Consider the following 57671-nt stretch of genomic DNA (forward strand, 5'->3'; position numbering starts at 1 on the left):
TTGGCGGTAGGTCATCCAGGTGTTTTCCTCGTAGCCGGCGAGCTCGCTTGCGAGCCACAGCATCAGGACGTTGATCCCGCGATAGGCTTCGCCGGTGGCGCGGCGCGGAACGAGGGAGCCGCGGCCGTTTCCGCGCCAGGGCCGGATCCACGGCTTTGTGCCGGCTTCAAGCTGCTCGATGATGGCATCGGTGATGCGCTGGTAGGTGTCCTTGATGCTCTGCATTGCCGTCTCCTTCCGTTGGTTGACGGCAAAAAAACGGAGATGGCCGAAGCGAGCCCATGCACCCGAAGGGCTGCAACAGAGTGGAGGACCGCGCCAGCGGTTGTGTGGGGGAGGGGCTATCGTAGCTTGTCCGTCAAATCACCCGACGGAAGGAGAGGGCGCAGAGCATCGGCGCCTTCTGCTCACGGATAACTCTTGCAGCTTAAAGAGCCGGTGGGCCGGTTACCGCTCGCGATCGTCGTGATCACGCTCCCGACTGCGCCTTGCCGCCAATTGCGCCTCGATCGCCTTCAACTCCGGGTTATGGTCCTGCTGTGGCTGCCGCGCTGGCGCCGCCTGCGATTGCGCCTCCTGGGCCGACTGCTCTCGCCTCACTCGGGAAAAGTCCGACCGGGCAGTGAAGGTGATCTCCTCCTCGTCTGGCAACTTCTCCGGCAGGTCCGCGCGATCGGCGACGACAATCCCTTGATCGGTCACAAGGCTGGCAATGCCATCGTCGTGGCCGAGAACCGTTCCTGTGATTTCCTCGCCCGGCCGGGCAGTGCGAACATGATGGCGCAGGGGCTCCTCGCGGACCTCCCGCAAGTCTTCGAATGCGGATCGAATGGCCTCCCGACGGGCCGGGTTCATCGCGTCTCAATGACGTGTTTCATCACGGGATTGGACGGGTCGTTCGTGGCCTCGATCGACACCTCGATCATGCGCGGTTTGGTGATTACCGAAAAGTCGACTAACTGCAAAACGAACGCCTCCTGGGCCTTCCGCTTCCCTCCTGAAAAGGATGCACGTACTTCAGCTCTGGGAGTATTTTTGTCGATTGCCACGCTATTTTGCTTTTTTGTCACTATGTTGCCTTGAGGGCAGCATCGTTGACCTATCTCGCGAAGCAAGATCATTCCTGTCCCGGAGCTTGCGTCACGCGCATCCCGGGAGAATCCTCCAATATCAACTCGCACGCACTGATTGTGGCAAGATTGTGCTGGGCGGCGCGCCCCCAGACGGTCGTTAAGGCACCCGATTTGTCGTTCTGAAAGCTGCCGGTCGGCTACGAAAGCGACAATGCCGCAAGTGAGCCGTTCGGGCGGCCAGCGTCTTTCTCGCAATAATCGAGTGCTTCCCATCCCATTCACAATACTTTCAGGGCTTCAGGGGAGTTGAGCCAGGATATCGTCGACGATACTCGGGACGGTACCCGCCGTGTCGATATTGATGCCGGCGGGAAGGTATTCCCGGGTATCATGGTAGCGGAGTACCAACGCGCGCTCTGCCGGCTCGAAGCCCGGCTCATTTGGCCGCCCATCTAATCGTCGGTTCAACGTCTCGACGTCTATATCGAGCACGAAAACCTTGTCGAATAGGTCGAGGAATTTGTGAAAATTGCGCGAGCCGCCACAGAAGAAGGTGACAGGATAGGTGGTGGGCAGCAATAGCCCGGACCTTGTCGACAGGCCAGATCCAGTGCGCGTACCCCCAAACGATGCGGTCCGCGCCTTTGGGTGGTCCTGCGAGCGCCTGGCCTGTCTCGGGGTCGCCGACATAGGCCAAGACCCGGTCACCATGGACGACATGATAGCCCCGCCGCTCCAATTCGGTAGCGACAGACGTTTTTCCAGTGCCGGAACCGCCTTCGATCAGATAGTTCTTGATGCCCATGGGGGCTTTTATCATGGCCTTCAATCCGGTGAGAAGAGTCTCTCCGGGCGGGCGCTCCCCTACTCAGTTCATCGTCGAGGCCGAGTAGTAGAGCCGCCCGACGGGATTGATATTGTCTTCAAGTGTGTCGCCGGCCGTCGGCTCGACCACCATCCACATGCCGTCGGTCTTGAGCGCCTTGCGGATGCCGGGCCGCTTTGCGCCTCCATCCCAGTCATCCCGCCGACCCTATGTCGTTCCCGTAAGCTGCCGTTCGCGGAAGCCAAGCACCGGCCTGTTGAAGGACCGGGTGTGGAAACATTGCTGCCGGGCAGCTTTGGGATCGCAGCGACCGAAAGCTGCCCGATGGCGCCTAAAACGTAGGCGCAATTGGCGAAGATGTAGAAGGCGCCGTCAGTGGTCTTGGCCGAAGGCTCCGGCGCCTAGTTGATCAGCTCGACGGCGGCCCGCTGATCGCCAGCCTGCTCCATGCGCTCATTGCGATGATCGATCGACTTTGAAGAGTGCGATGCGCCGTTCGATCGCGGACTCCGAGGCGCTGCATATGAATATCTGCCAGAGACCTTATTCCGCACCGCCTCCATAAATCGCCATAGCGGTGCAGGTTCATTTTGGACCTTCGACCCGCTATTCCTTTCGACGGACGGGTGGGCTAAACGGGAAATCTATTACGGTTCTTGGGGGAGAGTGCGATTTGCTTGGGGGCGAACTGTCCAGGACCGCGCTTGCGCTGTGGCCGCATCAGCATGCGGCGCTCGACACGGTCGAAGCTTATTTCGCGTCGGCGAGCGCCCGCGCGTGCCTCGTCAATATGCCGACAGGCACCGGCAAAACCGGGGTGATGGCGACGATCGCGCGCCAACGCGCTCAGGTCCGGCCGGTGCTAGTCGTCTGCCCCTCGGCGGCTTTGGTCGAGCAGCTCATCGCCCAGTTCGAGGACCGCTTCTGGGATAAGATCGGCGCCAGCCTGGTCTGGAAGCCCGACAGGGTCTGGAATGTTCTGCCGAGTGATATCGAGAGCCTCGCGCAGCGCCTCGACGGTCATGGTGGCGAGCGGATCATCGTGGTGGGTACCGTTCAGGCCATCCAGCAGATCGACGCTGAAGGCAAAATCGATCAGCTCCATGGCCGCATCGGCACGATACTGTTCGACGAGGGTCATCGCGAGCCTGCACCTAGCTGGGCGCGCGTCGTCCGCGGTTTTGCTGTACCTACCGTCCTGTTCAGTGCCACGCCGTTTCGGGGCGATCTCAAGATCTTCGACGTCGATGACGACCATATCCATTTTCTCGGCTTTGCCGACGCGGTCGATCAGGGCCTCATCCGTGGGGTCGAAATCGACGAACAGCCATTGCCCCTGTCGCCGGACGACTATGCCCTGGCGCTGATCGCGAGGGTCGACGCGCTTGTGGCCGAGGGGCGTTTCACGGCTGCCAACAAGGTGATCGTGCGCTGCGACAGCGAGGAGTCAGTCATCGAAATGCACCAGGCACTGACCGCGGGGCTTGCCGGTCGGGCCGACGGGGTCCTCGCGATCCATCATAATTTCCGCGAGCGGCCCGATGGCGGCATTTTCGACGCGGTGCCGAGGGACCTGGCGGCGCGGGCCGAACGCTTTCTCGTCCACCAGTTCATGCTGATCGAAGGGATCGACGATCCCCGTTGCACGATGCTCGCGCTCTACGAACCGTTCACGAATACGCGCATGCTAGTCCAGCAGATTGGCAGGCTGATCCGCCATCCGGGGCCGATCGGCGACGCCGCGCCGGCCGCCTATGTCCTCGCGCCTATGGGTCGTGATATCGCCAACGAATGGAACAGCTTCCTCGCCTTTGACGCAGCCTCGAAGGCGAATGGCAACAAGCCGTTCGTCCGCAACGACGCGACGGTCCTGGAAAACCTGATCGCAGCCCTGCCGACCCTCGACTATGTTATGGGGCGCTTCCGCGAACGACCGGATCTCGACGATCCCGGTCTCCATGACGACCTGCGCTTCCCGAGCGCGGCGGTCGCCTTCACGATCGAGCCAGATCTCGATCTGGACGAGCTCCAAAAGGCGATCAAGGCCGAACTCATTCGCGAGGATCGCCACGAAGCGCTCACCGGTCGAACCGCCGACGGCAATTGCCGCTATCATATTACGCTTCGGCTGACTCCATCACCGTTCCTGTCGGGCAGCCTTTTTCAGGCGCCGAGCCTCGAGGCAACGATCTATACGAAAAAGAACAAGCGTCTCTTCTTCTTCGACAGCGCGGGGCTCTGGATCAACGAACTCGATGGCATCGGTCCGCGCGTCAACGCCAAGACCTTGCGCGCCCTTCTACCCGATGGATACGACAACAGCATTTCTTTCATGAGCGTAAAAAATACCGATCTTGGGCCGCTGGCGCTGCGATCGCGCAGTCTGTCGGCACGCTCGCTCGATCGGTCGGGCGTGTTCATGGGCGAGCATCTCAACGTCGTGACACGCGCGACCGGCTATATTCACCCCAAGGCGGCCGAGGATGGGATCCGCCGGGCGGTTGGTTTCTCGCGATCGCGCGTGCGCGACGGCAAGGGCAATGACCTGACCGCGCAGCAATATGCCGATTGGTGCGGCACGGTCGATGCCCAGCTCGACGCCGCCGCCCGGACAGCATCGATCTTCACCCGCTTCGCCGTTCCCGACACGGTTCCTGCGGACACGACGCCGCTCAACATTCTCGTCGACATGGTCGAGATGGCCGATCAGTTCGTCGCCAAGGGGCAGACCGCGGCGGTCAGGATCGAGGATCTGTGTGTCGCGGTCGAGGAGGACACCGACCCCAAGGTGCCGGCGCTGTTCCGCTTCCTCCTGCATGTCGATGGAGAGGAGCATCCGGTCTGGATCGACTGGAACGCCAAGAAGGCAAAATATTGGCTGGTGTCGCCTGGCCTTAGCCGGATCAAGACCAAGGACAATCCGAAGATCTCGCTAACCCGTCGCTTGAACCAGCTGCAGCCTTTCCGGATCATCACCCGCGATCTCGCCCACACCTATGTCGGCGGCGATTTTTACCGGCTCGACCTGGATCTCACCGACCCAAAGGGTGCCGCGAGTCTGGTGCTCGATCTGATCACCGCAATCCCCGGTCTCGGCGCGGTGACGTCGGAAAAGGGTGTGCTGGTCGACGGCCATGTCGATTATTGGGCTGACGGCTCGCTGTTTGAGTTTCTCGATAAGGCACTCAGGCCCGACCGTGGCCCGGCGCTGTTCGGGCGGAGTTTTCCTGATCTGGTGTGCGACGATCTTCAGGACGAGGTCGGCGACTTCCTCGGTCTAGATGAGACATCGGCTAGTCCGGCGGCGGTGGCCGTCGCAGGCAAATGGAAAAGCGGCAATCCCGGCGTGTCGGCGTCAGCCTTCTACGACGTCTGCGCGCAGGGACTCAAAAATCTCGCTTATATGAAAAGCGACGGGGTCGTTCTGCCGGGCACCCAGACGCGGTTCGATGGTCGTTGGCGGCTGTCAAAGCGCAATTCGCCCATTACCCAGACGGTCGATCGCAAACGGCATGGCCGCGGATCGAAGGCCTTCCGCGGCACCTTCCAGCGTCTGCGCGCCGCCCCGACGACCGACCGGGCGATCTGGCTGGTCTGTTCGGGCGGCATGCTGTCTCTCGCCAAGCTCAAGGCCGAGTTCGCTAAACCCCAGCCCGAGCCGCACGTTCTCCAATTCTATCACCTGGTACTCTCGACATATTCGGCGTGCCAGTCGGTCGGGGTTCAACTCCGGATCTTCTGCGCTGAATAGCGCCCGACCCATGCCCGGGAGCGTGGAAGGCCGGCGGAGGTCGCACTGGGATGATTACGAGTATAATTTGAGGGGCTGCGGGAATGAGTGGAGCTGGCGAGGCTGCAAAGAAGGATGGTCGCACGTTAACGACAGAGGATCTTGTCTATCTCGGTGGACATCAGGCTCCGATATTTCTCAATGCGATCCGGCTGCTCGATGACGCCCGAGTGCTCAGAAAGCAGAGAAGATATGCCTCCGCGACTGCTCTCGCGGTCTTAAGCATAGAGGAAGTCGGAAAGTTCGTCCTCACCCATCCGTATTTCCGATCGGAGATAACCGCTCGTAGACCGGGCGGGAGGAACGCGAAGTTCAGTCACAGGGAAAAGCAGTGGGCCGCGGCGCAGATGGTGCAGGGCTTCATGGGCATACATGAAATAGATGCCCTTATACATCTCGCCGGTTATAAACTGACACTCGTTGCCAAAGATACAGATCGGAAGCCCTCCCCATCGATGGCAGAAGTGATCTCCACCATTGAAGAGGCGGACTTGAATGACTTCTTGGTCGCCAACTCTGACTTTGGAGCGCACCTGAGATTTCCGGTCCATCTCCTTCAAGGCAGGTATGACGACGTGAAGAAGAAGTGCTTTTATGTGGATGCTGATGGGCAGGGCGCAATAATTTCGGATCCGGACGAAATCGACAGAGAGACGTGCGACAGCGCCATGCGTACGGCCAGCAAAGCTATTTCCGCAACGAAACTACGTTTGCGAAGATACAGGTTCACCCTTTGCAAACCTAGTGTTTCCGGCTCTTCGTGAACAGGCTCGCATCATTGTCGGCATAGATGATCGCTAGTTCCCAGCGGCTGGCCCCGCCTCGTAGTCGCTTCATTTTGCGGCCAACTGAACGAACGGCCGGTTTCGGTTAGTGAAAAAAGCGACCTGAACGGCAAAAATGGGGTCGATAGCGGGCGTCGGCGCACCAGGGCGGCCTGTCCGCTTTCGTTTTTCCGAGCTTCAGAAGTAGCCGACTGTTCTCGGCCCCAAATCGGTCATTCGTCCAAGCCGAGCCAATGACCGCAATGTCCGCAATTCACCCGCTCCGACTGCCAGGTTTGAGTGGCTGCTCACCTCATCCCTCTGAAGTAAGTCAACTCAAGAGGTGCATTGGCCAGATAGTCCTGCAACCGCCCCCGTAAGAAGCTTTCGACTCGGCATGGGATAGAAATCGATCAACAGTCGTGAATTCCCAACATTCACCTTCGGATCCAGGAACCCACACTGCCGTGAGCTCGCCGGCCCTCAATAGCCGGGCGAGCGCAAGCGCATCTCGACGGTTCGTCTTCACCCTGTAGCCCGGTTTCCTTGGAATCAATGATGGAGCGACAACCACACATTCATGGCCAAGCGATCGGATCAGCCGGTGCAGGCCGTAACCGGTTGGGCCGGCCTCATAACAGAAATGCACGCGGTCAAACTTTGCGGCTATCTGCTGAATGATGCGGCGCGTGCTGGCATCCGATGCCTCGACCTAACCCCAGAAGCGGCTCTCTCCCTCCCGGCCGGATTCAGCGATAGCAATTCCATTCTTCAGTTTGGCGACATCGATTCCAACAAAAGCTTCTTTATACTCTACCACGGCTCGTCCTCCTGTGATGAGGATCGGCTCGGCCTGTCCGAGCAACCCTCGGACGACCAGTGTAGGGCGCGCCACCGCAGCCACGAAGACGGACATACGGTCTTACGTTGATTTGATGGTGACACGGGCAGGAACGAAACCATCCAGCTGCAGGATGTTCGGCACACTTGCGCCGCAAGTTTCACGATCTGCATATCAGCGCGTCTCGCAGGCTGCCACGGACACGGTCACGAAATGATCGAGTTGTGGAAGGTGGAGGATGGCCGCACTCCTGTACCGTTACACTCCTGTACCGTTAGACTCTGTCTTAAAGCCACCCGGAAGCGACAAGCGTGTCGTGGTTGCGACACTAGGGTGTCATTTACCCGACACGGCCTCCCGCTGCACCCAAACAACCCCGTTGAAGTATAGGGGTTCTATTCAAATGTATCTGACTGGCACAGCTCTTGCTTAGAAGAGAGGGCGAAGCGGTTAGTTTCAACCGCTTCGGCTACGTTTATCGAGGCTTCGAAGGGGCAAACCATGCACGGTGCATTTCTGAACAGCTTGATGATGACGATCGTCTGGCGAGGGTGCCCACCATGACGGCTTTCGCCCAGCCCCAGATGACCACCGTCGTCAAGGCGATCGATTCCAACCCCAACATGCCTCCCGAGGATGCCGCCGACCCTCGCGCTTGTCTGGAAAAGATCGATCTGGCGCTGACCATCGCCGCGGAGGACGTCGTCTACATGCCGTCTTACGTCATTCGCTGCCCGCAGCGCCTGCCGGTCACCTTCCGCCCTTCCATCGCTTAGAGAGTGAAGTACCACCATGTCCGAACACCCCTTGCCGACACTGCCGATGTGGCGCGTCGATCACATTGAACCCTCGCCCGAGATGTTGGCGCTATGCGCCAACGGTCCGATCCACCGCGTGCGCTTCCCGTCCGGGCACGAAGGTTGGTGGGTGACAGGCTACGACGAGGCCAAAGCGGTGCTGTCCGACGCGGCGTTCCGGCCCGCGGGAATGCCGCCGGCAGCATTCACCCCGGATTCGGTGATTCTTGGTTCGCCGGGGTGGCTGGTCTCGCACGAGGGGGGCGAGCATGCCCGGTTACGCACGATCGTGGCGCCGGTCTTCAGCAACGGCAGGGTGAAGCTGCTCGCGCAGCAGGTCGAGGCGATCGCCGCGCAGTTGTTCGAGACGCTGGCGGCCCAGCCCCAGCCCGCCGACCTGCGGCGCCACCTCTCCTTTCCGCTTCCGGCCATGGTCATCAGCGCGCTGATGGGCGTGCTCTACGAGGATCACGCCTTTTTTGCCGGGCTGTCCGACGAGGTGATGACGCACCAGCATGAAAGCGGTCCGCGCAGCGCCTCGCGCCTGGCCTGGGAAGAACTGCGCGCCTACATTCGCGGCAAGATGCGGGACAAGCGCCAGGATCCGGGCGACAACCTGCTGACGGATCTGCTCGCGGCGGTCGACCAGGGCAAGGCGACCGAGGAAGAGGCGATCGGCCTGGCGGCGGGCATGCTGGTGGCGGGGCACGAGAGCACCGTCGCGCAGATCGAATTCGGCCTGCTGGCCATGTTCCGCCATCCGCAACAGCGCGAACGCCTGGTCGCCGATACATCCCTGGTGGACAAGGCGGTGGAGGAAATCCTGCGCATGTACCCGCCGGGCGCGGGCTGGGACGGCGTCATGCGCTATCCGAGGACCGACGTGACCATCGCGGGCGTGCATATTCCCGCGGAGAGCAAGGTGCTGGTCGGCCTGCCGGCGACGTCGTTCGATCCGCGCCATTTCGACGACCCGGAAATCTTCGACATCGGACGCGATGAAAAGCCGCACCTGGCGTTCTCCTACGGGCCGCACTACTGCATCGGCGTGGAGCTGGCCAGGCTGGAACTCAAGGTGGTGTTCGGTTCGATCTTCCAGCGCTTTCCCGCGCTGCGCCTGGCCGTGGCGCCCGAAGAACTGAAGTTGCGCAAGGAGATCATCACTGGCGGGTTCGAGGAGTTCCCGGTGCTCTGGTGATGCGCGGACGCCGCCGGGAATCGCGATCTTCTGCGCAATTTACCGGCGCGCTTGGCGCGCGCCGGTCAGATCAGCCAGCCAACAGGTAACCAAGATGGACGTGCTAGAAACCACGGCAGCATGCCGGGACGCCTTCGCCGAACTGGCCTCGCCAGCGTGCATCCACGACCCGTATCCGTTCATGCGGTGGTTGCGCGAGCACGATCCGGTGCATCGCGCGGCATCGGGCCTCTTTCTGTTGAGCCGCCACGCCGACATCTACTGGGCGCTCAAGGCCACGGGCGATGCGTTTCGGGGACCGGCGCCAGGCGAACTGGCCCGCTATTTCCCGCGTGCGGCGACCAGCCTGTCGCTCAATCTGCTGGCGTCCACGCTAGCGATGAAGGACCCACCGACGCATACGCGTCTGCGCCGGCTGATCTCGCGCGACTTCACCATGCGCCGGATCGACAACCTGCGGCCGAGCATCGCCCGCATCGTCGCAGCGCGCCTGGACGGCATGGCGCCCGCGCTGGAGCGCGGGGAGGCGGTGGACCTGCATCGGGAATTCGCGCTGGCCTTGCCCATGTTGGTCTTCGCCGAACTGTTCGGCATGCCCCAGGACGACATGTTCGGGCTCGCCGCCGGCATCGGCGCTATTCTGGAAGGCCTGAGCCCGCACGCCAGCGATCCCCAGCTCGCCATGGCGGACGCGGCCAGCGCCAGGGTGCAGGCCTACTTCGGCGACCTCATACAACGCAAGCGCACCGATCCCCGCCACGACATCGTGTCGATGCTGGTCGGCGCACACGACGACGATGCCGACACGCTGTCGGATGCGGAGTTGATCAGTATGCTCTGGGGCATGCTGCTGGGGGGCTTCGCCACCACTGCTGCGACCATCGACCATGCGGTCCTGGCGATGCTGGCGTATCCCGAACAGCGGCACTGGCTGCAGGGAGATGCCGTGGGGGTGGAGGCATTCGTCGAAGAAGTCCTGCGCTGCGACGCGCCCGCCATGTTCAGCTCCATTCCACGTATCGCCCAGCGCGACATCGAACTGGGCGGCGTGGTGATCCCGAAGAACGCGGACGTGCGCGTGCTGATCGCGGCCGGCAATCGCGACCCGAACGCCTTCGCCGATCCCGACCACTTCGATCCCGCGCGGTTCTACGGCACCAGTCCTGGCATGTCGACCGACGGGAAGATCATGCTGAGCTTCGGCCACGGCATCCACTTCTGCCTCGGTGCGCAATTGGCCCGGGTGCAGTTGGTCGAGAGCCTGCCGCGGATCCAGGCGCGCTTCCCCACGCTGGCATTGGCCGAGCAGCCGACCCGGGAGCCCTCCGCGTTCCTTAGGACGTTCCGCGCGCTGCCGGTGCAGCTGCATGCGCAAGGGGGCTGAGATGCGCGTCATGGTCGACCAGGATCTGTGCGGAACCACCGGGCAGTGCGTGCTGACGCTGCCAGGCACCTTTCGCCAGCGCGGACCGGACGGCGTGGCCGAAGTGTGCGTGGCGACGGTCCCGCAGGCGCTGCACGCCGCCGTGCGGCTCGCGGCCAGCCAGTGCCCGGTCGCCGCCATTCGGGTCATCGAAAGCGGCGCTGGCGATGACGAGCGCGGCAGCGCCGACCCTGCGCCTTCTCCGGCGGAGGCCGAGCGGCATGCCGCGAAAGACCAACGCAATCCAGGAGGACACGATGGGACGGTTTGAAGGCAAGGTGGCCGTGGTGACCGGCGCCGGCGCCGGCATCGGCAAGGCGTGCGCCCTCGCCATCGCGCGCGAGGGCGGCAGAGTGGTGGTGGCCGACATTGATGGCTCGGCTGCCATCGCCTGCACTGCGCAGATCGCGGCCGAAGCGGGCCACGCGCTGGCCCTGGCCATGGACATCGCCGATGCGCAGGCGGTGGCAGCGCTGTTCGAGACGGCGGAGCGGCACTTCGGTGGGGTCGACCTGCTGGTGAACAACGCGAGCGCCATGCATCTGACCCCGCGCGACCGCGCGATCCTCGAGCTGGACCTGGCGGTCTGGGATCAGACCATGGCGACCAATCTGCGTGGCACGCTGCTCTGCTGCCGGCAGGCGATCCCACGGATGATCGCCCGCGGCGGTGGCGCGATCGTCAACATGTCGTCGTGCCAGGGGCTCAGCGGTGACACCGCGCTGACGTCCTACGCCGCGTCGAAGGCGGCTATGAACATGCTGTCGGCCTCGCTCGCCACGCAGTACGGTCATGCGCAGATCCGCTGCAACGCGGTTGCGCCTGGTCTCATCATGACCGAGCGTCTCCTCGCCAAGCTGGACGAGTGCATGCAACGGCATCTGCGCCGGCACCAGCTCCTGCCGCGCGCCGGCCGCCCCGAGGACGTGGCCGCGCTGGTGGCGTTCCTGCTCTCCGACGATGCTGCGTTCATCACCGGCCAGGTCGTGTGCATCGACGGCGGCATGCTGGCGCATGTGCCGACGTACGCCGACGGTGGCAACAGCCGCGCCGCGCGGCCTGCCGGTGACACCGCCGAAGCGGCCGTGGCGCCGCGCTGCTGATGGAGCTGATGGACATGCTGCTCAACCCGCTGAACCGTCGGCACCGGCTGCGGCACGACATCCCAGTCGTGCCCGGCGCTTTCCCCCTGGTCGGGCATTTTCCCGCCATCGTCTGCGACCTGCCGCGCCTGCTGCGGCGCGCGGAACGAACGCTGGGCAGCCACTTCTGGCTGGATTTCGGCCCTGCCGGACACCTGATGACCTGCGTGGATCCGGATGCGTTCGCACTGCTCCGGCACAAGGACGTGTCCTCGACGCTGATCGAAGAGATCGCGCCCGAATTGCTTGGCGGAACGTTGGTCGCCCAGGACGGCGGCGCGCACCGGCAGGCGCGCGATGCGATCAAGGCGGCGTTCCTGCCCAAGGGGCTGACCCAGGCCGGCATCGGCGACCTGTTCGCACCGGTCATCCGGGCGCGGGTGCAGGCGTGGCGCGACCGCGGCGACGTAACCATCCTGCGCGAAACCGGCGACCTGATGCTCAAGCTCATCTTCAGCCTCATGGGAATCCCCGCGCAGGACCTGCCGGGATGGCATCGCAAGTACCGGCAACTGCTGCAGTTGATCGTCGCGCCCCCGATCGACCTGCCCGGACTGCCCTTGCGGCGCGGCCGCGCCGCCCGCGACTGGATCGACGCGCAGTTGCGCCAGTTCGTCCGCGACGCGCGCGCGCATGGCGCGCGCACCGGGTTGATCAACGACATGGTGAGCACCTTCGATCGCAGCGACGATGCGCTCTCCGATGACGTCCTGGTCGCCAATATCCGCTTGCTGCTGCTTGGCGGTCACGAGACCACCGCCTCGACGATGGCCTGGATGGTGATCGAGCTGGCGCGGCAGCCTGTGCTGTGGGACGCCCTGGTCGAAGAGGCGCAACGCGTGGGCGCGGTGCCGACCCGGCACGCGGACCTGGCGCAGTGTCCGGTCGCCGAGGCGCTGTTCCGCGAGACGCTGCGCCTGCATCCGCCGGTCACGCTCCTGCCGCGTCGCGCGCTGCAGGACTTGCAACTCGGCCAACGGCGCATTCCCGCGGGCACGCATCTGTGCATCCCGCTGCTGCATTTCTCGACCTCGGCGCTGCTGCACGAGGCACCTGATCAGTTTCGCCTGGAGCGGTGGCTGCAACGCACGGAGCCGACCCGGCCGGTGGACATGCTGCAGTTCGGTACCGGCCCACACGTCTGCATCGGCTACCACCTGGCATGGCTGGAACTGGTGCAGTTCTGCATCGCCTTGGCGCTGACCATGCACGAGGCAGGGGTGCGGCCGCGGTTGCTGAGCAGCGTCGAAAAAGGCCGGCGCTATTACCCGACCGCACATCCGTCCATGACAATTCGCATCGGATTCTCATGAGCTGGCATCGCATGCCCCCTGTGGCGAGGCAGCGGCGCCGGTGGCGCGCGGCATCGCTGGACTCGGCGCGCGCGCTCGGTGCGACGCCGGCAACACCGCGGCGGCTCGCCGCTCGCCGTGGCCGTCTCCTTTCAGGTACAAGGACATGAACAATATGCAGACCGGTTCCACGCTACACGATGACCGAACTGGCGTTTCCGCGCTCGGCGGATTGGGCGCGCAGGCGCACGGCGCATCCGGCAGGCTGCTGCCAGAGATCTGGATGCAGGACGGCGCAAAGCGGGTCGAACAGGCGCTGGCGCGTCTTCTCTGCGCCGAAGACGACGGTGAGACCGAGCTGATGGCGGCGATGCGCTACGCCACCTTGCATGGCGGGAAGCGCACCCGCGCCTTGCTCTGTCTGGCTGCCGGCGCACTGGCCGACACGCCGGCGCACATGCTCGACGACGTCGGCGCCGCCATCGAGATGATGCACGCCTGTACCCTGGTCCACGACGACCTGCCCGCGATGGACGACGACGTGCTTCGCCGCGGCCTTCCGACCGTGCACGTCAAGTTCGGCGAAGCCACTGCGATCCTGGTCGGCGATGCGCTGCAGGCGCACGCCTTCCTGACCCTGGCAAGCCTGGATGCGCCGGGCGACAACCGTATCGCGCTCGTGCGCGAACTGGCGCAGGCGGTGTCCGCCGAGGGTGCCGCAGGCGGGCAGGCCATGGATCTGTCGCTGGTCGGAAAGCACGTCGAGCTGGACAGGATCGTGGCGATGCACCGGATGAAGAGCGGAGCGCTAGTGCGCGCGTCCGTTCGCATGGGCGCGCTATGCGCCATCGCGGAGGATGCCGCGCACGCTGCGCTGTACTGTGCGCTCGATCGCTACAGCGCCTGTTTCGGCCTGGCGTTGCAGGTGGTCGACGACATTCTCGACGCGACAGCGGATACCGCGACGCTTGGCAAGACCCCCGGCAAGGACGCGGCGGCGCAGAAGCCGACCTGCGCGTCGATCATGGGGCTGCAGGCAGCGCGCCAGTTCGCGCTGGATCTGTTGCGCGACGCCGGGGAGGCCATCGCCCCGCTGGGGCCGCGTGCGGAACGGTTGGCGCAGATGCTGCAGCGGGCCAACGCGTATCTGTTCAAGCACGCGCCATGCGCATGAGCGCCTCCGCATGGAGTCGCCCCTGTGCCCCTGCGATCGGCCGGCGGCAGCGGTGCATGCTGCACTGTGTCCGAGTCCGCGGCGCCGATCGCAGCGGTTGGCCAGCACGGCCGCGGCGCACGCGGCGCGCTGCGCGCAAGCCTATGCGGCGGGCCGGCGGCGACGTGCGCTGCGTCTGCCCGATCCTGGTTCTCGTCAACCCTTGCAGAAGGAACATCCTGCGTGAACGCGCTGTCCGAACAGATCCTTTCCGAATTGCGCCACCTGCTGAGCGAGATGAGCGACGGCGGCAGCGTCGGTCCCTCCGTCTACGACACGGCGCGAGCTCTGCAGTTCCACGGCAACGTCACCGGTCGGCAGGACGCATACGCGTGGCTCATCGCGCAGCAACAGGCCGATGGCGGATGGGGAAGCGCGGACTTCCCGCTGTTCCGCCATGCGCCCACGTGGGCGGCGTTGCTGGCATTGCAGCGTGCTGATCCTCTTCCCGGCGCTGCCGACGCAGTCCAGGCTGCAACCCGGTTCCTCGAGCGCCAGCCCGATCCCTACGCGCATACGGTGCCGGAAGACGCTCCGATCGGCGCGGAGTTGATCCTGCCGCAGTTGTCCGGCGAGGCCGCATCCTTGCGGGGCGGCGTGGCGTTTCCGCGCCACCCGGCGCTGTTGCCGTTGCGGCAAGCGCGCCTGGTCAAGCTGGGGGCGGTGGCGACGTTGCCGAGCGGCCATCCGTTGCTGCACTCCTGGGAAGCCTGGGGGACGTCGCCGACCACCGCGTGCCCGGATGACGACGGCAGCATCGGCATCAGTCCGGCGGCCACCGCCGCGTGGCGTGCGCACGCCGTGACACAGGGGAGCACGCCGCAGGTCGGGCGCGCCGACGCGTATCTGCAGGCGGCATCGCGGGCGACGTGCAGCGGCATCGAAGGTGTGGTTCCCAACGTCTGGCCGATCAATGTGTTCGAGCCATGCTGGTCGCTGTACACACTGCATCTGGCCGGGCTGTTCGCGCATCCCGCGCTCGCCGAGGCGGTGCGCGTGATCGTCGCGCAGCTCGACGCCCGCCTGGGCGTGCGCGGTCTGGGCCCGGCCTTGCACTTCGCGGCCGATGCGGACGACACCGCCGTTGCTTTGTGCGTCCTGCGCCTTGCAGGCCGCGACCCGGCGGTCGATGCGTTGCGCCATTTCGAAATCGGCGAGCTGTTCGTCACCTTCCCCGGCGAGCGCAATGCCTCGGTGTCGACCAACATCCATGCCCTGCATGCGTTGCGACTGTTGGGAAAGCCCGCCGCCGGCACCAGCGCCTACGTCGAGGCCAATCGCAACCCGCACGGTTTATGGGACAACGAAAAATGGCACGTTTCGTGGCTGTATCCCACCGCGCATGCGGTCGCTGCGCTGGCGCAAGGCAACCCCCAGTGGCGCGACGAGCGCGCGCTGGCGGCGCTGCTGCAGGCGCAGCGCGACGACGGCGGCTGGGGCGCCGGTCGCGCCTCCACATTCGAGGAAACCGCCTATGCGCTGTTCGCGTTGCACGTGATGGACGGGAGCGAAGAGCCGACAGGGCGCCGGCGCATCGCGCAGGCGGTGGCGCGTGCGCTGGAGTGGATGCCCACCCGCCATGCGGCGCATGCATTGCCGCAGACGCCGCTGTGGATCGGCAAGGAACTGTATTGCCCCACCCGGGTCGTGCGCGTGGCCGAACTCGCCGGGTTGTGGCTGGCGCTTCGTTGGGGGCGGCGCGTCCTGGCCGAGGGAACAGGAGCGGCGCCATGATCCAGACCGAACGCGCGCTGCAGCAGGTGCTGGAGTGGGGGCTTTCCCTGACCGGGTTCGCCGACGAGCATGCCGTGGAAGCGGTCAGGGGCGGCCAGTACATCCTGCAGCGCATCCACCCGAGCCTGCGCGACACCAGCGCCCGCACCGGCCGCGATCCGCAGGACGAAACGCTGATCGTGGCGTTCTATCGCGAACTGGCGCTGCTGTTCTGGCTCGACGATTGCAACGACCTTGGCCTGATCGCGCCGGAGCAGCTCGCCGCGGTGGAGCAGGCGCTGGGGCAGGGCGTGCCGTGCGCCCTCCCCGGATTCGAGGGCTGCGCTGTGCTGCGCGCTTCGCTGGCCGCGCTCGCCTACGATCGTCGCGACTATGCTCAGCTTCTCGACGATACCTGGCGCTACTGCGCGGCGCTGCGCGCCGGACACGCGCAGGCGGCAGGGGCGGAACGCTGGTCCTACGCCGAGTACCTGCACAACGGTATTGATTCGATCGCCTACGCGAACGTGTTCTGTTGCCTGTCGTTGCTGTGGGGGCTGGAGATGGCGACCTTGCGCGCGCGTCCGGCGTTTCGCCAGGTCCTGCGGCTCATCTCCGCGATAGGGCGCCTGCAGAACGATCTGCATGGACGCGACAAGGACAGGTCGGCCGGCGAGGCCGACAACGCGGCGATCCTGCTGCTGCAGCGCTATCCGGCTATGCCTGTGGTGGAGTTCCTCAACGACGAGCTGGCCGGCCATACGCGCATGCTGCACCGGGTGATGGCGGAAGAACGCTTTCCCGCGCCGTGGGGACCGTTGATCGAAGCCATGGCGGCCATCCGCGCGCAGTACTACCAGACCTCGACCAGCCGCTACCGCAGCGACGCTGCGGGGGGAGGCCAGCGTGCGCCGGCCTGAACGCGCGGGAGGCGGCGACGTGCGCGCGCTGCCGTCGGTCCGATCCGACGCAACGCCGTCGCCCGATGACGGATGGAGCGAGCATGAGCGACACCGCCCTGAGCCGGCGCAAGGACGACCATCTGGACATCGTGCTTGATCGGCGAACGGCGCCGGCCACGGTCGCCGCCGGCTGGGAGTACATCCGATTCGAACACTGCGCATTGCCCGAGTTGGACCTGACGCAGATCGACCTGCGCGCCTCGCTGCTGGGCAAGACCATGCGCGCGCCGCTGCTGATCAGCTCCATGACCGGCGGCATGCCACGCGCCGAGGCTATCAACCGGCATCTGAGCGAGGCAGCGCAAGCCTTGGGGATCGCCATGTGCGTCGGTTCGCAGCGCGTGAGCCTGCAATCCCACAACTCCCAGGGGCTGACGCGCGCGCTGCGCCGCCTGGCCCCAGACATTCCCTTGCTGGCCAATATCGGCGCCGCGCAACTGCGCGAGGCCGACGGCCTGGGCCTGGCGCGCCGGGCGGTGGATGCGCTGGAGGCCGATGGACTCATCGTCCATCTCAATCCGGTGCAGGAAGCGGTACAGCCGGAGGGCGACCGCGACTGGCGCGGCGTCCTGGCGCAGATCGCTCGCGCCGCGCGTAGCGTGGGCGTGCCGATCGTGGCCAAGGAAGTGGGGTCGGGCCTGTCCGCCTCGGTGGCCTGTGCGCTCGTCGAGGCGGGCGTGGCGGTGATCGATGTCGCCGGCGCCGGCGGCACCAGTTGGGCCGCGGTGGAGGGCGAGCGCGCCCGCGATGCCGCTGACCGTGCAGTGGCGATGGCGTTCGCCGATTGGGGGATTCCGACCCCGGCCAGCGTGCAGGCGGTACGTCGGGCGCTGCCAACGGTGAAGCTGATCGCGTCGGGCGGGATCCGCGACGGCGTCGACGTGGCCAAGGCCATCCGCCTGGGCGCGGACATCGCCGGGCAGGCGGCCGGCGTGCTGCGCGCGGCGACGGTGTCCACCGAGGCGGTTGTCGCGCATTTCGAGATCGTCATCCGCCAGTTGGCCGTCGCCTGCTTCTGCACCGGCTCGGCCGATCTGGCGGCGTTGCGTCAGGCGCGCTTGTTGCCCTCGGCGCATCTGCCCGCCGGTTGATGCCGGCGTCGCCCGCACGTGACGGCGGGAGCCTAGCAGGCTGCTGAAATACCTACGCCAAAGATAGACTAATGACCCACCTTGGCGAGGCGGTTCGATGCGCGGGAGCGATGTGTTCATGGAGCAGCTGTTCACGATGAAGCGGTTGGAGGATTTCGTTCCAGCCGATCATCCACTGCGCCCGATCCGGCTGATGGTCAATGAAGCGCTGGTGCGGCTAGACGGCTCGTTTTCCGCATGTACGCCTGCAGTGCCAAAGGCGGTCGCCCCAGCATTGCGCCGGAGAAATTGCTGCGTGCCATGTTGTTGCAGGTGTTCTTCAGCGTCCGTTCGGAGCGGCAATTTGATGAAGCAGTGCAGTAGAACCTGCTGTACCGCTGGTTCATCGGTCTGTCGATGGACGATGCGGTGTGGGTGCCGACGGTGTTCAATAAGAACCTCGAGCGATTGATCGAACACGATGCGGTGATCGCGCTGTTCAACGAAGTGGTGGAGATCGCCAATGACGGGGGCTGGTTGTCGCGCGAACATTTCAGTGTGGATGGCACGTTGATCCAGGCCTGGGCCGGGCACAAGAGTTTCAAGCGCAAGGACGCGATGACGAGGACGGCAGCGACGTCCGCGGACGATCGCGCAGCAACCACACGCACGTGTCCACGAGCGATCCGGATGCGCGGCTGTATCGCAAAGGCAGCACGGCCAGCGAGCTGCGCTACATCGGACACACGCTGCGCGACAACCGGCATGGACTGATCGCCAATGCGCGGGTGACGCAGGCCGACGGCTACGCCGAACGCGAGGCGGCCAAGGCGATGATTGCCGATGCCCGGCCGGCGGCCGAGCCGGAGGCGGTGCTGACGCTGGGGACGGACAAGGCTCTGACGCGGCCGAGTTCATTCAAGCGCGAGGTGCATACGCTGACAGCAGAACGGCAAAGAATTTGCGGATCATCGGCCCTGCAGGCCGATCTCTACTTTTCCGATCCATACTCTGCTTGGCAACGCGGCAGCGAAAACGCAAATGGACTGACACGCCATACTTGCCACGGCACATCGACTTCAGCACCATCACCGAAGAGCGCCTGCGATGGATCGAGCAACGCCTCTACGACCGACCACGCAAGAGACTCGGATTCAGAACGCCCCTCGAAGTTTTCGTTGCGAATCGCCGAGGATGGCCGTCCCGAATTGCGACTGTCAAACAAGAGGACGAGTAGCTTGAGTAGGGGCTTCTTAAATTCATGAAATAGATAGAACTATGAGTCTAAATCGATTGGAATAGAATCTAATCCTGGATCATCGTTTTCCTGCCACAAGCGAAGGAAACCACGATGACAAAGACCTCGATCCTCGTCTTCCATCCTGATTTGCCCCGTTCCAAGGTCAACAAGGCCCTTGTCGCGGCGGCAGCCGGACTGCCGGGGGTGGAGATTGCCGACATGCAGGCTCTCTATCCGAACGGTATCGATTCGTCACGGGATGGCCGGCCCGAAGCTGCGCGCCTTCTCTCAGCCGACCGTATAGTGCTGCAGTTTCCTTTCCAGTGGTATTCCACGCCAGCGCTCCTAAAGGCATGGCAGGATGCCGTTCTCACCCGCATGTTCTACATGACATACGAGCACGAGGGTCGGGCACTCCGGGGCAAGCCGCTGCTGATCGCCGTTACCACCGGCAGTGTTTCAGAGTCCTACGGTCCTGGTGGCCGAAACATGTTCACAATGGACGCGTTGCTTGCCCCGCTGCGGGCCACTGCCCATCGCTGCGGGCTCCTATGGACCAAGCCATTTGTTGTCTACCAGGCGGACAAACTGGAACCTCCACAGCTTCATGCCGCAGCAGCCGATTACGCCGACACGTTGCGAGCGGTGAACAGCGACTCCGGCCACCTCAAAACGGTCTGAGGCGTGGAAAACACTAGTAACATTCACGGAGACTTCGCGCCTGTGCCGAAGGAGCGACGCGAGGATCGATGCGCCCAGATAACAGCCTCGGTCTAACGTGTTTCGAGCGGTCGCCGCCAAGAAGATTGGGTGCGGCAGTACCGGGCACGAAAATGGCAATCTCGGGGCCGTGGCGTAACGACGTTGGGTAGTGCCTGAGCCTAGCGCCAGGTGCACAACGCCGCCCGATTAAGGCGCCGCTTCCATCGCCTCAGGTACTGCAGCAACGAACGCTGGAGCGATCGCGCCCTAAGGGGCACGACCCGATCATGCCCGATCGCCGTTCCTCCATGCCGCGATAAGGCAGGCTAGTCCCGCGCACGCTCCAATAGACGTTAGCGTAAGTGTCCACTGATGACGCGTATTGTCCACACCGCGCCATGTCTGGTTAAGACATTAGGCGTCGACGGAGCAATGCAGCCGACAAGAAAAATGGTACTACTACGTAGATGCAAAGAGCGCCGACATGCAGACCGACGTCGACTACCGGGCGGCCGAGCATTGTCGGGCGGATGATTTCGATCGAATGTGCCAGCGGCAAGAATCGTGTTACCTGTTGAAAAGCGCCAGGCAGTTGGTCGACTGGAAAGACAGCGCCGGACAGGAACAGCATCGGTGTGATGACGAGCGTCTGATAGAATATGAAATAGTCGTAGCTGGGCGCAAGTGCCGTGACGAGCATGGCTAGGCTCGCAAACGCTAGGCCGGTCAGGGCAATGACCGGCAGCGCATAGAGGACGGACAACCATTCCGCGTAGCCCAGCATGGCGGCGACAATACCGATTCCGGTACCCGCCAGAGAGGCCTTGCTCGCTGCCCACGCTAATTCACCGAGAACGATATCGCCGATCGTGATCTGTGTGTAAAGGATTGCTTCCCAGGTGCGCTGAGCGCGCATGCGGGCGAAAGTCGCGTAAATCGTTTCGAAGGTCGACGCGGTCATCGCGCTTGTCGCGACCATTCCGGCCGTCAAAAATGCAATGTACGATACGCCATCAACGCGCCCCACCATCATTCCCAAGCCAGTGCCGAGGCCGAACAGGTAAATCATGGGGTCGGCGAGGTTGCCGAGGATCGACGCAAGCGCGACTTTTTTCCATGCCAGATAATTGCGGCGCCATACGGCAACCCAGTTCCACCCGTTGGCGGGCAGAGCCGCCGCATAAAGCTTCCACATCGTTCAGTCCTTCAGCTCACGCCCGGTCAACCGTAAGAAGACGTCCTCAAGATTAGGCGGACGCTGTAGAATGCGCAGACCCGCGCGCCCGTCCAACTGCACTCGCACCTGCTCTGGGTCGGGGGCATAACAGAAGAGGGTCTCGCCGCTCACCTCGATGTGCCGCGCGTATGAACTCACCAGCGCACTCAACTCATGGGGATTCCCACCGTAGACCTCAAGCACCTGACAACCGATCTGCTCGTCTATCAGCACGTGAGGTCGGCCTTCAGCGATCTTGCGCCCTTCTTCGAGCACGCACAGCCGATCGCACAACCGCTCGGCTTCTTCCATGATATGGGTGGTCAGGAGAATCGTCTTGCCGCGTGCCAACAGCGAGCGCAGCCGTTCCCAGATCAGGTGGCGCGCGTGCGGGTCGAGTCCAGTGGTCGGCTCGTCCAATATCAGGAGCTGGGGGTCGTTGATGAGCGCACGCGCCAGTGTCAGGCGCCGCTTCATGCCGCCGGATAGGTCCACGACACGGGCATCCGCTTTACTCTCAAGGCGCGCAAATTCAAGGAGCGATGGGATTATCGCTTCGATCTCGTGCGTGCTCATCCGGAAGTAGCGCCCGAAGACCAACAAGTTCTCGCGCACCGTGAATTCCAAGTCGAGGTTGTCGAACTGCGGAACTACGCCGATACCCATCCGTGCTAGACGAGCCCGCGCTGGCACTGGCACCCCGAGCACAGTGATCTCACCCGCATCAGGCGTTGTCATGCCGAGGATCATGCGCGTGATCGTGCTTTTCCCCGCGCCGTTCGGCCCTAACAGACCGAAGCACTCACCCGCCGCAACGGTGAACGATAGCCCATCGACAACGGATCGGTCACCGTATGACTTTTTTACGCCGGCAAGATCGATTGCCACGGTTGCCATGGAATCCGGTGTGGAAATCTTGACGCTTAAACCCGTGTGGCGCTCCCGCTCGAACGGACTCGGGTGAAGGCGGCACGGATCCTCTGGGCCCAACTCACGATCTAACAATTGACTTTTCGCTTCTTTTTTCAAAACTCGCCCGTTTACGGTCATCCGGCTGTCACTCGCCACGGGATGTGCAGTCAGATGCCGCCAAGCCTGGGCTTTGCACCGCGATCTGCTTCTGAACGCTGTCTGGTACATTCGGAGCGAACCCGCGCGACAGCCAATCGCTGTTAGACAATGTACACAAGGCATAGGCTTTCAAGGGAAGTAAGAGAAAGATGTTAATGGGTGTGTGCAGTGCGAAGCCCAAAAATCTAAGTTGGCGAGCACGAAACGCTACAACACTGCAGCGTATCATGGTCATGGATGCAATCATCAAGACTGTCCACCATGGCACTGTGGCTGTGAGCATGAATTGCGCAAGTCCCGCCACTACCGACACGGCGAGTAAGAGCGGCCCAACATTTTGCCCGATCACGTCCAACGTGAGATAGCGGTCGAGGCCAGGCAGTAGATGGAGTGCTAGAAACGTGTCCCGGAACGTGCTGCGTGCCCAACGCAGTTGTTGCCGCAGATACGATCCCAGCGTGTCCGGAACGACTGTTGCCACGATGGCGTCCGGAACATACTCCGTTCGAAAGCCTGCTTTCAGCATGAGAATCGTCAGATGGCGATCCTCACCGAAGTCACTTGGTCTGCCCCGAAACAGTTGCGTCTCGTACTGATCTAGCAGGGAAAGGAGCGCGGACCGCCGGTACATAGCACTTGGGCCGCAGCAACACATCACGGCACCGAAGCGTGCCTGTGCCGCGCGTTCTTCGTTGCAGGCAAGCCAATACTCCATGTCGATCAATCGCGTCAGCCAAGTGTCAGCCCGGTTGCTGGCGATCAACTGGCCCATGACCGCACCGACCCTCGGATTTTGCATCTTCAACGCGAGCTTGGTGACGACGTCGGACGCGACAGTGCTGTCTGAGTCCACATTTAGCACCAAATCTCCAGATGATTGGCGTATCGCGGCGATCTGCGCTTTGCGTTTTCCCACATTCTCCGGGAGCAGAATAAAGCTGAACCTCGGATCGCGCGCATAAGCATCATGTACACGCACGATGGCGTCGCGGTTCCTAGAACCGTCATCAACGACATAGACTCGCAGTTCTCCAGCATAATCCTGGTCTGCAATGGACGCGAGGCACGCCGAGAGGATGCGCGGGTCCTCGTTGAAGCAGGGGACGATAACATCCACGGCTGGCCGGGGGCCGGTCTCGACCGGTGCCGCCGAGACTACTGACCCGTTTCTCGGGCGAGTATAAAGGACCTGCATGCTCTTGTAAGCGGTCGAGAGGAGGGCATAGATCGCTATGGCGGCGGTGCTGGTTGTGTCAAGCAGATACATGGCTCTGTCTGTTCAGTGATGCTGGGGAAGTGCACGAATTGCAAAGCCACGCCCATGCAGCATCGGGATGATGAGGGAAAGGGCCAAAAGAGTTTGGTCACGCAGGCCGAGAAACTCAGCCTCATCGGGAGGACAGCCGTCGTGCAGAAGCACGATTGCGCCAGGTCGAGCAGTGGAAAGTACTCTTTCAACAATCGCGTCGACGCCTGGGCGAGACCAATCTCGAGGGTCTGACGACCAGTGGATCGCCCGAAGTCCGGCGCTCGCCGATGTGGAAAGCACGTCCTCGCTCCAGGCCCCGTAAGGCGCTCGTATATGGCGGACCGCAGCCTGGGGACACGCCGAGATAATGGCCTTATTTGCCTCGATTATCTCACGTTCTACTTCTCGGGGTCCGCATGTTGACAGGTCCGGATGAGTCAGCGTGTGGTTAGCAACCTCGTGACCTTCCGCGACGATACGTCGGATGAGTTCCGGCTGCTCTTTCGCATACGCACCGATGACGAAGAACGTCGCCGGCACCTGGTATTCAGCCAGGACATCCAGTATCAGCGGCGTACAAAATGGATTGGGACCATCGTCAAACGTCAGGTAAACGCTGCGATCTTCGGTGCCGCCGGCGCTATCAACCGGCACTTCGCGCATATAGTCGAGTTGTGTCACAGTTCTGGTCCGTTTCGTTCTATCAACGTGCCGGACGGCCACTCGCTCATGGTGCGTCCGATCGGAATTACCAAGACGAGCAGGTCCTCGGTGCGGGTGGGGGGCATGTAGGGATGAAAATCTGGAAGGGTCGACCGGACACTAACCCCAGTCAACACGCTAAGCATACCGGTTCGAGCATATCTTTCGACGTGGCTCCGCATGGCGTGCCGAACCGTACCGAAGGCGAAGGGGACGCCGAGCTCCTGCAGCGTTGGAAACAATGCGCTGACCGAATGACCGATGCCCATTCGCTCCAGATCCGGTCGCACCCCGTACAAACCCAATTCAGCCACGGCAAGATCAGTCTCACCAACCTTTATGAAACGGCGCAACAAGCCCATGTGACTTGCTATTCCGCGGGAGTCGTAGCCAATTGCACGTCGTTCCGGCCTCGCGCCGGCCCAACTTCGGCCGCCCTCGAATGGTTTCGCGTTGAACGCTCCCGTCGGCCCATAGGTTTTTTTGAAGAACTCGGAGAGCTCCGAGTGGTCTGACCGTTCCAACTCATTTTCCCAGCATAGTTTCCACTGTACATTCGCGGACATGCAAGAACTCCAGCTCGTTGTATTTACCCAAACACGATCAAAGCAGTGGTAGGATAAGCGCACGTTAGGCCTAGCAGGCGGATTTGACGCCGGTTGACGAGAGCCCAGAGCAGAACGGGTCAAATCAGGGACCATCCTGACTTCTTAAATTTGCGGCGACGCCTTGATTGCGATTAAGTTCGCGGTCTTATATAAGCAGATCTCAACATTGGTAAAATTGATTGTGTGAATGCCAATCATCCACGCTACGGATACACTAGGGACATGCGTTTCAAAGGCCTTGATCTAAATCTCCTCGTGGCGCTCGACGCTCTGATGACCGAACGCAAGCTCACGGCCGCGGCACGCAGCATCAATCTCAGTCAGCCAGCTATGAGCGCGGCTATCGCCCGGCTGCGCACCTATTTCGGCGACGACCTATTTACAATGCAGGGCCGCGAATTTATCCCAACACCGCGTGCGGAGGCGCTCGCCCCCGCGGTGCGGGACGCCCTGCTGCAGATTCAGCTTTCCGTCATTGCCTCGGATCCGTTCAATCCAGCCGAATCGGTACGCCGTTTCAGGATCGTCCTTTCCGATTTCATGACACTCGTGTACTTTGAGAAGGTCGTTCAGCGCGTAGCACGAGAAGCCCCCGCCGTCACCTTCGAGTTGGTGGCTTTCAAGGACGATCCGGATGAGCTTCTCCGCCGCGGCGATGTCGATTTTATAATTCTGCCGGAAGTGTTCATGACGAGCGCGCACCCCAAAGCGAAACTATTCGACGACACACTCGTGTGCGTCGGCTGCCCCTCGAACAAGCAGCTGTCACGGCAGCTTTCCGCCGAAGCATATATGTCGATGGGGCATGTTTTAACCAGCTTCGGGCGTACGGTGAAGCCCTGCATCGACGATTGGTTGCTGCTGGAGTACGGCCTCACGAGACGCATCGAACTCGTCGTGCCGGGCTTTACCTTGATCCCGCAGCTGCTTTCACGCACCGACCGAATAGCGGTGTTGCCGTTGCGGCTGGTCAATCATTTCGCAAAAACGATACCTCTGCGGATCGTCGAACTTCCGGTGCCGGCTACTCCAATCACCGAGGCTGTCCAATGGCCCGCCCTCCACAACAGTGATCCTGCAAGCATCTGGATGCGGGAGTTGCTGGTAGAGGAAGGAACCCGCATGAAATCCGAGTCGGACAACTCTTAGACGCTACTAAACGCCTGCGCCATCGGCTTCCCAAGCCTGCACCAGCGTGTGACCTGCATTGTGCCAGTGGGTGAAACAGCAGACATTTGAAAGGGAATGCCGAAACCCTGCACGCTGCTCGGGCACTCATCAAGATCGCCGAAACGGAGATGCATAGTGAGTCGCTGACTTCCTGAATTGAGCCAACTAAGCTAGGGGTCTTGCCGTAGATCGAATCTGGACCCCGGCTCGTCGAAATGCAATCGACAGAGGAAGGCGCACCGAGGAGGTAAACTGTCCTGAGTATCAGCGCCGACAAAAAGCCCAACCCTGTGGATATTTATGTCGGCCGTCAAATTCACCAACGGCGCGTCTGAAAGCAGATGTCGCAGGCGGCGCTCGGCGAGGCCAGCGGGGTGACATTTCAGCAGGTACAAAAGTACGAAAGAGGCTCGAACCGGGTCGGTGCGAGCCTCTTTCAGCAGATAGCCGAGGCTTTGGACGTGCAGCCTTCATACTTCTTTGAGGGCACGCCTGACAAAACCGAACAACCAAGCCGACATCCCGCCCGAAGTGATGGAAGTCGCGGCGAGCGGGGAAGGGGTCGAACTCGTCCGGGCGTTTGCCCGCGTCGGCGATCTTCAAGTGCGCAGTCGGATCGCAATGCTCGTCAAGTCTCTCCCGTTCAGCGCTTATGGTGATACCAGCGGCTCCAGACTAGGCACGCAGCTATCCAAGGCCGAGCGTGCCTGAGTGGCGGCGGTCAACATTGAGCGCGGCAATCGTCGGGCGGTTGGTCAATTGCACTGTCGGTGAAGGCCAGAAGTCGATCAACGATCGCGCTGGGCATGGGGCATATCCCCGCCGTCAAAGCCTCACGGTTCGCGCAGCAGCAGGGAATCCATTGGCTTTTGTCGGTTAACTTCGCGCCGCACCAGTATGGGCGAGTTCAATAACCATGAGCCGCGCACGGCGTCGGGCACTAGAAATCAACCATACATGAAGTCGCAGTTTGACGCTTGCGTTGAATCTGTAGTTCACTTAACCCAAAATCATATGAGGCTCAGGGAGGAACTACAGATGGCTGATGAGAGTAAGGCGGGACCGTTCGCTACGATTAAGGCGAATGCGGAAACTAAAAGCCCCACTGCTAAAAAGCGGAGGTCGCCACGACTGCAGAAGGCGGCTGCCGAACAAGTTCGTGATTCCAAAGTGACGGCTGCTAAGCCCAGGAGGTATAGCGATCAAGAAAAAAACGATAAGCTCAAGCTAATCGAGACGCAAGTCGCCGAACGCAAGAGCACCCTCAAGGACGCCATCAAGAGCGCCGGCATATCGGAGCAGACCTATTATCAGTGGAAACGGGCAGCAAAGCCCGTTGATCAAAAGGACGACAAAACTCGTCCGGCCGGAGATGAGTTGGCAGATCTCGTTCAACTCGAAAAGGAAAACTCGAGGCTTCGTCAACTCCTGGCCGACAAGTTGCGTGCGGAGAATGCTGAGCTGCGTAAGCGGCTCGGGCTGGACTGAAACCACATGGGGAGTCCGCTGGGAACGCCATTTTGCTCATTGGCGCGGTCGCACGCGAAAAAACACGCAAGCTGCTGCATTGCCAATGCGCTAATTGACTGCCGACAGTTGAATTGACGAGTGACGAGCAGTATTTGTCCACCCAGAAGCGGTGGCGCCGATCGGCGTTGGCCGTTGATGGTTTCTTGCGGTTGAGACATATGAAAACACCACGGAGCTTCATTGTTGAATTCAAGCCCGGGCGACGGCAGCCAAAGGGACGCCCGAACTCAATTTGGGGGGAGACGGACTTCAAAGCCTTGGCCCGGGAAGTGAAAGAGAAGGCACCACATCTATTCAATTCAACGGAGACGTCCCCAACGCCTGATATAGGGGAGGGCTCGCAGGCCGATCCGAGCGCAGGTCCTGTTGCCAGAGACGCAGGTGACTTCGACGGTGCACGCAGACCGGTAGCCTCAGGCGACAGTGTAGAGGCTGAGGTGTCGAAGCAGCATCGGGACAATCCTCCCGCAGGCAATGCTGCAGTGGATCGGCAAGGGAGCTCTGAAGTCCCGCCACCTGGGACACCGTCAAGGAGCGGCATTTCTCGACGGCGCGAGCGCTATACAACATATATTTCGATGGGCGTGCATCAGGATGAGAGCGAGCAGACCAAACCTGTCGAACATGCGATCTCCCTCGAGGAAGTGGCGGCCCTTGACGCAGAAAATAAGCGACTCAAGAGTTTGCTCGCTGAGCAGATTCGTGCGGAGAACTTGGAGCTCAAGAAGATGCTTGAGCGGTTTAAAGTCACATAAGGTAGCGTTCAATCGCCGTGCATTCATGAAAGTACCATGCGATTGCCAAGCGCAGAATTCGAGACTGCGCATCACGCGAGCTGAACGTGCGCCAACGCGACCGTAATGCGCGTTAAGTGTTTCGGCGAATACGACGCGTGAGCTATGTGCGCGGATTTTTAAGTTTTCGGGCCGGCTCCAGCAGTTTTGAGGAGCCGAATCATCCTCACCCAGCAGCACCCATCGCCGATGGCCGTCGTGCGCTACGTTACCCTGCTCTGTGCGTTGAGCCCGGTGATGAGGTGATGAGCCGCTGGAGCAGTGGATGTTCCGTATTGCGCTATCACGTATAAGCGAAAAGCTGGACGTCCCCTCTCGACGGCATGCCAGTATGGTTGCGTTGAGGAGGAAAGCACCGATGGTAAGACTAGAGCGTTTCATGTTTTGACGGAAGCGTAGCCTGCGTTGGCCAGATAGTTTGAGCATTCGTGTGGTATTGTCTGGACGAGCGCTCCGATGTGTCGCCAGGCGTCTTCGACGGTTCGCTTCTGGGCCTGCCGCATCCAGTGCTTGATCTTGGAGAAAGCCTGCTCGATCGGATTGAGATCCGGCGAATAGGGCGGCAGGAACCAGAGCCGTGCACCGGCCGCCTTTATGATCTGCCGGATAGCTGCCGATTTGTGGCTGCCGAGATTGTCCATGATGACGATATCGCCGGGTTTGAGCGCGGGCACGAGCTGTTGCTCGACATAGGCGCGGAAACACTGGCCGTTGATCGGTCCGTCGAAGACACAGGGAGCAGTCAGCCGATCGCTGCGCAAGGCACCGAGGAAGGTCAGCGTCCGCCAGTGGCCGTGCGGAGCAAAGGCACGCAGGCGCTTGCCCTTTGGTCCCCAGCCTCGAAGCGGCGTCATGTTGGTCTTGATCCAGGTCTCGTCGATAAACACCAGCCGCTCAGGATCGAGATTGCGCTGAAAGGTCTTCCATCGCTCCCGCCTGCGAGCGATGTCGGCGCGGGCTTGCTCAAGGACGAACAGGGTTTTTTTTGAAGCGCAGTCCCTCGCGCCGGATGAATTCCCAGATCGTATTGTGGGAGACCGTGACGCCGCGTCTTGCCAGTTCATCCTTCAAGCCATGCAGCGTCAGATGCGGGTTCTGATTGAGCCGCTCGGCAATGAAAGCGCGATGCGGTTCCAGAATACGCTTGCGATGCCCGCCCATCTTGCCCGGTGCGCCAGAACCGGTCGCACGATAGCGCTGCGACCATTTCACCACGGACGAGACGGCAACTCCGAAGCGCGCCGCCACCACACGGCTGGTCTCGCCGCTCAAAACCGCTGCCAAAACGCGGTCGCGAAGGTCGTTCGATAAGGGTCGCGTCATCCAATGCTGGCCTCCTTCCAGCCAGCATCTTGATGATGTGGACGCCCCCGCACCGGCTGCGGCTATGATGCCGGCCTGTCATCCGAAGCAGCAAGAGGAGCATTCACGATGAAGATCACGATCATGGGATTGGACCTGGCCAAGAGCGTGTTTCAGGCGCATGGCATCGACGAGACAGGCAACACCGTGCTCGTGAAGCGGTTGCATCGGAAGCAGATGCTGCCCTTCTTCTCAAAGCTACCATCATGCCTGATCGGGATGGAGGCGTGCGGAACAGCGCATCATTGGGCTCGCACGCTCGCGGCGATGGGGCACGAGGTCCGGCTCATCCCGCCGTCCTATGTGAAGGCCTATGTCAAGCGTGGCAAGAGCGACGCGCTGGATGCCGAAGCAATCTGCGAAGCCGTGCAGCGCCCGACGATGCGGTTCGTGCCTGTGAAGACGGTGGAGCAGCAGGGCATTCTCATGACCCACCGCGCGCGAGCGCTGCTCGTTCGCCAGCGCACCATGGTCGCAAATGCGCTGCGGGCGCATTTGGCAGAATTCGGCCTTGTCGCCAATCCCGGCATTGCCAATCTGGCCAAGCTGGCGCAGCAAGCGCTGTCCGATGAGGACGGCCTACCTTCTTATGCACGCACTTCGCTGGATATTCTGATCCGGCAGATCATGGTGTTTACCGATGAGATTGCGGTGCTGGATCAGCAACTTCACGCTTGGCATGTCGACAGCGAAGCCAGTCGTAGGCTCGCAGCGATCCCCGGCCTCGGCGTAGTCACGGCCACGGCTGTTGCTGCCACCGTCACCGATCCCGATCAATTCCGTTCAGGTCGGCAATTTGCCGCTTGGCTCGGCCTGACGCCGCAACAGCATTCGACAGGGGGCAAAACCCAGCTCGGTGGCATCTCCAAGCAAGGAGACCGATATTTGCGCCGATTGCTGGTTGTCGGTGCTACCGCCGTCATCCGTCACACGAAGGACAAGGCAACACCCATGGCGAATTGGATCAGAAAGCTCTTGGAGAAAAAGCCGTTCAGGCTCGTCTCCGTCGCGCTCGCCAACAAGCTCGCGCGGATCGCATGGGTCGTACTGACCCGAAAGGAAGCTTATAGGGCTCATGAGCTGACGGCCTGAGTTCGGTCCCAGACAACCCGAATTGGTAACGGCAGTCGATGATGTGTAACGATCGAGCCAATGGTGAGGCCAACCCGTCTGATTCAATGCGCTTCAAAAGCGCGCCAGCTTGATCAGGGACCTCACCGGCGGATTTCCATCAGGGCCAGCGGTCAAACTCTACGCCGCACAAACAGGCCGGACATATGAAAGCAACCGATCAAACCATCCCCGACAAAAGGCCCTTGCCATAGGGGCGTCCACATATGAATCACAACAACGACGATTCGGGAATCGGCAACGATTCAATCAAACACGGAAACGCTCTAGCATGCTCGGCCGGGATTTGGCGAAGAGAACGATTCTGGTCCATGCAGCCGGGCCGATGGCGCGGCGATTTTCCTCGAGTGGCAAACTGCTAGCGTATCCCGATTTAGGCTTGCGCCGGAAGCAGCCGGTAGTTCGGGAGACGTTGCTTAGGCATCAGGTCCAATGGAGGGCCCATCTGTGCGGAGCGTTTGTCAAACGGCAGAAGAATGATGTTGCTGGGCTGGCGGCGATCTGCAAAGCGGCGCTCTCCACTGTGTTCACAATTTTTGTGATCTGCTGATCCGCAGAAGACGCGAGTCATCAATGCCTTGCTCCGTCATCTGCGGCCGGCCAGCACTCTGATTGCTGCCGTCAAACACATGGCGCATTGCCGGAGGAAGCGCCATCTCTTTGCACGGTGCCACGGCGCGCTTACTTCCTCCACAAGGTGCGCGAGGTGGATCAGGACCTCGTGTCGGGTTTGTCGAGCCCGCGACGTGGCCCTTGTTTGCTAATCTCGTGTTTTTCCGAGGGTAAGTAGCTGACAACAAATCACAAAAGTCTTTTGTAGCTGAAGTCGGCCAAATTGGCACGAGTTTTGAAGCCTTCGTTGCAAGCGGCGAGAGCTGCCGACCGGCATTCATGTCGTAGTTGACGGATCGAACGAAGGAGGAAAAGCAAGTGGCAAGTTTGCGTCAGATCAAATGCTATGGCAAGGGCCGCATCGATGAGTCCACATCCCAAAGCATCCTCGCAGCGCTTGCCGGCCTCGGGGAGAAGATCCTTATCGTCGGCTGCGACCCCAAAGCCGAGGGCACCCGCCTGATCCTGAACTCGAAGGCGCCGGACATAGTATTCCGTTCGGGCGGCGCGCGGCTGGTCCGGCTGATTTATAACCAACGCCAGATCGACCGCGCGTTCGACCTCGCCGAGGCGCTGGCGTCCCATGACGGTGTGCTCAACCGCGCTCATCAATGTTGCCCGAGTGGGCGAGCGTTGGAGCATCTCGTTCCTGGAAAGCTCGATATACGGCACCAAGGCTACATCAAACGGATTCCAGCACACCGCCGTGGTGCTCGTGAAGAACGGGGCCGATCCGCTTCTCGAACGCACGAAGGCGCTGATCGCGGAAGAAGGGGCAAGCGCGCCGAAGAGGCCGCGTCTCCAAAGCAAGACCGTGCTTCTCAACCCCGGCGGCGCAAAGTCCCGTGCGGTCGTCATTGCGTTGGTGGAGATCGGCATCGCGATCGTCACCATGTCGGCCAAGAAATCGACGACCGCCGACAAGGAGCCCAGCAAACAGATCATGAAGGTCGTCAACCCGAGGAAGGCTGATGGTCCGCATACTTCCCCAGAGCAAATCGGCGGCGATCAATCCGCTGAAGTCGTCGCAGCCGCTTGGGGCCGCCTTCGCCTTTCTTGGGGTCGATGGTGCGGTACCCCTCTTTCATGGCAGCCAAGGCTGCACCAGCTTCGCACTGGTGCTTTTCGTACGGCATTTCAAGGAAGCCATCCCCCTGCAAACGACGGCAATGGACGAAGTGGCCACGATCCTCGGCGGGGCGGACCATCTTGAACAGGCAATCCTCAATCTCAAAACCCGCGCAAAGCCAAGGCTGATCGGTATATGCACGACGGCGCTGGCGGAAACCCGTGGCGAAGATTTCGTAGGCGATCTCGCCAAAATCAAGCTGGAGCACGCGGAAGAACTTGCAGGTACCGTCGTCGTGCTGACCAAAACGCCGGATTTCGACGGCGCAATCGAGGAGGGCTGGGCCAAGGCTGTCACCGCGATGATAGAAGCGATCACGCAAACCGGTGAGCGAGCCCGGCAGTCGAGGAAGGTCGCGATCCTGCCAGGTTGGAATCTCACTGTAGCTGACATCGAGCATTTGCGCGAGATGGTAGAAAGCTTCGGGCTCATGCCGGTGATCCTGCCGGACGTCTCCGGCTCGCTCGACGGTACGGTGCCCGATGACCGCTGGGTGCCCACTACCTATGGCGGCACCAGCGTCGAGGGAATCCGCGAGCTTGGCACGGCGGCGCAGTGCATCGCGATCGGGGAACATATGCGCCGTCCTGCGGAGGTGCTGCAGACGCTAACCGGAGTGCCTTACGTGCTATTCCAGTCGCTGACCGGTTTGAACGCAGTCGATCGGTTTGTCTCGCTACTTTCCGCAATTTCCGGTGCGCCCGCGCCAACGAAAGTCCGCCGTCGCCGCGCACAGCTGCAGGACGCCTTGCTGGATGGTCACTTCCATTTCGGTGGCAAGAAGATCGCGATCGCATCCGAGCCGGACCAGCTCTACCAGCTCGCCACCTTCTTCACCGGCATGGGTGCCGAGATCACCGCGGTGGTCACGACGACCAGTACCTCGAAAATCCTCGAGAAGGTCCCTGCGGAAGCGATTCAGGTGGGCGATCTCGGCGATCTGGAAAGTCTTGGCGACGGCGCTGATCTTCTCGTCACACATTCGCACGGCCGGCAAGCGGCAGCGCGTCTAGGCATTCCCATGATGCGTGTCGGTTTCCCTGTGTTCGACCGGCTCGGCAGTCAGCACAAGCTCACAATCCTTTATCAGGGAACGCGCGACTTGATCTTCGAAGTCGCCAACATCTTCCAGTCCGATCCCCTCGCGCCGTCACCCTGGGCACTTGATCCGTTTCGTAGCCAGACCGACACCGATAAGAAAAGCCAGCGCCTTGCACGTGGCGATCGCACACAAGCTACTAGCGCAGGCTTGCCCGCCGACAAGAATCCTCTTTGACGATGAGGACTGCGAAATGAGAACACCACACAATAACCTCATTATCCCCGCTGTCGAGGACAAGGCGGCTCTTGCTACCTCTTTCCTTAAAGGCCTCATTCAGCTGATCCGCGCTCAGGACTCCTACGGTTTGTGGGAAAGCAATGTGGATGATGAGCTGCTCGCCGAGTTCATTGTCAACAAGGAGCGGCGCCGTGATGTCTCGATCATTGGCGATCCCGATCAGGAAGTGCTGTGGAGGCTACAAATTTTTTACCGCTGTGTGGGACTTGCGATCCAGGAGCGCTCCGGCCTGGTGGCATCGCCCATCATAATGATGAGCCCCGAGGGCTTCGGACGTGTGCTTCTCACGCCAGGGCAGGGACGAAACTGGTGGATAAATGCGGTCGCAGTAATCGAAGCCTACCCGCATGTAGCGCTGGCGTGATGATACCGACTTTTCGACGGAGGAGATCATGTCAGACCATGAGAGGCTTCAGAGAAAGCTCCGCAACCTGCAGTCGCGCGCACTGCGAGCCCACGCCAAGGGCGTCCCAGTCAACTGGACCGAGAAGCTGCTCGACTATCTGCGGTCGAAGTTGGCGCTGGCACGGGCGGGTGGAAGACGGCCCCTCCCTACGCTGTGGCGGCCTTAAGATGAAGCTCGATGCTCACCGGGCTCCGCGAGAGTACCTCGGACCTATCGAGCTTCAACCCGCTACTCGCCCGGTTGAGAAAACACGGTCAAGTCTTCAGCGGGGCTGAGCTGATCGGCGGCGGAACAACATCCATGTCCGAGCACGCACCGTGGACGTTCGGATCAGCCGGCTCAGAAAGAAGGATGAAAACGGTCTCGTCCTACAGCGCATCTCCTCGTGCTGAGGGCAAGTCTTGCGGGCTTAAAACGCGCTTGCAGATGCGACGTTACATAGAAAGAAGCGGTCAGATGGCTTTTAAAACTGTGCTCAGTGTGACGGAAACTTACCACTCCGATCAGGACGTTATTACAGCTGCCACATTGTGTGCCGAGATCGGAGCGCGTCTTTCTGTACTGATCATCGGATTTGCCACGCGTCCGGCGTTCGGCGGTGGGACCGGCGTAGCTGCTCCCCAGCGGATTGAAGTACACGCGGTGGACACGGTCAGGTTGGAAAAACACTGCCGCGAAATCGAGGCAATTTCGCAGGACATGATTAGACTGGAGAGGCGCTCCGAGGAACTCGAGACACTGCTGGGAGCGATGCGGCTTTCCTGTGACGTCGACAGCGCTTATTGCGACCTGGCCAGCGTCGATGAGGTTGTGCGAAAGCGGGCGCTCTGCGCGGACCTAACAATCATCGGCCCCTCACTTCTTGAAAACAATATTCTCGGATCTCGTGTTATCAACGGCAGCCTGTTCGAATCGGGAAAGCCAGTGCTTGTTGTGCCGAAGGGCGCCGATGCAACTCTGTCGCCACGGCGCGTGCTGGTCGGCTGGGATTCGCGAGTCGAGGCGTCCCGAGCGGTTAGGGAAGCGCTGGACCTTCTGTCCGGCGCAAAGGAAGTTCGTGTCACACTAGTCGATCCCGAGACGACCCACAACGGAAACGGCGCCGAGCCGGGCGCCGACATCGGTGATTATCTCGCTTTACACGGTGTTCAGGTGGTGGTCGACCGGCTGCAGAGCGGCGGCCAATCGGTCGCCTCAGTGCTCACTCAGCACGCAATCGACGCGTCCGCCGACATGATTGTCATGGGCGCTTATAGCCACCGTCGGCTGCATGAGCGGCTCTTCGGGGGCGTCAGGAGATGGATACTTGAGAAGCCGCCTATGCCGCTGTTTTTGGCTCGCTGACTGATGCCCGCGTTTCCGCTGCTATTCGAAGCCGACGCCGTCGACAACGGCGAGGATCTGAACGCGGATCATCGTTCCACGGAACTTGCGGGAAGACAGCAGTGCTCCAGGAGTTGAATGACGCCGTTGCTATCGACCTCGCGGTGGAGCGCGAGGAGACGCAGAATTAGGGCAAGGCGCTCTACCGCAAGGAACCGACCAAGCGACGGTCTGCCAAGGCGCGCTTCGTGCCCTTGGCAATCGTGCTCCAACGATGACCGGCCACCGGTCAGAAGCGACATCGCGATAACGTTCGCGAAAGCTGATGATCGGCGCGTGAGCGTTGATCGCCGTCATAGAAGGCTTTCGCGCAGAGCCGCGTTGCGCCGGCGCGAGATCGGCACGTGGCGCAGGTCGTCGACACCGGCCGTGGTAATGCGTTCGGTCCCGGATCGGATGGCCGCGACGGCGGCCTTGGTGACGGTGATGATCTCACCGATTAAGCCTTCCGAGAGGCTGAATATCCGGCGCGCCATCGGTTCATTCGACAGGTCCGAGATTCGGGCGGGACCGCATAGTACTCGGCATGCCGGCTGAGAGACGACAGGAATTCGTCGGTGTGCGGAGCCAGCGTTACCGGCGATTGCCGCGAGGATGTTCCCTGCGTCATGCGAGGCGGCCTCGGCATCAAACTCCGGCTCCCATTTCTCGATGGCTTCGTTGGTAATCTGCTCGCGTCCGCTTTCGATGGCCTCAATGGCGAGGGTGTTGATCGTGTGGAAGATGTTGGCAAGTCGTCCTTGGGCTTAGATTAAGTTCCAAGCAGAGCTGGAGAAGGCTCTGCAGGACTACAAACGTAACGCTATATCGGTTTAGCAGACCAAGCTTCGATGCTAGCCTTATAGGTCAGTTGACATGACTTCGGAGTCGGCCAGTGGATCGCGATATCAAACGGACACCTACAGCTGAACGTTCATCCCGTGACGGCGGGGAGCTCGAGCGTCGGGGCCAGACGATCTCTGGGCTGGATCACGATTCGCGGATCGAATTCGCCAAGAGTTTGTTTCCGGCCGACCGCAAGCTCATCTCCGCGTTGCAACGGGTTCGCGATGCGGAGGCCGTTTCCGCGGGCGGCCCTCAGGAGCCCGGGCGCCGGGCTGCCCCGTCCCCCACGTCAGACGCCATTCCCGAGGCGTTCCGGCCGCTGTTCGATGATCGTGCCGACGAGCCGCCAACCAAACCGGAGGAGCTTCTGCGACTGGAGCAGGGGTTCCGCGAGGTGCTTCAGGAGCGGCAGGACGATCGACCCGCCTCGTCTTTTTTCAGCGACCCAGGGATGCCCGCTGGACCGGATGACCTCAACAGCATCGTGGCGGACGCTTTCGCAGCGGCCGGCTCTGGGCACGCCGCAGTTCAGGCCGCCGCCCCGCCAGTGTTAGCTGCCAGCGAACAGCAGATCCGGCCCTCGCCGGATGCGCTTGACGTGGCCGAGGCGCGCCGAGCCGATCCGGCTCCTGTCGCGAGTGGCGCCCATGATGCCCGCTATCCCCATCTGTCCGGCGAACACCGGGGCCTTATTGATCAGGCGATCACTCACGTTGCGGCTCAGAAACACTATAAGGCCAACACGGTCGGGGCATTCACGAATGCACTTTACCGATTGGCGAATGATCTCGGCGCTCGTGGCCAAGCGATTGATCTAAAAAATCACCAATCCCTGGCCGATCACGTCAATGCTTTCTTTCCGGAAAACAGGGATATGAAGAAGGCGTTGGACGTCCTCCGTGCGTATCATGAGCGCCCGGGCTATTCAGCCCGCTATCCCCATCTGTCCGGCGAACACCGGGGCCTTATTGATCAGGCGATCACTCACGTTGCGGCCCAGCGAGACTATAGCGCGAGCACGGTCCGTACATACACGGGTGCACTTTGCCGATTGGTGAATGATCTCGGCGCTCGTGGCCAAGCGATTGATCTAAAGAATCACCAATCCCTGGTCGATCACGTCAATGCTTTCTTTCCGAAAAACGATAGCATGAAGTGGGCGTTGGACGTCCTCCGTGTGTATCATGAGGCGGGCTATTCAGCTACTGCCGGGCGGCCAGTGCCCTCAGACGCGCATGTCTTAGAACAAGTTCCGTTGGTCGATCTGACCACCTCCTCCGATGCTCAGATCGGAGCTTTTCCGTCAGGCTCGTCCAACCTCCCCGAGGGGGCGGTGCTCGGCGCCGCCGAACTGCTGAGCGACGCCCATATCCACAGGGACTACCGGTTGCTGGAGCAGGACCTGCAGGAGGCCCACCCAGCGCTCGCCGCCCGAACGCGGCTGGTGGATGCGCTGGTCTCCCATCAACTGCGCCGTCACGACGTGGACGTGCAAGGTAGGTTGCTGTCCATCTATCATCAAAACGACGCCCCAGCCGACTTCGTGTTCCTGCCAGTGAACAGTGCCGATCCTATGGATCCGGCGCCGGATCCTCAACGCATCGAACATTGGTCGCTGCTGCTCGTTGATCGCCGCGACCCGGAAAGAGCGGTCGCTTATCACTACGACTCTATCCAGTACAATGGACAGGGATACAACGACGCGCCCGCACGAGAGCTCGCAACAAGACTGGACGCGACCACCCTGGTGACACCCGCAATGGCCCAGCAGGGCAACGGTGTTGATTGCGGCGTTTTCGTGGTGGACGGCACGCGCCAGCTGGTTCATCGATTGGCGAATGAAGAGCGGCCAGACCAGCAGCTGCCGCTGCACCTCAACTACCTCGTCGCCGATCGGCAGGCGCTGCAAAACCGACTGAGGGAGGAGCGCTTGCCGCACGAGCTTGCCGCAATCCCCGTGGAAGCTTTTGGAGCAGCTGGGTCGCAGGTGCAACACGCCGTCTTGCAAGAGCAGCAAGCCCGACAAGTCGCGCCAGCGCCGTTTGAACGGCACTTGGGCAAGACGCGCGAGACCCAAGACGAGCTGACGAGTACTGCCCGCTATCCCCATCTGTCCGGCGAACACCGGGGCCTTATTGATCAGGCGATCACTCACGTTGCGGCCCAGCGAGACTATAGCGCGAGCACGGTCCGTACATACACGGGTGCACTTTGCCGATTGGTGAATGATCTCGGCGCTCGTGGCCAAGCGATTGATCTAAAGAATCACCAATCCCTGGTCGATCACGTCAATGCTTTCTTTCCGAAAAACGATAGCATGAAGTGGGCGTTGGACGTCCTTCGTGTGTATCATGAGGCGGGCTATTCAGCTACTGCCGGGCGGCCAGTGCCCTCAGACGCGCATGTCTTAGAACAAGTTCCGTTGGTCGATCTGACCACCTCCTCCGATGCTCAGATCGGAGCTTTTCCGTCAGGCTCGTCCAACCTCCCCGAGGGGGCGGTGCTCGGCGCCGCCGAACTGCTGAGCGACGCCCATATCCACAGGGACTACCGGTTGCTGGAGCAGGACCTGCAGGAGGCCCACCCAGCGCTCGCCGCCCGAACGCGGCTGGTGGATGCGCTGGTCTCCCATCAACTGCGCCGTCACGACGTGGACGTGCAAGGTAGGTTGCTGTCCATCTATCATCAAAACGACGCCCCAGCCGACTTCGTGTTCCTGCCAGTGAACAGTGCCGATCCTATGGATCCGGCGCCGGATCCTCAACGCATCGAACATTGGTCGCTGCTGCTCGTTGATCGCCGCGACCCGGAAAGAGCGGTCGCTTATCACTACGACTCTATCCAGTACAATGGACAGGGATACAACGACGCGCCCGCACGAGAGCTCGCAACAAGATTGGACGCGACCACCCTGGTGACACCCGCAATGGCCCAGCAGGGCAACGGTGTTGATTGCGGCGTTTTCGTGGTGGACGGCACGCGCGAGCTGGTTCATCGATTGGCGAATGAAGAGCGGCCAGACCAGCAGCTGCCGCTGCACCTCAACTACCTCGTCGCCGATCGGCAGGCGCTGCAAAACCGACTGAGGGAGGAGCGCTTGCCGCACGAGCTTGCCGCGATCCCCGCGGAAGCTTTTGGAGCAGCTGGGTCGCAGGTGCAACACGCCGTCTTGCAAGAGCAGCAAGCCCGACAAGTCGCGCCAGCGCCGTTTGAACGGCACTTGGGCAAGACGCGCGAGGCCCAGGACGAGCTGACGAGTACACTTGACAGGAGCAACCTCGTGAACAGCGGCGGCGTCATCATCAACAATGCTCATTTCACAGCGCTGTTGAGACCGGCCAAGAGGCAGAGGACTAATCCGCAAAGCCTCCCCATGGAGCGGCAGCTGAGCGAGATTGGCAATTCGGGGGCTCGCGTGCCGATGCAGTCCCCCACCCATCAGCTGGGCGCATCTGATTTTTTACCGCCTGAGCAGCGTACTGATATTGTCAATAGACCGGTGGCCGGGCATGCCACAGCAACCACGACGTCCATCAGCAAAGCCTCCGATCAAGCCCGAGCGGAGCTATTAGCTTCCTTCAGAAGCAGAGAGCGCTCCGACGCGGGACGTTGAGCTCAATGGCTGGGGTCAAGAAGACAGCTCTTTAGACGACAGAGGCCCTGATGCCCAGCATCGCCGCCCGCGATCCGTCCAGCTTTCTTTGGGGTGGAGGGTCCTTCATCAATGACAGGACCCGCAACTGCATCGGCCATAAGGCGATCTCGATCTGGATCAATACCGATCATGATCATGAGGCAACTGGGGAGCGATACGAGCCGTCCGCTGCTGCAAACCCAGCCTCTATTGGTGCGGAGACCAAGACAATTCCGGAAGAGCTGCGGCTTCACATCGCCGCTGCAACAGGCGGAGCTGTGACCGAACTTACCGGCGGCCTTCACATCAGGACCGCCGGTGTGCTCGTCGGCGGGATAGGAGTTGGTTCGGGTACGGCGACGCAAAGCTTGGCATGATGCTTGTTCAGGCACTCAGCCGCGCTCTTATTGGGATTCCGATTGGTGGGGTCAATTCTGAGCTGGGCCTGCGCATAGATCTCTTGGCGCTCGTTCATCAGTTGTTTTAGGGTTCCTTTTGGATTCTGGGCGGTACGCGCCTTTGCTTCAGCGCTGGCAAGGACAAGAATCGCAACACGCATCCGCAGCTGGCCAAGGGTGACTCCGCTTGCATCGACAATGACAATGCATTGCGGCTGCCGCAATTCTTGCATCGTTCTCGGGCATCAACGATCGAGACGCAACTTAGCGAAGGCAACACCCTCAAGGACGCTATCAAGAGCGCCGGCATATCAGAGCAAACCTACTATCATTGGAAAGGTGCTGCGAGGCCTGTCGAGCAAAAGGACACCAACGGCGCCAAGCCCCTGCCGGCCGGCGATGAGCTGGCAGATCTTGTCCAGCTCGAAGAGGAAAACCAGCGGCTCCGCAAACTACTGGCGGAGAAGCTGCGAGCGGAAAATGCCGAACTGCGCAAGAGGCTCGGTCTGGACTAAACAGGACCGGGAATGCGCGGGGCGACGTTCTTCGGCGTCCTCCGTGTTGCGCCAGAAGGCTTATATTTGCTCCCATTTGGCATTGTCGCGGCAAACGAAGCCCTTGCTGTTCTCCGCTCTTGCCGAAAGGCGCGCCAACTGCGAGGTTAACGAGCAGTTGAAGCGCGCGAGGAAGGTCTGTATTGGTGCGCCAGCAGGAATGCAACGGCGCCAATCGGCGTTACTTTTTTCACGGTTTGCATGGGATCGAGAGTAGATGAAGACGCCACAACGGAGGTTCGTTGTCGAATTCAAGTCGGGGCGACGACAGCCAAAAGCCCAGACGAAGTCAATCTGGGGAGACACGGATCTCAAGGCTTTGGCCCGCGAAGTGGAAGATGCGGCCTCGCATCTGTTCAATTCAAATGAAGCACCTGGAACGCCTTACTCCGGTGAGACTAGGCCGGCTGATCCGATCAATGCAGAGTCTGTCAACGAACACGCCGACGATGTCGACGTTGCACTAGCATCGATACCCTTTGCCAACGGCGCAGAGATCGAAACCTCGAAGCACCATGAGACCGATCGTCCGGCCGAAGCGGTCGTGCAAGTACAGGAGCGCCAACCGGCATCGCAGCCTCGAACGACATCAATCAACACTCCTCGAAAGCTTGCCCCCGCCCAGACGATCGCGCTCAACTCGAAAGTTGGGCACGATGATCGAAAGGCGCAGACCGGGACTGTCGACAATCCGATCTCGCTCGACGAGCTTGCCGCCCTGGACGCAGACAATAAGCGCCTCAAGAGGTTACTGGCTGAACAGCTTCGTGCACAGAACCTTTGGCTCAAGAAGATGCTTGAACGATTTGATGCCGAATAACGAGGTCGCACCACTGGCGTCGGGGCAAAGAAACCGCTGAGGCGCGAGTTCCGCGGATAGCTGCGTGCGGGCGCTACCTCGACATCATCTGCCGGGTTTTCGCGCGTTGCACTAGGGGTCGGGTCTGATAACCCGATATTTCTAAGTCAGGCGGAACGTCGAGTTTGGCACTTGGAGTGCAGCGGCGATGCGCCTGAGCCTGGCGGGGTCGACATCGGCACCCAGTTCAATCCTGGTAATTTCGGCGCCAGTGAGACCGCAGGTCAAGGAGAGGTCCTCGACGCTATATCCCATTGCCTCGCGAGATTGCTTGACAGCGAAACCTATATCGACGCGGTCTCTGCACGTGGCAACGTCCAGCTTGCTCATAGGATTTGTCATGAACTGACTCCTATCAATAATGCGCCAGGAGCGCGCTTGTTTCTGAGAGAGAGCCTGCAGCCATCGATATGTCGGCCTGGCAAGGATCATTGATGTTGCACTGCAATATAGGTCCCAAAAGTCCGTGCGTCCAGATCCAGCACGATCTCTTCAGGCGGGGGAGCGTGCGCGCCCTGAACAGCGTCTCGAGCGCCGCGATCCACCCTCCCGTCAACCGCAAAGCAACACAGGCCCTTATTTGCTGGCCGAATGCCTATTCGACCCAATCGACCTAGTGGCGGCGGGCTATCCTGTGGCCCGCACGGATCAGCGCAATGCCTGCCGACATGGCATCCGGGTGCGAATTATGTCTACGAGGCAAGCAAGTGTCCCCACGCGGCGGTGGCCGCGCTTCTGGACTTGCTTTGATCTCGGCGACAGGTTCGCGCCCGCGCTGGTCGACGACTGGCAAGCGGGGCTCTTTGGAAGCGCCGCACTCCATGGTGCGTTCTCTGAGCCTGCTCCCTATGTCATGGTCGATCTCCATGCGTCCGAGACCCGTTACCAGTTCAAGAAGCGCAACGTCAGCTGCGTGACGGACGAGATGCGAGCGCAGCTCGCGCGCGAAGGAATCACGGATATTTTTGCGCGAGCTAGAAATGCTTGCTTATACTCAGCTGAACGTCGAACCAATGGCTAATATGAACCGCCAGACCATGCATTCGCGGGTTCTTCTCGATGCGATATGCGTTGCTCGGCTGGTCGGCGCGCCTTCGCGGCGCCGACCTGGATCGGTGCTGTCTGCTCGACTCTTTGGAGGATTTTAGACAGAAGCCCCTTTCGACCTTGGCCCCTTTCGACCCAACGTTTTGCACAACGTGGATTTGCTCAAGCCGCGAAAGAGCGCATCAGGCCGACAACCGTGCATCGTATCGCCTTGTGCTCGCTGACACGGTGGACACGCCATTTGTTTCAGATGAAACCAAAAACGTGGAATTGGAACATCCTAGAGTAACAGACCGCCTTAATAAACGCGAGTGACAAATGACGCCGATTCTTTCGGCAGCTCGCGACTTTGAGGCGATAGGAAATGTTGAATGCAGCTTGGCCCTTGGCGGTCGCCGTTTTGACCTCGACTTGCGTATCAAGCGAGGCCGCGCCACTCTCCTTCCGTGAGTTCGAGCGCCTCGCTCGCGAATGCGCTCCGCGGGTGGATCCGTCTACGCTTGCCTCAATTGCCAAGGTTGAAAGCGGCTTTGATCCGCTTGCGGCACATGACAATACCACCGGCGAGAGTCTTCACTGGAATGATCAAACGCAAGCGCACCAGAGCGTCAAAGCCCGCCTCGAAGCACAACATTCAATCGACGTTGGGCTTATGCAGATCAACAGTAAAAACTTTTCCTTCCTTAATCTCACGATAGAAAAGGCATTTCAGCCCTGCATGTCACTTGTGGCTGCGGCGCATTTGCTGGAAAGCCGCTATGCCGGCGGCGACACTACCGCGGCAAAGCAATTGGCACTTCGCCAGGCAATCTCGGCCTACAACACGGGTGACCTGACGCGCGGGTTTGCGAACGGTTATGTGCAGAAGGTTGAGTCGGCCGCTCGAGAGATCGTGCCACCGCTGGTCGAACAACCGGAAGGGCCTGATGAAAAGCCGATCTCGGAAGAAACATGGGATGTCTGGGGTTCGTATGAGCGAGACCGTTCGGCAGGCGATTTCATCAGCCTTCCAGCACTCCAGAGGTCTGGAGACCGTGAACCCTCGAAAAAGAAACCATTTGTATTCGATTGAATGGAGGTACAGCACAGTAATGGCGTCATCTAACAGAAATCGTGCGCGTTTTAATCCCTTTTCTCTCCTGCACGCCATGTTGCGCATGGCGGTTGACTTTGCGCCCGCTGCTGGCGGGGCGGCGGCCTGGAGCGTTGTCTGCTCCGGGCCAGCGATCGCGCAAGTTACAGGGGGGACCGACCCTGCCACAATGGTGAATAATATCTGCGCATTCATCCTTGGTCCCTTCGGACAGTCTCTGGCTGTGCTCGGCATCGTCGCCATCGGCATATCGTGGATGTTCGGTCGTGCTTCACTCGGCCTCGTTGCCGGTGTCATCGGGGGGATCGTCATCATGTTCGGGGCCAGCTTCCTTGGTAAAGCCCTCATAGGGGGGGGCTGATGAGCGACCGACTGGAAGAGAGTATTCTCTACGTGGCGGCGACACGCCCTGCATTATTCCTAGGCGTGCCGCTGAGCTTGGCCGGATTGCTCATGATGTTAGCCGGCCTAATCATCGTCATCGTTCAGAACCCTCTTTACGAAATTATTCTTGTGCCACTGTGGTTCGGATCGCGGGTTGTTGTCGAGCGCGACTATAACGCCGCGAGTGTAGCGCTACTTTATCTGCAGACCGCTGGCAGAAGCGTGGATGCGCCCATCTGGGGCGGGGCAAGCGTCAGCCCCAACCCGATCAAAGTGCCGGGACGAGGAAGAGGAATGGTTTAATGCTCGGCACAAGTGGCAGGACCGAGAGGTCTGGTGAGATCTATCTACCATACATCGGTCACCTAAGTGACCAGGTTGTACTTCTCGAAGACGGCTCAATCATGGCCATGGCACATGTCAAAGGTTTGCCCTTTGAACTTGAAGACGTTGCCACCCGCAACGCACGCTGCCGAGCGTTTAATGCGCTCTTGCGCAACATTGCCGATGATAATGTATCAATATGTGCTCATCTGGTCCGACATAACGATGTGCCGTCGCCCCCGGCACGGCACTTCCATAGCGCGTTTGCTGGCAGTCTGAGCGAAGCTTATGAGCGGCGCGTGCTGTCCGGAAAACTCTTTCGCAACGATCATTTCCTCACCTTGCTCGTGTTTCCCCGCACTGCGGTAGGCAAACTCGCGGGCCGGTTCATCAAGCGCAACAATAGAAACGAGAACGATTTAGCAAATCAAACGCGGAACCTGGAAGATCTGTGGCACATCACTGGTGCCGCCCTCGATGCCTATGGTCTCCGCCGGCTCGGTATCCGCGAGAAAGATGGCGTCATTTTCTCAGAAATCGCGGAGGCGCTCCGACTGATAATGACCTGCCGCGTTACCCCGGTTCCAGTGGTTAGCGGCTCACTGGGCGCTTCGATTTATACCGACCGAGTAATCTGCGGCAAGCGGGCACTAGAGATTCGAACCCCCGGAGATAGCTACGTTGGCTCAATGTTTTCATTTCGAGAATATCCGGCAAAGACGCGGCCAGGCATGCTCAATCCGCTATTGTCCGCGAATTTCCCGCTTGTGTTGAGCCAGAGTTTCTCCTTCCTCACGCGTGCACAGGCTCATGCCAAACTCAGTCTAAAGTCCAATCAAATGACGAGTTCCGGTGACAAGGCCGTCACCCAAATCAATGAACTCGCCGAGGCCGAGGACGCGTTGGCAAGCAGCGAATTCGTAATGGGCTCGCATCATCTAAGCCTGTGCGTCTATGCCGATGATCTCAATAGCCTTGCCGACCGGGCCGCAAGCGCCCGCACGCGATTGACGGATGCGGGCGCCGTTATCGTCCAAGAGGGTATTGGTATGGAGGCGGCTTACTGGGCGCAACTACCGGGGAACACCAAGTGGCGCACGCGACCCGGGGCGATCACCTCACGAAATTTCGCGGGTCTTGTCTCACTAGAGAATTTCCCAAGCGGCACCGATTCGGGCCACTGGGGCAATGCGGTTGCGCGCTTCCGCACCAACGGTGGAACTCCTTTCGATTACCTCCCTCACGAGAATGACGTGGGTATGACGGCAATATTCGGACCCGTCGGAAAAGGCAAAACAACGCTCATGACCTTTGTCCTTGCGATGCTCGAGCAGAGCATGGTTGGACGCAATGGTACGATTGTTTTCTTTGATAAGGACCGCGGTGGTGAATTGCTGGTACGTGCCACGGGAGGCACGTATCTGGCGCTACGCAGAGGCGTTCCCAGCGGCCTGGCGCCTCTACGGGGCCTGGACGATACATCGGCCTCCCGGGACTTTCTGCGCGAGTGGGTGACGGCCCTGATCGAGAGCGACGGACGCGGAGCTATTTCGCCGGAAGAGAACCGCCGCCTCGAACGCGCTATCGTCCGGCAGCTTTCATTTGAGCCCAGTATGCGTTCACTCGCGGGCCTACGCGAATTCCTGTTACACAGCCCATCCGAGGGCGCGGGAGCGCGACTGGAGCGGTGGTGCAGAGGAAACGCGCTCGGTTGGGCCTTCGATGGCGAGGCGGATGAAGTAAGGCTGGATGCCTCCATTACCGGCTTCGACATGACACAGCTCTTAGAGTACGAAGAGGTTTGTGCGCCGGCCGCTGCATACCTCCTGCATCGCGTGGGCGCTGTCGTAGATGGCCGTCGGTTTGTCATGAGCTGCGACGAGTTTCGGTTTTATCTATTAAACCCCCAATTCGCTGCAGTCATTGACAAGTTCTTGCTCACTGTTCGCAAGAATAACGGCATGTTGATACTCGCAACACAGCAGCCTGAGCATGTTCTCGAATCGCCCCTGGGAGCAAGTCTCGTTGCACAATGCATGACGAAAATCTTCTACCCATCACCGACAGCGGACCGATCAGCCTACATCGGCGGCTTAAAGTGTACCGAAGGAGAATTTCAGGCCATCCGCGAGCAGATGGCAATCGGCAGCCGCAAATTTCTGCTTAAGCGCGAGAGCGGAAGCGTTATCTGCGAGTTCGATCTCGGCGAGATGCGCGAATATGTCGCCGTACTGTCGGGGCGGGCCAACACGGTGCGTTTTGTCGATCAGCTCCGTGACAAATACGGAAATGCCCCTGATGCGTGGATCGACAAGTTCATGGCACGCTACAACGAAGTGCAAGATTGACGGAGGAAGTTTCATGAAATTCACCCAACTGACAGCAACGACGCTTGCCGCTTGCCTTATTATGCAGGCGCCGGCCCGTGCGCAGTGGGTCGTCACCGACCCCGCAACAAACGTGAACACGTGGCTGAGTTATGTGAACTCTGGTCTTAGCCTCATCAAGACAGCGGATCTGCTGGAACAGACGATGACGATGGTGGCGATGTTCACGTCGAGCTTCGCTGTCACAGGGCTGTTGAGCCAGCTCAACCAAGAGAATAAGTACCCATCGACGAATAACCTAAGCGAGCAGATGTTTGACAGTAAGAGACCAGTCTCATCCACAGCACGCTCGATCGCCATGGATCGCGATCGCGTAATCGATGGCGGCGACGCACATGCAGAGTTGCTCCGTGAGCAGATCACCGGTGCTGCTAATACCGCGAGTATTGCAGCCGACAATCTCGAGTCGATGGACAAGCGCCTTCGGGAAAATGCCAACACGCTACGTCAGCTGTCGCGTTCACGGAACATTATGCAGGCTACCGTCACAAACGGGTTGCTTCTCAAACAGATCCACGACGCAATTATCCAGAACAGCCAGGCTACGAGTCTGCTGACGATGGCCACTGCACAGGCCAGCCTCCACGCCGCAGAGGAGGCCGCAGCCCAGCGACGAGAACGCCAGGAAACCGCGAAGATCTTCTTACGCCCATAGTTGAACGGTGGGCAATGCGGCTCAGATAGAGTTCAACTCCGCCCAACTGCGGTGGAACGACCCAATCAGGTTGGAGCGATGAAATTCTCGATTTCTGCGCCGTTTACGGCTATACATACGGTCTTCGATAGTGCCTTTACACTCGCACTGAACTCAGTGCTCGAAAAAATCCAGAGCGCAGTCAATGCGCCTCTGGTGGCGTGCGTCACGCTTTGGATCATAGTCCAGGGCATTCTGGTGATGCGCGGCGAAATCGATGCTCGTGCTGGGATCATGAAGATCATCAAAGTGTCGATCGTTGTCTCCCTTGTCTTGGGGCAGGCGAACTATCATGTTTACGTAGTCTCGTTCTTTGAGGATACAATTCCGGGCTTCGTTCACAAGGTCAGCGGCAGTAATATTCCGCTGATTAATATTCCGCAAAAGCTTGACATCATGTTTGCTCTAAGCCAGGTCGCCCTTCAGAAGATTGCGTCCGAAATCGGACCAATGAACAGCCAAGACATTCTCGCCTTTGAAGGCGCACAGTGGGTTTTCTACGGTGCGCTTTGGGTAGCGTTCGAGATCTATGACGCCTGTGGGATTCTTACCAAGGTACTCTTAGCGATCGGGCCGCTGATCCTGATAGGCTATCTCTTTGATCACACCCGCGACATGGCTTCCAAATGGGTCGGCCAGCTCCTCTCCTACGGGCTGCTGCTTCTCCTGTTGAACATCGTGGCGACTATAGTCATCGCTACGGAATTAGCGGGTCTCGCAATAATGCTCGCGGTGATCAACAATGCGGGCACGACGGCAGCCAAGATTATCGGGCTTTACGAACTCGACATGCTCTTTCTAGCTGGTGACGCCCTGATCGTCGCGCTTCCGGTGATTGCCGGCAATATTGCAGGTGCCTATTGGCCAGGCTCAAATAAATCTCCCAGCAGCCTCAACCGCCAATTGGCCCAAGTTGCGCGCCGTTAAACGCAATGATAACGAAACTAGTAGGTTGACTGCATGAAGTATTGTTCTTTGGTTTTATTCCTCGCTTTGGCCGCTTGCAAGACAAGTGATACACTGGCGACCTGCAAGGGTGCTGCGTTTCAGCTGAATGTGGAGCGATGGCAACCCACGGCATCGGATCTTCAGTTCGAATGTGCGGGAGAACCTAATGAAGGGCGCTGAACATGCTCTCCTGGTGGAGCGAGAAGCGCTTTCCGCGCACTACAGGGAAGTAGAGGCGTTCCAAACGTCACGTGCGAAGTCGGCGCGGCGTCTTTCCAAGATTCTTGTGGTCATTGCGGCGGCCGCAGTTCTTGGAAATATCGCGCAAGCCTTCACTATCGCCACTATGGTTCCGCTCGCCAAGCTCGTGCCTGTGTATCTCTGGGTACGAGCGGATGGAACCGTTGACAGCGAAGTATCCGTGTCTCGACTGCCCGCAACGCAAGAGCAGGCCGTTATCAACGCTTCACTCTGGCAATATGTCCGTCTGCGTGAGGGCTATACAGCGGACACAGCTCAATACGCCTATGATCTCGTATCGAGTTTCAGCGCACCATCTGTGCGCCAGGAATATCAGCAATTCTTCAATTACCCTAATCCGACGTCGCCACAGGTCACAATCGGTGAGGGGGGGAGACTAGATGTCGAGCACTTCTCCTCAAGTGATATTGCGCCGGGCGTCCAGCAGATTCGCTACAAACGAACGCTCATCATGGATGGCCAGAGGCCGGTCGTGAGTACTTGGACCGCAACCATCCGTTATGAAAAGGTGACAAGCCTGTCCGGTGAATCGAGACTGTCCAATCCAGGGGGGCTGACTGTTACCTCCTACCAGGCCGCGGAAGATACCGTATCGAACGAGGGGCTTAGCGAGCCATGACAACAAGGACCTTTTTCACAATAATCTGTTTGCTTTCCTTGGCGGCAAGCGCGCATGCGGAAGACACCCCTGCAGCCGGCAAACTAGATCCGCGCATGCGCTATCTGGCCTACAATCCCGACCAAGTGGTCCGCCTGTCGACCGCTGTCGGGGCCACTTTAGTTGTTACATTCGGTGCCAACGAGACCGTAACAGCTGTCGCCGTTTCTAATAGCAAAGATCTGGCAGCCCTTCCTCGCGGCCACTATCTCTTTTTCAAGGCAAGCCAAGCCCTCCCGCCGCAACCTGTCGTCGTGCTGACCGCGAGCGAGGCAGGTACCCGACGATATGTCTTCAGTATCTCCACCAAGACCATGTCTCGGCTCAACAAAGAGCAGCCTGACCTCTATTACAGTGTACAATTCGTCTATCCTGCCGACGAAGCTGCTGCTCGGCAGAAGGAAGTAGAAAGGTTGTCGGTCGTCGATCGACTCCGAGCGAAGACGCAGTATCAACAGAGGGCTCAGGATTTATTGGATCAGCCGGCCGGAATCGCCGATCCCGGATACAACAATCTCCATTACGTCGCACAGGGCGACCGTTCGCTCACGCCGTTGGAGGTTTTTGATAATGGAGTCAGTACTGTATTCCGTTTTCCAGGTAATGTGCGCATTCCCTCCATCTACATGATCAATCCGGACGGCAAGGAAGCCGCCGCCAATTATTCGGTCAAAGGAGACTATGTCGAGGTTTCTGCAGTTGCCCGTGAATGGCGTCTGAGAGATGGCCGTACAGTATTAGGCATTTGGAATAGCGCATACGACCCCATTGGACGAAAGCCGGGCACCGGTACAGTGAGACATGATGTGTGGCGCGTTCTGAAGGGGGCAAGTCGATGAACGACGCCGATCCACAAACCCGGCACGACGTAGATGCAGCCGGATCCCTGGTCTCTGAGCCAACTCGCCGGCGCCTTTCGGGACCGCTGAAGTTGATGATTGCAAGCGTTATTGTGGCATCATCACTATCCCTAATCTGGGTTAGCGGACTCTCAAAGAGAGAAGTGGAATCCCCTGCGCCCCAAACAACAGTTCTCACCAACACCGAGCCCTTTCGTCCGGCACCGATTGAGGATGCTCCTGATCGTTCAGCACCCCCGCCGGCTGAGCAGCCGGCAGTTCCTCCGCCAGCACAGAGCTCCTCGGAAGCAACTGATCCGCAGGCCGAGCAATCGCCTATTTTTGCCTATGAAAGTGGTGAGCAACCCGCGGACATCGGTCACACTCGCGAAGACAAAGAGGATTCCACCTTGGAAAAGTATGCCTCTATGCTCGCGGACGAAGCTTCAGTCGATAATGACCTATCAAAGCGGATGAAAGCAGGTGTGCAGGAGCCAAGCCGGGCCACACTCTTGCCGCACCCTGACTTCATGATTACGCAAGGAACGATCATTCCCTGCATTTTACAAACAGCGATCGATACAAGTTTACCCGGCTATGTAAAGTGCGTCCTACCCCAAGACGTCCGTGGGGCGACGAACAACGTCGTGCTTCTAGATCGCGGAACAACCGTCATCGGCGAGATTCAGCAGGGTCTCCAGCAGGGCGATGCGCGCGTCTTTGTGATCTGGAACCGGGCCGAAACACCGAATCATGCCGTGGTGTCGCTCGTGTCACCGGGCGCTGATGAACTCGGCCGCTCCGGCATGCCTGGCACGGTGGACAATCACTTCTGGCAACGTTTCGGAGGGGCAATGCTCTTGAGCGTCGTCCAAGGTGCGTTCCAGACCGCCAGTCAACACACAGAAAGCTCCGGCGGACCTAACCTCAACAGCTTTCAAAACAATGGGGCACAAGCCGCCGACACGGCGCTTAAAGCAACGATCAACATTCCGCCAACCCTGAAGAAGAACCAGGGGGACGCAGTGTCAATATTCGTGGCTCGGGATCTTGATTTCTCAGATATATACGAGCTTCGCACGACCAATGCGACAACGAGAGCGCGCAATCGACGGCCCTAGCCCAAGCAGTCCAACGACAATGAAGATTGGAGACTTGAATGCAAGCGGAGGCACATACCCAATTGCGTTTCCTCCTCAAACCTGTTTTGAAATGGCTTGAGGACCCCAGGACCGAAGAGGTCGCGATTAATAGACCTGGGCAGGCTTTCGTCCGCCAGGCTGGCGCGTATACGAAATATCCTTCACCTCTCACCTACGACGATCTCGAAGATATCGCGATCTTGGCGGGAGCGCTACGAAAGCAAGATGTTGGACCGCGAAGCCCTCTCTGCGCCACCGAGTTGCCGGACGGAGAGCGGCTACAGATTTGTTTACCGCCCGCAGTGCCGTCAGGTACAGTCAGCCTGACAATCCGGCGCCCATCCTCTCGCGTTTCGGAACTCAAGGAAGTCTCATCTCGCTATGACGCTTCACGCTGGAATCAATGGCGGTTGCGCAAGGAGCGCCAAGGTCAACAGGATGAACAGATCCTTGAGCACTACGCCCGCGGCAATTTGGAAGAATTCCTGCACGCGTGCGTGACTGGGCGGCTGACGATACTGCTTTGCGGCCACACGGGTAGCGGCAAGACGACGATGAGCAAGACTTTGATCAACGCCATTCCGCCGCAGGAAAGGCTGATCACTATTGAAGACACGCTCGAGCTCGTAATTCCGCATGAGAATCATGTCAGGCTACTTTATTCGAAGGATGGGGCAGGTTTAGGTGGCGTAACCGCGGAGCAACTTCTACAAGCTAGTCTTCGCATGCGGCCGGACCGAATACTGCTCGGCGAGATGCGCGACGATGCCGCTTGGGCATATCTCAGCGAAGTTGTTTCTGGCCATCCAGGATCAATCTCCACTATTCACGGGGCCGATCCCGTCCAAGGCTTCAAGAAGCTCTTTTCGCTCGTCAAGAGCAGCCCGCAAGGAGCTGCCATAGAAGACCTCACGCTGATTGATATGCTGTCGGCGGCCATCGATGTCATTGTGCCGTTTCGAAGCTATGGTGACGTCTATGAAGTTGGCGAGATTTGGCTGGCCGCTGACGCGCGCCGACGCGGAGAGACAGTGGCTGGTCTTCTGAACCAGCATTAGGTTCATTCTACAACAGCCTCGATCCCATCCTACTCAGCACTGATTTTGAAGAGCCGTCTCCCTGCGCGATCTACTATCGTAGTTCAGGTTATTGCGGGCGATTTGGTCATCCGAGCCCCTCGCGGTGGCGATGAAGATCATGTGGTGGGGTAACGCTTCGCGGCACGGATACGATAGCGACCATCTGATGCCCGGCGCTTCCGCCACCCAACAGATCGTCATTGAACGCACCGCATTCGCCGGAAGCCATTCGTTTTGTGGCCATGGCTGGTTCGCCCAGCATGTTGTAACTGCTCCTATCGGCTGGCGGTATATTTCGGATGGGCTCCAGAAGTCCACACCGAGCGGTGCTCATCGATGAAGGAAATCATCGTTTCATCCACTTTGGGCTTCTTCACCATTCACAGCCTCGGCTGCTGTCGAGGGGCACCGCGGACCATCGTCAGCAGCGCGACGAGAAGGTTTATTTTTCGGGCCGTAAAACGCATGGAAACATCCATAGCGTAGATGATCGTTATCCAAACAATCAACTTTACCAATCTTGCTGCGTCCTATTAGAGAGCGCCGAAGGTAACGAAATCAAGGCGCGGCAAGAGAAGCTTTTCAGGAGGGATGGGCTCGGATTTCGATCGTGTCGCCGCTTACAGAGCTCGAGCGTCCACTTAGCGTCAGGACTGGACGTGCCCGTCGACGTGCCTGTCGCTTTCGATGGTGGTTGCGTGAATGCGACAACGAGCTGGAGCTCATGTACTGCCTGACCTCGACCGTTTTCTCACGTTCGGTGTGGTCGGGCGTCAAGGAGGTCGTCGCCTATGACGGGAACCTCGTGACCGCGGGGGAGGGCGAGACCTTCACCTTCGTCTTTGCCCACGAAGGAAAGGGCTTCGCGCGACAGAATGCGCGCGCCGTGACCCGAAGTGTCTCGACGAAAAAGCGCCTGCCGGCAGGTTCCGAACTCTACCGGTGTGTTCCTACGAAGTGCCCGACAATCGGAACTAGACCCGAAAGCAATCGGAGACGATCGATTGACTAGAGATTTGCCAGCCTGGTTCAAGTTGAAAGGTGAGCCATTGAAACACGTTCTTGTCATCGATGACGATGTCGCCATGCGGCACCTCATCGTCGAGTATCTGATGATGCATGCCTTTAAGGTGACCGCAGTAAGCGATAGTGGGCAGCTCAATCGCGTGCTCTCGTGTGAGCCGGTCGATCTCGTGGTTCTTGATCTTAATTTGGGTCGCGAAGATGGACTGGACATCGTCCGCAATTTGACGAGAAAATCGGATATTCCCATCATTATCATCAGCGGGGACCGTCTTGAGGAGGCCGAAAAAGTTCTTGCACTGGAGCTCGGAGCAACTGATTTCGTTCCTAAGCCTTTTGGAATGCGAGAATTCTTGGCCCGCATTCGAGTAGCGTTGCGGCAGCGGCCCATCATCCCACGGGCAAAAGATCGGCGTTCATTTTATTTTGCCGGTTGGACGCTTAATCTAAAGCAACGCCGACTGATCTCTGAACAGAGCGGCGAACTCAAGCTGACCGCAGGTGAGTTCAATCTCTTAGTCGCCTTCTTGGAAAAACCACGCGACGTTTTATCCAGAGAACAGCTTCTGCTTGCGAGCCGAGTACGTGGAGAAGAGGTTTATGACCGAAGTGTTGACGTCCTCATCTTGCGCTTGCGCCGGAAGCTTGAGGCGGATCCGGCCAACCCTCGTCTGATCAAAACGTGCCGGGGTGCAGGCTATTTCTTCGACGCTGATGTGCATATTCACTAGGGGGCACATTGGCCGCCTGAGTAGTCCTTACACCGTCGGCGGCATGATGTCCGCGAGCCGCTGCCGGGCCGTGCGGTCACGCGAGACGGGCGTGTCGGTGTTTCTAGGTTAGTGCCTGTCCATAAACGCCTGTTTTCCTCGGTTTTTTAGAGTGTTTTGCCCGCTGTAGCGTGTTTTTGCGGGACGCGTGATGACACAGGCTTGCAGGTTGTGGTCGAAGGGCAGTTTGGCGGCAATACGGTCGTGAGGTATCGGCCGGCGCTCGTGGCGTGCTCCTGAACGCGGCGCGATGACCAGCGTCATGTCGGCCTGGTCCGCTCCTGCCGATGGTCAGATTGAGCTTATTAGCGCCGTCAGCGCCCACCTTGTCGTTTCGTTCTGTCGCATCCGCGGGAAGCGCTCAGCTGCCCCCTCAGTCGCGCTTTGCGGAGTATGCTCGTCAACAGTCGTTAAAGCTCGAATTCACGCCAAGTTTCCCTTCTTCAATCATCAAGGGTGCCGGCTCCGGAAGGTCGCCTGTCTGACTTTCAAAGATGTGCTTCAGCGCGCGATCGGAATAATATCGTACCTTTTGCAGTTGCAATGGTGGCTGGCCCTTAATGAGAACGATCTCGTATTTGTCAGAAAGCAGACGCACCTGTTCGGGCCTTAATAGCGGTGCTCCTTGATCTGAATTCTGAATATTGCGATCGAACATACGGCCTTGGCTGTAGGAAGTGGATCGTGCTTGAAATGTATATTCACCGATGGCTTTCGAAATATAAACCGGTGTCTCGTCATCGGCTGTTGCCATGAAGACCTGCACGCCAGTATTGCTGAGGAAGTTTTGCTTGCCAGCCTCGTCGTAAGTTCCGGTCAGTGCCGAGAGACTTTGGATAATGAACATAAAACGGCCCTTGTAGCCCGCAATCGTCGTGATTGCCGTCTCAATCGCCTCCAGCTTACCCAGGTGCTTGAATTCGTCCAGCAGGAATAGCACCTCGTGCTTTTCGTCCTTGCCAGGCAGCGAGCGTTGCAGAATTGAAACGACCTGCTGGAAAAGCAGGCGCATCAGAGGGGCGACCACCTCAAGATCGTTTGGGCTGACGCAAAGATAAACGCAAGTCCTGCGACGTCGCAGATCGTAGATTGAGAAGTCCGATCGGCTTGTTGCCGCTTTAACCAGCGGGTCCGCCCATAAGTTGAGCCCGCCATCCCCTAGCACAGAAGTGTAGGAGGTTAGGATTTTTGTATCATTACCCGCCATGTCATCGAAGATCCGCTGAGCCTCTTTATTCCGGGTCTCCTCCGCGAGGCGCGCAAAGAGCCTATATTTCTCCCCTGGCTGAGCAAAGAGATCGTAGACGGCCCCGATCGTTGGCGTACCGCGCTCGATACAGGCAAGAATGCCGGCGACAAAAAGATCTCGCGCGCCGTTAATGAAACCTTCCGCGCCTTGTCCCTTGGCCGTAATGAGGTTCGCCGCCAGGCGACGCGCTTCGGTGAACTGCCGCTCTGGCGACATTGCTATGATATCCAATAGAGGATTGTAGCAATTCGTCCGTCGCTCTGGGTCTAGCGGTGCCAATTTAAAAATGCTGTCGCCACGCGCTTTGCGAGCCCTAGAGGTGAGTTCAAAAAGCTCGCCCTTAACGTCGAGGGCTATCACTGAGCCCTTGAACGTAAGTAGCGTTGGAATGACAATGCCCACGCCTTTTCCCGCGCGCGTCGGCGCAACGACGAGGCTGTGAGGCTGCTCGCTATTAGTCAGGTAATAGTCAGACCAAAAACGGGCGCTCGTCTTCCCAAACACTGGACCACTGATGCGATTGTACCGCTGAAGATAACCCGCACGCCGCATTTCATCCACGCGAGCCCAGCGCGCGGTGCCGTGATGTTGCCGATTGCGTCCGGGTATCATCTGCTGCAATAGCAGAATGGTTCCCGACGTTAAGACGACGACAGCCAAACCCCGGTAGAAGAACAGGGTTGTGTAGCCCAGATAGAAAGGCGTCTCATACCAAAACGCGAGGATGTCAAACGTCATCAAAGCCCTTCCGTCAAAACCGTAACGGAATGTTGAGTACAAGCTCGCCCCACAAAAACCTGCAGCCAGTGAACACACGATGCTCACAGCTATACTTAAGGGCCTAGTTTCGGTTGAAATCATAAGTCCTTCGAATCGTTCGATTGGTAGAAAAATGCTGCGCTCCTCACGGCATCGAACAGGCGAAGTTGCGCCTGATAGCGTCGGCGACGCAGACAGCGGAAGATCCCGGACCCGCGCAAGATACGGGATGTCCAGCAATGGACTGAAACGCTAAGCCGCGGAGAAATCATAATCAAGACAAAAGAGTATATTCTTGTTACAGCTTCAATCGGGTTAAAACAGCTTTGTAACTATCGGGTTGCGGCACTCGTTCTTTTGCTTAGAGGAACTCTCCAAAGAAGGGTGCCAGCGACGATAGGGAACTTTGTCGTAGACGCTGGTTCAGAGGACGGGATGCAGGTCTCGATGGTCATGGCGAGGAGCTTTTCGCGGAACGAGGTGCTGTCGCAAAGCTTATCGGCGATGAGGAAATGTCGTCTGGGCATTTCAATAAGCAGACCCTACCGCCCATGCGGTCGGCGATCTGGTCTTCAAAGAGCAGCATGATGATAGCCGGCCGTCATCATCGCAAACGGCATTGACCCTCGAGTTCAGTCCGCCAGTGGCTCGCCCGATACGGCGGGGAACATATCCTGGTAGCGTCACAGAACCCGCAGGCTTGAAGAAGCTTGCCCAGCAAGCAAACCAGCGGCACTGGGCGATTGACAATCCGCCGTTCTAGCCACCTGCTAAGGGAAGAGAATGACGACGTGGGAATAGCCGACCTACAGAAGATCTGTCTGCCTGGCTGCAAGCCGGTGACGGCTCGCCTGTCCCTGGCGGTCAAGACAGTATCGAGGTGACATTCCCCTTTCCTGTTTACCTGGACCCATGGCGGCTGAGCCCGATAAGGATACCGACTCGTTTCCGAACCTGTATAAACTCACATCCGGTCGCCTATTGGAACGGCTGCAC

The 57671-nt window shown here is 59.9% G+C and carries 42 protein-coding genes and 13 pseudogenes (1 of these 55 only partly in view); 40 read left to right on the top strand and 15 right to left on the bottom strand.

The window, feature by feature from the left end; genetic code table 11:
* The 4 genes and pseudogenes from PYH37_RS29415 to PYH37_RS29430 form a co-directional block, all read right to left on the bottom strand.
* Positions 1 to 225 carry the beginning of an ArdC family protein gene (locus PYH37_RS29415; protein ID WP_280736423.1) on the bottom strand. 648 nt of this gene lie to the left of the window's left edge, so only the first 225 of its 873 coding nucleotides appear in the window; its start codon is at positions 223 to 225; the stop codon falls past the left edge of the window.
* A gap of 222 nt (positions 226 to 447) precedes the next feature.
* Positions 448 to 1036 (bottom strand): annotated as a pseudogene (locus PYH37_RS29420) (cell filamentation protein Fic); the annotation flags it as partial.
* A gap of 334 nt (positions 1037 to 1370) precedes the next feature.
* Positions 1371 to 1878, bottom strand: a pseudogene (locus PYH37_RS29425) (DEAD/DEAH box helicase family protein).
* Between the two features lie 69 nt (positions 1879 to 1947).
* Positions 1948 to 2070 (bottom strand): annotated as a pseudogene (locus tag PYH37_RS29430) (SAM-dependent methyltransferase); the annotation flags it as partial.
* Between the two features lie 502 nt (positions 2071 to 2572).
* Between PYH37_RS29430 and PYH37_RS29435 the strand changes: the two are divergent.
* Together PYH37_RS29435 and PYH37_RS29440 are read left to right on the top strand one after the other, a co-directional pair.
* A complete protein-coding gene (locus PYH37_RS29435; RefSeq protein ID WP_280736422.1) occupies positions 2573 to 5650 on the top strand; it encodes a DEAD/DEAH box helicase in 3078 nt (1025 codons plus the stop codon).
* A gap of 83 nt (positions 5651 to 5733) precedes the next feature.
* Positions 5734 to 6453 carry an AbiV family abortive infection protein gene (locus PYH37_RS29440; RefSeq protein ID WP_280736421.1) on the top strand — a complete coding sequence of 240 codons (720 nt, stop codon included), beginning with the start codon at positions 5734 to 5736 and terminating at the stop codon, positions 6451 to 6453.
* A gap of 451 nt (positions 6454 to 6904) precedes the next feature.
* Here PYH37_RS29440 and PYH37_RS29445 read toward each other — a convergent pair.
* A pseudogene (locus tag PYH37_RS29445) lies at positions 6905 to 7273 on the bottom strand (IS110 family transposase); the annotation flags it as partial.
* 692 nt (positions 7274 to 7965) lie between these two features.
* Between PYH37_RS29445 and PYH37_RS32560 the strand changes: the two are divergent.
* The 13 genes and pseudogenes from PYH37_RS32560 to PYH37_RS29510 all read left to right on the top strand — a co-directional run.
* Positions 7966 to 8070, top strand: a pseudogene (locus PYH37_RS32560) (cytochrome P450); the annotation flags it as partial.
* A gap of 16 nt (positions 8071 to 8086) precedes the next feature.
* Positions 8087 to 9289: a cytochrome P450 gene (locus tag PYH37_RS29455; RefSeq protein WP_280736419.1), complete on the top strand. Its 1203-nt coding sequence runs from the start codon at positions 8087 to 8089 to the stop codon at positions 9287 to 9289.
* A 94-nt stretch (positions 9290 to 9383) separates the two neighbouring features.
* Positions 9384 to 10673 carry a cytochrome P450 gene (locus PYH37_RS29460; RefSeq protein WP_280736418.1) on the top strand — a complete coding sequence of 430 codons (1290 nt, stop codon included), beginning with the start codon at positions 9384 to 9386 and terminating at the stop codon, positions 10671 to 10673.
* A gap of 1 nt (position 10674) precedes the next feature.
* Positions 10675 to 10983 (top strand): ferredoxin, encoded by a 309-nt coding sequence (locus PYH37_RS29465; RefSeq protein WP_280736417.1) that lies wholly within the window; start codon positions 10675 to 10677, stop codon positions 10981 to 10983.
* Positions 10970 to 11815, top strand: coding sequence for an SDR family oxidoreductase (locus PYH37_RS29470; protein ID WP_280736607.1), 846 nt, complete (start codon positions 10970 to 10972; stop codon positions 11813 to 11815). The genes PYH37_RS29465 and PYH37_RS29470 overlap by 14 nt, the downstream gene beginning before the upstream one ends.
* Before the next feature lie 8 nt (positions 11816 to 11823).
* The gene (locus PYH37_RS29475; RefSeq protein WP_280736416.1) at positions 11824 to 13167 is read left to right on the top strand and encodes a cytochrome P450; all 1344 of its coding nucleotides are present in this window, start codon (positions 11824 to 11826) and stop codon (positions 13165 to 13167) included.
* 154 nt (positions 13168 to 13321) lie between these two features.
* Positions 13322 to 14320 carry a polyprenyl synthetase family protein gene (locus PYH37_RS29480; protein WP_280736606.1) on the top strand — a complete coding sequence of 333 codons (999 nt, stop codon included), beginning with the start codon at positions 13322 to 13324 and terminating at the stop codon, positions 14318 to 14320.
* Between the two features lie 222 nt (positions 14321 to 14542).
* On the top strand, positions 14543 to 16093 hold the full coding sequence (locus PYH37_RS29485; RefSeq protein ID WP_280736415.1) for a hypothetical protein: 1551 nt from the start codon (positions 14543 to 14545) through the stop codon (positions 16091 to 16093).
* Entirely contained in the window at positions 16090 to 16992 is a 903-nt protein-coding gene (locus PYH37_RS29490) for a terpene synthase family protein (RefSeq protein ID WP_280736414.1), read from the top strand. Before PYH37_RS29485 ends, PYH37_RS29490 begins: the two co-directional genes overlap by 4 nt.
* Positions 16993 to 17075: 83 nt before the next feature.
* Entirely contained in the window at positions 17076 to 18125 is a 1050-nt protein-coding gene (gene fni, locus PYH37_RS29495; protein ID WP_280736413.1) for a type 2 isopentenyl-diphosphate Delta-isomerase, read from the top strand.
* 97 nt (positions 18126 to 18222) lie between these two features.
* A pseudogene (locus tag PYH37_RS29500) lies at positions 18223 to 19029 on the top strand (IS5 family transposase); the annotation flags it as partial.
* Between the two features lies 1 nt (position 19030).
* Positions 19031 to 19341, top strand: a pseudogene (locus PYH37_RS29505) (IS30 family transposase); the annotation flags it as partial.
* Between the two features lie 114 nt (positions 19342 to 19455).
* Entirely contained in the window at positions 19456 to 20025 is a 570-nt protein-coding gene (locus PYH37_RS29510) for an NAD(P)H-dependent oxidoreductase (RefSeq protein ID WP_280736412.1), read from the top strand.
* A gap of 427 nt (positions 20026 to 20452) precedes the next feature.
* On the opposite strand, the gene PYH37_RS29515 is transcribed toward PYH37_RS29510, so the two are convergent.
* From PYH37_RS29515 to PYH37_RS29535, 5 genes are read right to left on the bottom strand one after another with little or no spacing between them, the layout of a single operon-like run.
* Entirely contained in the window at positions 20453 to 21241 is a 789-nt protein-coding gene (locus tag PYH37_RS29515) for an ABC transporter permease (RefSeq protein WP_280736411.1), read from the bottom strand.
* Between the two features lie 3 nt (positions 21242 to 21244).
* Positions 21245 to 22312 carry a nodulation factor ABC transporter ATP-binding protein NodI gene (gene nodI / locus PYH37_RS29520; RefSeq protein ID WP_425336185.1) on the bottom strand — a complete coding sequence of 356 codons (1068 nt, stop codon included), beginning with the start codon at positions 22310 to 22312 and terminating at the stop codon, positions 21245 to 21247.
* A 7-nt stretch (positions 22313 to 22319) separates the two neighbouring features.
* The gene (nodC, locus tag PYH37_RS29525) at positions 22320 to 23600 is read right to left on the bottom strand and encodes a chitooligosaccharide synthase NodC (protein ID WP_280736409.1); all 1281 of its coding nucleotides are present in this window, start codon (positions 23598 to 23600) and stop codon (positions 22320 to 22322) included.
* 12 nt (positions 23601 to 23612) lie between these two features.
* Complete coding sequence (gene nodB / locus PYH37_RS29530) at positions 23613 to 24263, bottom strand: chitooligosaccharide deacetylase NodB (protein WP_280736407.1); 651 nt, start codon at positions 24261 to 24263, stop codon at positions 23613 to 23615.
* Positions 24260 to 24850 (bottom strand): NodA family N-acyltransferase, encoded by a 591-nt coding sequence (locus PYH37_RS29535; protein WP_280736406.1) that lies wholly within the window; start codon positions 24848 to 24850, stop codon positions 24260 to 24262. Before PYH37_RS29535 ends, nodB begins: the two co-directional genes overlap by 4 nt.
* Positions 24851 to 25114: 264 nt before the next feature.
* On the opposite strand from PYH37_RS29535, the gene PYH37_RS29540 reads away from it, so the two are divergent.
* The 4 genes and pseudogenes from PYH37_RS29540 to PYH37_RS32565 all read left to right on the top strand — a co-directional run bounded on the left by PYH37_RS29540 (position 25115) and on the right by PYH37_RS32565 (position 28347).
* On the top strand, positions 25115 to 26041 hold the full coding sequence (locus PYH37_RS29540; RefSeq protein ID WP_280736405.1) for a LysR family transcriptional regulator: 927 nt from the start codon (positions 25115 to 25117) through the stop codon (positions 26039 to 26041).
* A 362-nt stretch (positions 26042 to 26403) separates the two neighbouring features.
* A pseudogene (locus PYH37_RS29545) lies at positions 26404 to 26773 on the top strand (helix-turn-helix domain-containing protein).
* A 327-nt stretch (positions 26774 to 27100) separates the two neighbouring features.
* Positions 27101 to 27550, top strand: coding sequence for a transposase (locus PYH37_RS29550; RefSeq protein WP_280736404.1), 450 nt, complete (start codon positions 27101 to 27103; stop codon positions 27548 to 27550).
* A 200-nt stretch (positions 27551 to 27750) separates the two neighbouring features.
* Positions 27751 to 28347, top strand: coding sequence for a hypothetical protein (locus PYH37_RS32565; protein WP_425336195.1), 597 nt, complete (start codon positions 27751 to 27753; stop codon positions 28345 to 28347).
* Between the two features lie 416 nt (positions 28348 to 28763).
* Here PYH37_RS32565 and PYH37_RS29560 read toward each other — a convergent pair.
* Positions 28764 to 29709 (bottom strand): IS630 family transposase gene (locus PYH37_RS29560; protein ID WP_280736402.1). Its coding sequence is split into 2 segments (ribosomal slippage): positions 28764 to 29372 and positions 29374 to 29709, totalling 945 coding nucleotides; the frame shifts between segments, so codons are not numbered across the junction.
* Positions 29710 to 29817: 108 nt separating this feature from the next.
* Between PYH37_RS29560 and PYH37_RS29565 the strand changes: the two genes are divergently transcribed.
* The 5 genes and pseudogenes from PYH37_RS29565 to PYH37_RS29585 all read left to right on the top strand — a co-directional run bounded on the left by PYH37_RS29565 (position 29818) and on the right by PYH37_RS29585 (position 35709).
* Positions 29818 to 30840 carry an IS110 family RNA-guided transposase gene (locus tag PYH37_RS29565; RefSeq protein ID WP_252746836.1) on the top strand — a complete coding sequence of 341 codons (1023 nt, stop codon included), beginning with the start codon at positions 29818 to 29820 and terminating at the stop codon, positions 30838 to 30840.
* A 969-nt stretch (positions 30841 to 31809) separates the two neighbouring features.
* Positions 31810 to 31983: pseudogene (nifH, locus tag PYH37_RS29570) on the top strand (nitrogenase reductase); the annotation flags it as partial.
* A gap of 479 nt (positions 31984 to 32462) precedes the next feature.
* The gene (nifN, locus tag PYH37_RS29575; RefSeq protein ID WP_280736401.1) at positions 32463 to 33896 is read left to right on the top strand and encodes a nitrogenase iron-molybdenum cofactor biosynthesis protein NifN; all 1434 of its coding nucleotides are present in this window, start codon (positions 32463 to 32465) and stop codon (positions 33894 to 33896) included.
* A 16-nt stretch (positions 33897 to 33912) separates the two neighbouring features.
* The gene (locus tag PYH37_RS29580; RefSeq protein ID WP_280736400.1) at positions 33913 to 34323 is read left to right on the top strand and encodes a DUF269 domain-containing protein; all 411 of its coding nucleotides are present in this window, start codon (positions 33913 to 33915) and stop codon (positions 34321 to 34323) included.
* A 498-nt stretch (positions 34324 to 34821) separates the two neighbouring features.
* Positions 34822 to 35709 (top strand): universal stress protein, encoded by an 888-nt coding sequence (locus PYH37_RS29585; protein ID WP_280736397.1) that lies wholly within the window; start codon positions 34822 to 34824, stop codon positions 35707 to 35709.
* A 332-nt stretch (positions 35710 to 36041) separates the two neighbouring features.
* Here PYH37_RS29585 and PYH37_RS29590 read toward each other — a convergent pair.
* Positions 36042 to 36254 (bottom strand): annotated as a pseudogene (locus PYH37_RS29590) (TniB family NTP-binding protein); the annotation flags it as partial.
* A 527-nt stretch (positions 36255 to 36781) separates the two neighbouring features.
* Between PYH37_RS29590 and PYH37_RS29595 the strand changes: the two are divergent.
* The 4 genes and pseudogenes from PYH37_RS29595 to PYH37_RS29610 all read left to right on the top strand — a co-directional run.
* Positions 36782 to 40186, top strand: a pseudogene (locus tag PYH37_RS29595) (C48 family peptidase); the annotation flags it as partial.
* Positions 40187 to 40236: 50 nt separating this feature from the next.
* Positions 40237 to 40584, top strand: coding sequence for a hypothetical protein (locus PYH37_RS29600; protein ID WP_280736394.1), 348 nt, complete (start codon positions 40237 to 40239; stop codon positions 40582 to 40584).
* Between the two features lie 269 nt (positions 40585 to 40853).
* Positions 40854 to 41120, top strand: a pseudogene (locus PYH37_RS29605) (transposase); the annotation flags it as partial.
* A gap of 256 nt (positions 41121 to 41376) precedes the next feature.
* Positions 41377 to 41979, top strand: coding sequence for a hypothetical protein (locus PYH37_RS29610; RefSeq protein WP_280736393.1), 603 nt, complete (start codon positions 41377 to 41379; stop codon positions 41977 to 41979).
* Between the two features lie 141 nt (positions 41980 to 42120).
* On the opposite strand, the gene PYH37_RS29615 is transcribed toward PYH37_RS29610, so the two are convergent.
* Positions 42121 to 42360 carry a helix-turn-helix domain-containing protein gene (locus PYH37_RS29615; protein ID WP_280736392.1) on the bottom strand — a complete coding sequence of 80 codons (240 nt, stop codon included), beginning with the start codon at positions 42358 to 42360 and terminating at the stop codon, positions 42121 to 42123.
* A gap of 1069 nt (positions 42361 to 43429) precedes the next feature.
* Between PYH37_RS29615 and PYH37_RS29620 the strand changes: the two genes are divergently transcribed.
* The 12 genes and pseudogenes from PYH37_RS29620 to virG all read left to right on the top strand — a co-directional run bounded on the left by PYH37_RS29620 (position 43430) and on the right by virG (position 54648).
* Positions 43430 to 44137 carry a type IV secretion system lytic transglycosylase VirB1 gene (locus tag PYH37_RS29620; RefSeq protein ID WP_280736391.1) on the top strand — a complete coding sequence of 236 codons (708 nt, stop codon included), beginning with the start codon at positions 43430 to 43432 and terminating at the stop codon, positions 44135 to 44137.
* Between the two features lie 19 nt (positions 44138 to 44156).
* Positions 44157 to 44519, top strand: coding sequence for a pilin major subunit VirB2 (gene virB2, locus PYH37_RS29625; protein ID WP_280663464.1), 363 nt, complete (start codon positions 44157 to 44159; stop codon positions 44517 to 44519).
* Positions 44519 to 44845 (top strand): type IV secretion system protein VirB3, encoded by a 327-nt coding sequence (locus PYH37_RS29630; protein ID WP_280663465.1) that lies wholly within the window; start codon positions 44519 to 44521, stop codon positions 44843 to 44845. Before virB2 ends, PYH37_RS29630 begins: the two co-directional genes overlap by 1 nt.
* Complete coding sequence (gene virB4 / locus PYH37_RS29635) at positions 44845 to 47214, top strand: type IV secretion/conjugal transfer ATPase VirB4 (protein WP_280736390.1); 2370 nt, start codon at positions 44845 to 44847, stop codon at positions 47212 to 47214. The genes PYH37_RS29630 and virB4 overlap by 1 nt, the downstream gene beginning before the upstream one ends.
* Positions 47215 to 47227: 13 nt before the next feature.
* Complete coding sequence (gene virB5 / locus PYH37_RS29640; RefSeq protein WP_280736389.1) at positions 47228 to 47908, top strand: pilin minor subunit VirB5; 681 nt, start codon at positions 47228 to 47230, stop codon at positions 47906 to 47908.
* 78 nt (positions 47909 to 47986) lie between these two features.
* On the top strand, positions 47987 to 48874 hold the full coding sequence (locus PYH37_RS29645) for a type IV secretion system protein (protein WP_280736388.1): 888 nt from the start codon (positions 47987 to 47989) through the stop codon (positions 48872 to 48874).
* A gap of 33 nt (positions 48875 to 48907) precedes the next feature.
* Positions 48908 to 49075 carry a type IV secretion system lipoprotein VirB7 gene (locus tag PYH37_RS29650; protein WP_194732549.1) on the top strand — a complete coding sequence of 56 codons (168 nt, stop codon included), beginning with the start codon at positions 48908 to 48910 and terminating at the stop codon, positions 49073 to 49075.
* The gene (locus PYH37_RS29655) at positions 49062 to 49775 is read left to right on the top strand and encodes a type IV secretion system protein VirB8 (RefSeq protein ID WP_280663469.1); all 714 of its coding nucleotides are present in this window, start codon (positions 49062 to 49064) and stop codon (positions 49773 to 49775) included. Before PYH37_RS29650 ends, PYH37_RS29655 begins: the two co-directional genes overlap by 14 nt.
* The gene (virB9, locus tag PYH37_RS29660; RefSeq protein ID WP_280736387.1) at positions 49772 to 50653 is read left to right on the top strand and encodes a P-type conjugative transfer protein VirB9; all 882 of its coding nucleotides are present in this window, start codon (positions 49772 to 49774) and stop codon (positions 50651 to 50653) included. The genes PYH37_RS29655 and virB9 overlap by 4 nt, the downstream gene beginning before the upstream one ends.
* The gene (virB10, locus tag PYH37_RS29665; protein WP_280736386.1) at positions 50650 to 51774 is read left to right on the top strand and encodes a type IV secretion system protein VirB10; all 1125 of its coding nucleotides are present in this window, start codon (positions 50650 to 50652) and stop codon (positions 51772 to 51774) included. Before virB9 ends, virB10 begins: the two co-directional genes overlap by 4 nt.
* 38 nt (positions 51775 to 51812) lie before the next feature.
* On the top strand, positions 51813 to 52853 hold the full coding sequence (virB11, locus tag PYH37_RS29670; RefSeq protein ID WP_280736385.1) for a P-type DNA transfer ATPase VirB11: 1041 nt from the start codon (positions 51813 to 51815) through the stop codon (positions 52851 to 52853).
* A 1070-nt stretch (positions 52854 to 53923) separates the two neighbouring features.
* Positions 53924 to 54648 (top strand): annotated as a pseudogene (gene virG, locus PYH37_RS29675) (two-component system response regulator VirG).
* Positions 54649 to 54736: 88 nt separating this feature from the next.
* Here virG and PYH37_RS29680 read toward each other — a convergent pair.
* Together PYH37_RS29680 and virD4 are read right to left on the bottom strand one after the other, a co-directional pair.
* Positions 54737 to 54931 carry a hypothetical protein gene (locus PYH37_RS29680; protein WP_280736384.1) on the bottom strand — a complete coding sequence of 65 codons (195 nt, stop codon included), beginning with the start codon at positions 54929 to 54931 and terminating at the stop codon, positions 54737 to 54739.
* Between the two features lie 136 nt (positions 54932 to 55067).
* Complete coding sequence (virD4, locus tag PYH37_RS29685; protein WP_280736383.1) at positions 55068 to 56777, bottom strand: type IV secretion system ATPase VirD4; 1710 nt, start codon at positions 56775 to 56777, stop codon at positions 55068 to 55070.
* Positions 56778 to 57671 lie beyond the last annotated feature (894 nt).

Origin of the sequence: Sinorhizobium numidicum (assembly GCF_029892045.1) — a bacterium.
Taxonomy (GTDB): Bacteria; Pseudomonadota; Alphaproteobacteria; order Rhizobiales; family Rhizobiaceae; genus Sinorhizobium; species Sinorhizobium numidicum.

Coding starts and splice junctions, on each gene's coding strand:
- virB9 (WP_280736387.1), top strand. CDS start 49,772: ATGACAACAAGGACCTTTTTCACAATAATCTGTTTGCTTTCCTTGGCG.
- PYH37_RS29620 (WP_280736391.1), top strand. CDS start 43,430: ATGTTGAATGCAGCTTGGCCCTTGGCGGTCGCCGTTTTGACCTCGACT.
- PYH37_RS29580 (WP_280736400.1), top strand. CDS start 33,913: ATGAGAACACCACACAATAACCTCATTATCCCCGCTGTCGAGGACAAG.
- fni (WP_280736413.1), top strand. CDS start 17,076: ATGAGCGACACCGCCCTGAGCCGGCGCAAGGACGACCATCTGGACATC.
- PYH37_RS29610 (WP_280736393.1), top strand. CDS start 41,377: ATGAAGACGCCACAACGGAGGTTCGTTGTCGAATTCAAGTCGGGGCGA.
- PYH37_RS29470 (WP_280736607.1), top strand. CDS start 10,970: ATGGGACGGTTTGAAGGCAAGGTGGCCGTGGTGACCGGCGCCGGCGCC.
- PYH37_RS29440 (WP_280736421.1), top strand. CDS start 5,734: ATGAGTGGAGCTGGCGAGGCTGCAAAGAAGGATGGTCGCACGTTAACG.
- virB4 (WP_280736390.1), top strand. CDS start 44,845: ATGCTCGGCACAAGTGGCAGGACCGAGAGGTCTGGTGAGATCTATCTA.
- PYH37_RS29680 (WP_280736384.1), bottom strand. CDS start 54,931: ATGACGCTGGTCATCGCGCCGCGTTCAGGAGCACGCCACGAGCGCCGG.
- PYH37_RS29510 (WP_280736412.1), top strand. CDS start 19,456: ATGACAAAGACCTCGATCCTCGTCTTCCATCCTGATTTGCCCCGTTCC.
- virD4 (WP_280736383.1), bottom strand. CDS start 56,777: ATGATTTCAACCGAAACTAGGCCCTTAAGTATAGCTGTGAGCATCGTG.
- PYH37_RS29615 (WP_280736392.1), bottom strand. CDS start 42,360: ATGACAAATCCTATGAGCAAGCTGGACGTTGCCACGTGCAGAGACCGC.
- PYH37_RS29465 (WP_280736417.1), top strand. CDS start 10,675: ATGCGCGTCATGGTCGACCAGGATCTGTGCGGAACCACCGGGCAGTGC.
- PYH37_RS29480 (WP_280736606.1), top strand. CDS start 13,322: ATGCAGACCGGTTCCACGCTACACGATGACCGAACTGGCGTTTCCGCG.
- PYH37_RS29475 (WP_280736416.1), top strand. CDS start 11,824: ATGGACATGCTGCTCAACCCGCTGAACCGTCGGCACCGGCTGCGGCAC.
- PYH37_RS29515 (WP_280736411.1), bottom strand. CDS start 21,241: ATGTGGAAGCTTTATGCGGCGGCTCTGCCCGCCAACGGGTGGAACTGG.
- PYH37_RS29490 (WP_280736414.1), top strand. CDS start 16,090: ATGATCCAGACCGAACGCGCGCTGCAGCAGGTGCTGGAGTGGGGGCTT.
- PYH37_RS29645 (WP_280736388.1), top strand. CDS start 47,987: ATGAAATTCTCGATTTCTGCGCCGTTTACGGCTATACATACGGTCTTC.
- PYH37_RS29460 (WP_280736418.1), top strand. CDS start 9,384: ATGGACGTGCTAGAAACCACGGCAGCATGCCGGGACGCCTTCGCCGAA.
- virB11 (WP_280736385.1), top strand. CDS start 51,813: ATGCAAGCGGAGGCACATACCCAATTGCGTTTCCTCCTCAAACCTGTT.
- virB5 (WP_280736389.1), top strand. CDS start 47,228: ATGAAATTCACCCAACTGACAGCAACGACGCTTGCCGCTTGCCTTATT.
- virB10 (WP_280736386.1), top strand. CDS start 50,650: ATGAACGACGCCGATCCACAAACCCGGCACGACGTAGATGCAGCCGGA.
- PYH37_RS29585 (WP_280736397.1), top strand. CDS start 34,822: ATGGCTTTTAAAACTGTGCTCAGTGTGACGGAAACTTACCACTCCGAT.
- PYH37_RS29630 (WP_280663465.1), top strand. CDS start 44,519: ATGAGCGACCGACTGGAAGAGAGTATTCTCTACGTGGCGGCGACACGC.
- nodI (WP_425336185.1), bottom strand. CDS start 22,312: ATGACCGTAAACGGGCGAGTTTTGAAAAAAGAAGCGAAAAGTCAATTG.
- virB2 (WP_280663464.1), top strand. CDS start 44,157: ATGGCGTCATCTAACAGAAATCGTGCGCGTTTTAATCCCTTTTCTCTC.
- PYH37_RS29655 (WP_280663469.1), top strand. CDS start 49,062: ATGAAGGGCGCTGAACATGCTCTCCTGGTGGAGCGAGAAGCGCTTTCC.
- PYH37_RS29455 (WP_280736419.1), top strand. CDS start 8,087: ATGTCCGAACACCCCTTGCCGACACTGCCGATGTGGCGCGTCGATCAC.
- PYH37_RS29650 (WP_194732549.1), top strand. CDS start 48,908: ATGAAGTATTGTTCTTTGGTTTTATTCCTCGCTTTGGCCGCTTGCAAG.
- nodC (WP_280736409.1), bottom strand. CDS start 23,600: ATGTATCTGCTTGACACAACCAGCACCGCCGCCATAGCGATCTATGCC.
- PYH37_RS29550 (WP_280736404.1), top strand. CDS start 27,101: ATGGCTGATGAGAGTAAGGCGGGACCGTTCGCTACGATTAAGGCGAAT.
- PYH37_RS29600 (WP_280736394.1), top strand. CDS start 40,237: ATGCCCAGCATCGCCGCCCGCGATCCGTCCAGCTTTCTTTGGGGTGGA.
- PYH37_RS29540 (WP_280736405.1), top strand. CDS start 25,115: ATGCGTTTCAAAGGCCTTGATCTAAATCTCCTCGTGGCGCTCGACGCT.
- nifN (WP_280736401.1), top strand. CDS start 32,463: ATGGTCCGCATACTTCCCCAGAGCAAATCGGCGGCGATCAATCCGCTG.
- PYH37_RS32565 (WP_425336195.1), top strand. CDS start 27,751: ATGAAAACACCACGGAGCTTCATTGTTGAATTCAAGCCCGGGCGACGG.
- PYH37_RS29565 (WP_252746836.1), top strand. CDS start 29,818: ATGAAGATCACGATCATGGGATTGGACCTGGCCAAGAGCGTGTTTCAG.
- PYH37_RS29535 (WP_280736406.1), bottom strand. CDS start 24,850: ATGTCCGCGAATGTACAGTGGAAACTATGCTGGGAAAATGAGTTGGAA.